This is a genomic window from Streptomyces sp. NPDC006733 (genome assembly GCF_040636125.1).
In the GTDB taxonomy this organism is placed as follows: domain Bacteria; phylum Actinomycetota; class Actinomycetes; order Streptomycetales; family Streptomycetaceae; genus Actinacidiphila.
The window spans coordinates 101,002-158,672 of the sequence record NZ_JBEYJD010000003.1; the positions used below are offsets into that span (position 1 = coordinate 101,002).

Below are 57,671 nucleotides of genomic sequence, written 5' to 3' on the forward strand. Positions count from 1 at the left end.
GTTGTCGACCAGCGACCACAGGTGGTCCGCGGTCCCGTTGTCGTCGAACTGCACCACATGGGCGCTGTTCGCCGTCGACATCAGGTCCACACCCAGCACCTTGCCGGAGTTGCGGTTGCGGATGCGGTACCAGCCGTCCCCGTTGTCGACCAGCGACCACAGGTGGTCCGCGGTCCCGTTGTCGTCGAACTGCACCACATGGGCGCTGTTCGCCGTCGACATCAGGTCCACACCCATGACTTTGCCCGAGTTGCGGTTCCAGATCCGGTACTCGGTGGCGGCCGGGATCCAGGGGTGGCCGTCGGGTGCGGCGGTGGGAAACGCGGTGATGCGCAGCCGGGCGGCGCCCATCGGGATCAGGGTGAGGGTCTCGACGGGGGCGGTGCTGCGCGCCGGGCTCTCCTGCAGCGGGGTGACGACGTGCTGGCTGTCGGCCGTCCACTCCGCGATCCGGCGGCCGGGGGCCGTGATGCGCACGGGGGTGCCGGACTGGGTGAAGGGGTCGGCCGTCAGGCGGCCGGCGGGTCCGGTGAAGGTCAGTCCGGCCGGGGCGGCCGGGTCGACGGCCAGCCCGTAGTTCCAGGGCGAGGTCGCGTGCACCGCGTACTCGGGGAACTGGTCGCTGCCGGCCAGGCGCTCGTACCGCTCGCCGACCTTGAGGGAGTACGTGAGCGGGCCGTGATCGACCGAGACGGAGTGGTGGTTGGCGCCCCAGGTGCGGACGGAGGTGGTCTGCGGGAAGCGCACGGTCACCGTGTCGCCGTTCGACCAGGTCCGGTCGATCCTGGTGAAGGCCGGGCCCGCGGGGGCCGACTGCGGCCGGCCGTTGACGGCGATGACCGGGGCGCCGCACCAGGCCGGGATGCGCAGGTAGAGGGGGAACGCGACGGCGGCCGGGGTGCTGAGCGTGAGGGTCAGGGTGTCGGTGAAGGGGTAGTCGGTGTCCTCGGTGACGGTGACGGTGGTTCCGGCGCCGACCTGGGCGGTGACGACGCTGGGGGCGTACAGAGCGGCCGCGAGGCCGAGGTCCGGGGTGGCGAGCCACAGCTCCTCGGTGAAGTACGGCCAGCCCATGCCGTAGTTGTGGGGGCAGCAGCGGTACTGGTCGACCCCAGGCAGGTACGCCTGCATCGCGAAGCCGTTCTGGAACTGCCCCTGCGACTTGGGGGCGTTGTCCAGGTCGACGCTGTTGGCGCTGGTGATGTAGTGGATCGCGCGCCCGGTCGGATCGAGCGAGGCGGGCAGCGAGTTGAAGGCCAGGTCCTCGCAGCGGTCGGCCCACAGCGGGTCGCCGGTGATGCGGGTCAGCAGCTGGTGGCTGGCCATGTACTCGACGATGCCGCAGGTCTCGAAGCCCTGGCGCGGGTCGCCGAAGCCGGGCCGGGCGTTCTCGTCCCCGGCGAACCCGCCGCCGGGGAACTGCCCGTAGGAGTTCATGACCGTGGTGTACGTGCGGTAGGTCGCCTGGGTCAGCGCGGCGGACCCGTTGCGCAGCGCGTACTGGGCGGGTTCGCGGAAGCCCTGCGCGATGTTGACGTTGTGGAGGCTGGGGAGGTTGTCGACCCAGCTCGCCCCATTGGTGTGGATCTTGTCGGCGAGGGCCAGCAGGAAGGCGTCCTGGGTCCGGTTGAACAGCCAGAAGACGCTGTCCAGGCCGTCGCCCCAGCGCACGGAGACCCAGCTGGAGTTGAAGGCGCCGGGCCCCTGCGCGTTCATGTACCGGAAGAACCGGGTGAGGAACGGGACGATCCTGGTGTCGCCCGTGTACTCCTGCCAGGAGCGCAGCGCCTGGAGCAGTGGCAGGAAGGGCCAGAAGTCCGGCCCGTTGTTGAGCGACGTCCGCAGCGCCGACGGGCCGAAGAAGCCGTCGGACTGCTGGGTCGCGAGGATGCCGTCGATCCACCGCCGGCTGCCGGCCCGCGCGGCGGCGTTGCCGGTGACGGCCGCCAGGTCGACGTAGCCGCGCAGCCAGTACGGCACCTCCTCCCATCCGGCGCGCTCGGGGTGCGTCCACCCGGAGGTGGTGATGTCCAGGAAGTGCGAGGCCTGCTCGTAGCGGCCGCACAACCCGTCCAGCTGGAGCTGGAGCTGCCCGGCCAGCCAGCCCCGGGCGGTGACGCTGCCCGGCGGCAGTTTGAGGAAGGCGGTCGGCTGGAGGGGGGCGGCGTTGGGGAAGTACAGGCCGCCCCGCGCGGGCGCGACCCGGGACGTGGCGGCGGTGGCGGATCCTGCCCAGCGGGCGGACATCGCGACGGTCAACCCGGTGGCCACGGCGCTGCTGATGAACTGCCGGCGGTTCACGGACATGGGGGGCGGCTCCTCGTCGGGGCGCGGAACCCGTCTCCGAGCGGGGGCGGATGGCGCGCGCTGGGCGCAGGTGTGCACGCGGCCCGGCACGAGGGGGGAGAGAAACGGGAGTTCTCCATCGTTGCAAAACGCGCGTCCGACGAAATGACAGCACGGCAGTGGTTCCCTGTCCAGAGATGCGACAGCATCCGCCGCCCTGCGGAGCGCCCCGTTCTCCTGCCATGATGCAACGTTAGAAAGAAGCCGCAGGCCAGCGCGGCGGCCGCGGGCCGCCCGATCCGGGAGGGATCGGGTCAGCGCTCCGCGGCGGCGTGCGGGTCCGGCTGCTCGGGCGGGGTGAAGCAGGCGGTGATGGTCTTGCCGGACCGCTGGTGGTGCGTCTCCCAGCTGTCGGCGAAGTAGTCGATCAGCGCCATCCCCCGCCCGGAGGTCGCCGTCGCGTCGGCGTCACGCGGCGCGGGCAGCTCGGTGCTGGAGTCGTGCACGCTCACGTGCAGGCACTGGCTGTCCCACGCCAGGACGAGCTGCGCGGTGCTCTGGGCGTGCACATGGGCGTTGGTGATCAGTTCGGAGACGGTGAGCAGGACCGCGTCGACCGTTTCGGGCGCCTGCTCCGTCCAGCCCAGGGCGTCCAGGTGCTCGCGCGCCCAGACCCGTCCCTGTCGCACGCCGCCGGACACCGGGAAGGACTGCGCCCATCCGACGGCCCGCAAGGACATGTCGCCCATCGTATTGCTCCTTATTGCCGGGGTTGCCCCCCGCCTACCCCGGCAGCGGGCGCTCAGCCACCCCCTCCCGGCTGCCCCGGACCCGAACCCGTCCGCGGGGTGCTTCCCGACCTGATCGTCGCCCTGGCACGATGGCGCCATGGAACGTGTGGTGGGAATCGGTGGGTACTTCCTTCGGGCCGCGGACCCGGCGGCCCTGGGTGCGTGGTACCGCGACTGCCTGGGGCTGGACGCCGACGAGAACGGCCTGTGGCGCCAGGAGGCCGGTCCGACGGTGTTCGCGGCCTTCGAGTCCGAGACCGACTACTTCGGGTCCCGCACCCAGCAGGCCATGCTCAACTTCCGGGTCCACGACCTGGACGCGATGCTCGCCCAGCTGCGCGCCACGGGAGCGGACGTGGCCGAGGAGACGCAGGACATGGCGTGCGTGGGCCGGTTCGGCTGGGTCACCGACCCCGAGGGAAACCGCGTCGAACTGTGGCAGCCCGCCTGACCGCACCGCCGTGACGAGCCGGCTGCTGCCTCCGCGGACCGCTCAACGCCCGCGTCGCCTCACGCTCGACGCGCGCCGGATCGCCGCGAACGCCGCCCGCCCGCGGCAGGAACCGCTCCTCCCCCGACGCCCCGCACCGGCCCGCGGGTGTTGCCGGGGTGGGCCGGGGCAGGCGACGGATCACGCGGGGTGTCGGGCGTTCGTGGAGGAGCAGCATGCGGTCGGGTTCAGGTGGGGAAGCGTGACGGTCGGCGACACCGGAGGGGCGACACCGGATCTGCTGGACGGGCTGCGGGTGGACCGCTCCCGCGCCGAGGCGCCGGTACTGCTCAGCGGCGACGGATCGAACATCGAGACGTGGCGGGAGAACTTCCCGTTCCAGGAGCGGATGCGGCGCAAGGAGTACGAGCGGACCAAACGCGTCCTGCAGATCGAGCTGCTGAAGTTCCAGCGCTGGCTCAAGGAGACCGGGGGCCGCGTCGTCGTCGTGTTCGAGGGCCGGGACGCGGCGGGCAAGGGCGGCACCATCAAGCGGTTCACGGAGTACCTCAACCCGCGCGGAGCCAGGGTCGTCGCACTGGACAAGCCCAGCGGGCGCGAGCAGTCCCAGTGGTACTTCCAGCGCTACGTCGCGCACCTGCCGTCGGCCGGTGAGATCGTCATGTTCGACCGCTCCTGGTACAACCGTGCTGGAGTCGAACGCGTCATGGGCTACTGCACGGACGAGGAGTACCAGCGCTTCCTGCGGCAGACGCCCGCGTTCGAGCAGATGCTGATCGACGACGGCATCGACGTGGTGAAGTTCTGGTTCTCCGTCTCCCGCGGCGAGCAGCGCACCCGCTTCGCGATCCGCCAGGTCGACCCGGTGCGCCAGTGGAAGCTCTCGCCGACCGACCTCGCCTCGCTGGATCAGTGGGACAGCTACACCGAGGCGAAGGTGGCGATGTTCCGGCAGACCGACACGGCGCAGGCGCCCTGGACGGTGGTGAAGAACAACGACAAGCTCCGCGGCCGCCTGGAGGCGATGCGCAGCTTCCTGGCCCGCTTCGACTACGACGGCAAGGACGCGGACGCGGTCGGCGTGCCCGACCCGCGCATCATCGGTGCGGCCAGCACCCTGCTGGAGGCGGGCGAGGAGGACACCGACCTCTCCCCCACTCCCCTCACCCCGCGCCACATCGGTCCGGGCCGGCACCCGTAGCCGGCGACCCGCTGCCCGGGGCGGGCAGCGGGTCGCGGCGGCGTGGCGGGTTACGGCGGGTCGCGGCGGCCGGCGCGGGGTCAGGCCGCCGCACGCCGACGCGGCAGCCGGCCGCCCGGGCGGTCAGCCGAAAGCGGAGAAGGCATGGGCCTCCTTTTTCTGCTGGGCCAGCCGTACGTCGCTCCAGTCCAGAGCCACCGCCGCCTGGCGTTGCACGTCCTGGGCGGCCTCCCGGGCCGCTTTCGGTGCGTCGCCGCGTTCTTCTATCAGGCGCCCGTAGATCGGCGGGTGCTCCGTTGTCTCTGCAGTACTCATAATGCTCGCTCCTGCCCCTGATCCGATTGTCTACCCGGGCGTTCTTCGCTCCGTGATGGCTCCGTGATGTCGGGGTTGTCGGCCAGGATGTCCTCGGCGGCCGCCCAGAGCCGGGGCCGGAACCGCAGCACGGTCCCGGCCCGGTGGACGAGGTCCGAAGTGGAGTCGATGCCGAGGTCGCTGACAGCCGCCCGGAACGCCGGGGTGAGCGCCGCGTGCAGTCGGGGCGCGTCGGCGGCCAGGATGGTGTGGCAGCGGGCGAAGGTCGCGATGATCCAGAAGACCGCTTCGCGGTGGTCGCCCGCGTCGATGAGCCGCCGGCTGCCGTCGATCGCGACCGGCCGTGCGGCGGGGGTGATGTCACTGCTGAAGAAGAACGGGGTTTCCGCCACTTCGGCGGTGGCGTCGAACGTCGCGGCGAGTGCGTCCAGGTGGTGCTGCACGCGCTGCGCGGACAGCTGTGAGCAGCCGAGGAGGTCGAGCAGTTCCGGGTAGAGGCCGAGGCGGCCGTAGTCGGCGAGAACCTGCCGGGCGGCCGGATAGCGCAGCCGGACGGTGGGGTTGCGCAGGGCTGCGACGAGGAGGACGTGGCAGGTCACACCGGTGGGGAACAGCCACGCGGTCACCTGCTCGTGGAACGGCGCCGAGGGGTCGAGCGCCGCGAGACGGGTCTCGATCCGTCGTCGGGCGTCCTGGCATCGACGGCGGACCCACGGCCGGGCCGCGAAGTGGCGCGCGATGTGTGCCTGGAGCCGGCGGAGGTCGCCGACGGGGTCGTCGATGATCGTGTCGGTGCGAAAGCTTCCGGCCAGGTGGTAGGAGGACAGCACGTCGTCGGCGGATGCCAGGTCGGCCCAGGGCACATGACTCACTTCCAGCAGGACGCCCCGGAAGCGGAACTTTCCCGGTTTTGCCGACGGGCCCTCCTGGGCGGTGACGACGCAGATATCGAGGTCGGAGGCGGGTGACAGTTCGGCGTCGGCCGGGAGCCCGACGGTCGAGCCGCTGATGTACGCGCCGCGAAAGCCGGGATCGGCCCGGGCGTGCTCGGTGACCCACTGGACCGCGGCGGACCGTGCCAGGCCGATCTTCACCGTCGGTTCTCCCCCGTGCTCCGCAGTGCACGGATTCTTCCCCCGCCTCTCCCCCGACAATTCGAAACATTCGACGACGATGGCTCGAACACTATTCTTCCCTTTCCGTTCAACCGCTTGATCCTCGATTTCGAAATATTTCGACTGTCATCTCAGGCCATCATTGTTAACTTTCGAAGAAGTTTCGGAAACAGAGTTATTGACCGCCCTTGTCGGGCCGCTCCATACTTTCCAGCGGCCGAGGGTTCCCCCACCCCAGAAGCACTTCCACCCCCGCAGACATGGCCGTTCCGGCCTTGCCCCCTGCTGCCGTCTGCCGCGTCGGATCCCCCGTCGGCCGATCCGTTCACCGTCCCCCGGAAGGAACAACAGGCATGGACCTCGACAAGGACAGCGCCCTGACACCCCCCATGAGCCGCAGGGGATTCATCGGCCGCGCCGGCGCGTTGACGCTGGCCGCGTCCGCCTCCGGACTGCTGCTGCCCGGCGTCGCCAACGCGGCGCCCATCACCACCAACCAGACCGGCACCAACAACGGGTTCTACTACTCGTTCTGGACCGACGGCGGCGGGTCGGTCTCCATGAACCTGGGGTCCGGTGGCAACTACAGCACCTCCTGGCGCAACTGCGGCAACTTCGTCGCGGGCAAGGGCTGGAGCAACGGCGGCCGCAGGAACGTCAGTTACTCGGGCTCGTTCTACCCGTCCGGCAACGGCTATCTGGCACTGTACGGGTGGACCTCCAACCCGCTGGTGGAGTACTACATCGTCGACAACTGGGGCACCTACCGGCCGACCGGAACCTACAAGGGCTCCGTCACCTCCGACGGCGGCACGTACGACGTCTACCAGACCACGCGGTACAACGCCCCCTCCGTGGAGGGCACCAAGACCTTCAACCAGTACTGGAGCGTCCGGCAGGCCAAGCGGACGGGCGGCACCATCACCACCGGCAACCACTTCGACGCGTGGGCCCGCTACGGGATGCGGATGGGCAGCTTCAACTACTACATGATCCTCGCCACCGAGGGCTACCAGAGCAGCGGCAGCTCCAACCTCACGGTCAGCGGGTGAACGTCCCCGGCCGTCCGAGGAACCCGACCGCGCCCCCGCCACCGCCACGAGGAGGACCCGTACGCATGCGCTCCCACCCCCGCTCCCTGGTCGTAGGACTGGCCGTCGCCGCGACCGCCGTCGCGAGCACCGTCACGGCCACCGTCCACGCCGCCCCGGCACAGGCCGCCGCCTGCAACGGGTACGTCGGGCTCACCTTCGACGACGGCCCGTCCGGCAGCCACACCCCGGCCCTGCTCAACGCGCTCACCAGCAACCGGCTGCGGGCCACGATGTTCAACCAGGGCGGGTACGCGGCCGCCAACCCCTCCCAGGTCCGGGCCCAGGTCCAGGCCGGCATGTGGGTGGGCAACCACAGCTACACCCATCCGCACCTGACCCAACTGAACCAGTCCCAGATCGACTCCGAGATAGCGCGGACGCAGCAGGCCATCGCCAACGCGGGCGGCGGCACCCCGCAGCTGTTCCGCCCTCCGTACGGCGAGACCAACGCGACCGTGCGCTCCGTGGAGGCCCGCTACGGGCTGACCGAGATCATCTGGAACGTCGACTCCCAGGACTGGAACAACGCCTCCACGGACGCGATCGTGGGAGCCGTCAACCGGCTGACCAACGGCCAGGTCATCCTGATGCACGAGTGGCCCGCCAACACGCTGGCCGCCATCCCGCGCATCGCGCAGACGCTGGCGAGCAAGGGGCTGTGCTCCGGCAGGATCTCCCCGCAGACAGGTCGCGCCGTGGCACCCTGACGGGCGTGACGCCCTGACGGAGCGTCGTTGGCGCACCGTGCGGCGGCGTCACGCGCCCGCCGTTCCTGACCGCGTTGCGGGCAGGGGCGGCGGGCGCGGTCATCGATCCCGTGGGGGACTCACACCCCCAGGTGCCCGTCCGCCGGGAGGGAGCCGCGCGCCGACGGCGGGCCGGTGCGGCGGCGGTGGCGCCACGGGGCGAGCTGGGCGATGCCGAAGGCCACTTCCATGGCGAGGAACAGCCAGAGGAACCGCGGGGCGCCGTGGGCCAGAGCGTAGGCCTGCCAGGCGGCGAACAGGGTGCGCGCGACGCCGTCGAGCAGACCGTGCACCGGCAGCGGCCGGAGAATGCGCAGGACGGCCCAGACGACCACGACCGACCCCATCAGGTTGGCGTACAGGGTCTGGATCGGGTCGAGTTCGGGCAGCCGTCCCAAGCCGAGCGTGCCGCCCAGCGACGACAGCGCGTCGTGCATCAGCGCATACGTCCACGGCGTGGCGAATCCCGCCGTGACGACCAGGTCGTACCAGGCGCTCGTGCGCACGAGGCGCAGATAGCCGGGTCGGGCGGGGGTGGGGAGAGGGATCACGGGGGGACTCCTTCTGTTCGTGGGCGACGCCTCACGCTAAACAGTGGAGTACGGTCCAAGGTCAAGCCCGGCATCCGACGGAGGACACAGGACCATGCGCATCGGGGAGTTGGCCGCTCAGGCGGGCATGAGCAGGGACACCATCCGGTTCTACGAGAAGGTCGGCCTGGTCGAGGGCCGGCGGCTCGCCAACGGCTACCGCGACTTCCCGCCGGAGACGGTGCCCTGGCTGCACTACGTCCGCACCGCGCAGACGCTCGGGTTCTCGCTGGCGGAGATCGCACGGACCGGCGAGGAGCTGCGCGGGCTGCCGGACGCCGCGGAAGCGCTGTCCGCGCTGTTCGCGGAGAAGATCCAGGTCGTCGACGCCCGCATGGCCGAACTCGCCGCCCTGCGGGCGGACCTCGCCGCGCGGGCCGGTACCGGATGTCCCTTGCGGGCGGCCGGCCGGTCGACCTGAACGAGACTCCCCCGCACCGCCCCGCGGCCTCACCTCCACCACTCCCCCTCGACGCGCAACCCTGCGGTTGCACCGGAGGGAATGATGTGCAACTCTGGAGTTGCACTCAAGCACTCCATGGCGACAGTGAAAGCGAAGGAGTTCCCTCATGGGCGACGACCGGATCGAACGTGACACCCTGATCGAGGCACCCGTCGAGCGGGTCTGGTCGCTGGTGGCCCAGCCCGGCTTCTGGGTCGCCGACAAGGCGAGCCTGCCCGGCACCGTGGCCAAGGAGGGCGATGTGGTGGTGGCCAAGCACCCCGAGCACGGCGAATTCCCCGTGCGGGTGGAGAAGGTCGACGCGCCGACGTACCTGGCGTACCGATGGACCAGCGCGTTCCCCGGCGAGGAGCTGCGGGAGGACAACAGCACCCTCGTGGAGTTCACCCTCACCGCCGAGGGCGACCGGACGCGGCTGCGGGTGGTGGAGAGCGGGTTCCTGGCGCTGGCCGGCTCCGACGAGCTGCGCCGGAACAACCACAAGGACCACAGCGGCGGCTGGCCGCTGGAACTCGACGCCCTCAAGGCGCGCGCCGAACAGCCCTCCGTGTGACGGACGAACCGCGCGCCGCGGACGAGCCGGTCGACAGCGTCCTGGTCGCGCTGGCCGACCCGACCCGACGCCGGCTGCTGCAGCTGCTGGCCGCCCGGGGCGAGGCCACCGCGACGACGCTGGCCGGACAGCTGCCCGTCTCCCGGCAGGCGGTGGTCAAACACCTCGCCCTCCTGGACGCCGCCGGGTTGGTCGCCGGCGGCCGGGTCGGCCGGGAGATGCGGTACACGGTCCGGCCGGCGGCCCTGGACGCGACCGCCCGGTGGATGGCCGCGCTCGCGACCGACTGGGACCGCCAGTTGGCGAACATCAAGCGCGCGGCCGAGGCCGCGGAGCGCGACGCACCCTGACGCGCTGAGCTCGGGCCCGGTGACCGCGTCACCGGGCCCGAGCGGCTTCGTCAGCGCAGCCGGCGCGCGCGCAGCACCACGTCGTCGGTGTGGTGCGCTCCGGCACCGCCGTCGGGGACGACACGCGGTCGCTGCTCGTCGACCTGCACCTCCCAGGCGTCGTCGAGCAGTGCGGCAATCATCGAGGGCCAGACGTAGTCGGCCGGATCGAAGCCGCTGTCGCGCACCGGCTCGGTGTCCATCCCCGCGTGGTGCACCAGCAGCAGCACACCGCCGGGAGCCACCGCCTCGAGCAGGGCGTTCTCGGACACGCCGCCGGGGGTGCGCAGCAGCGCCGGGTACTGCGCGGACACCAGGTCGAAGGAGCGCGGCGGGAGCGCCGCCCGCGCCAGTTCGGCGTGCACCCAGCGCACGGTGAGCCCGGCGTCCCGGGCGTGGCCGGCCGCGCGCTCCAGAGCCACGCCCGAGACCTCCAGGGCGGTCACGTCCCAGCCGCCGCGTGCCAGCCACAGGGCGTCCGCTCCCTCGCCGCAGCCGACGTCGAGGGCCCGGCCGGGGGTGAGCCCGGCGACCTCGGCCACGAGCGCGCCATTGGGCTGGCCGCTCCACAGCTGGTGCCGTTCGGTGTAGCGGCTGTCCCACTCCTCCCGCACCGCGGGGTCGCCGAGGTATCCCTCGGTGGGCGCGGAGGCGGCGGAGGCGGTCGAGGGTGCTGCGATGTCGTCGGTCATGGGGCCACCGTCACCCACCGCGTCCCGATCGCGCTACTCCTGTTGCCGGTTCGGCAACATCGCCCGCGCTCATCGTGCCGTACGCGCCACGCGCGAGGGGCCGGCGGGTGCGGTGGTGGGGCAGGTGACGTCCGCGGCGGGCAGCTTGCCGGTGGCCAGGTAGGCGTTGACCGTGCGGTCCACGCAGTCGTTGCCGTAGTCACCGTAGATGCCGTGCCGGTCGGCACCGTCGACGGTCACCAGGCGCGAGCTGGGCCAGGCGCGGTGCATCGCGGTCGCCCCGGCGTAGGTGGTGCGGGGGTCGCCCGTGGCGTTGACCATCAGGGCGGGCAGGTCGGCGCGGACGGCGGTGGGGCGCTCGCGCGGCCGGTCCCAGAACGCGCAGGGGGTGATGTTGTTCGTGAACGGCCCCACCAGCGGGTGGGCCGCGCGGCTGCGCTGCACGTCGCGCCAGTAGACCTCCGGGTCGCGCGGGGCGGCCACGTCACCGCAGAGGATCGCGGTCTGCACGCTGCCGTAGGCCGACGCCCCGTCGCCCCCCTTGAGCACGAAGTCCAGGGTGGACACGAGGTCGGCGTCGGGCTGCGCCGGCCGGCCCAGCGCGGCCTGCTGGAGGGTGCGCATCGAGGACGCGAACGCCCGCAGCGCCGGCTCCTTGTCGTCCCCCAGACCGCTGAAGACGACGAACGGCACGGTGTGCTCGTCCAGCCGGTAGGACGGCGTCGGCCCGCCGCCGATCTGCAGGGGCCGCCGGGTCGCCGTGTGCTGGATGCGGTCGACGGTGGCCAGGACGGCGTCGCGGGTCGCGCCGAGGCCGAACTCGGCGTCGTGCCGGGCGGCCCACGCCGCCCAGTGGCGCAGCGCGTTCTCGTTGGCGCCCTCGCTGCCGACGAGCAGCCGGGGGCTGTACCGGGTGGGGTCGAGCACCCCGTCGAGGACCACCCGGTCGGTGCGGCCGGGGAACATCGTCGTGTAGACCTCGCCGAGGTAGGTGCCGTAGGAGTACCCCAGGTAGGAGACGCGGCGCTCGCCGAGGGCGGCCCGGATGACGTCCATGTCGCGTGCGGTGTTGCGGGTGGTGATGTGCGGCAGCACGTCCGCGTGCGTCGTGCGGCACCGGGTGGCCAGGTCGCGCTGGAGCGCGACCTGGCGGTCGAAGCCGGCCCGGTCCGCCCCCGCGGAGCGCAGCGAGCTGCCGGTGGGCCACCCGCAGTCCAGCGGGGTGCTGCGGCCGACGAAGCGGGGGTCCATGCCCACGATGTCGTAGCGGCCGGCCACGTCCCGCAGCGCGTCGTGCACCCACGGCGGGTCGCCGAGGTCCGTCCCGCCCGGGCCGCCGGTGTTCAGCATGAGGGTGCCGATGCGGTGCGCGGGGTCGCCGGCCCGGATCCGCGATATCGCGACGGTGATCGTGCGTCCGCCGGGGCGGGCGTAGTCGAGGGGCACGGTGACGTCGGCGCAGCGGGCCCCGGCCTTCTCCAGCTCCTTGCCGGTGGCGTCGTCGGGGCCGAGGACGCAGCTGTTCCAGGTCAGCGGCTGGTGTGCGTAACGGTCGAGGCCGGTGTCGGCGCCGGGGGCGGCCGCGGCCACGGTGGGCAGCGCGGTCAGGACGGCGGTGGCGGCCAGGGTCAGCGCGGAGGCGCGGAAACTCATGCGGAATGCCCTTCGATCCGGTGGGTGGAGGCGGGATGGGCGCGGTCCGGCGGCCGGTGTTCGCACAGGGCCGCGTCGATGACGTCGCGGAACGCTTCTTCGGCTTGCTCGGTGGAGGGCACCTGGGTGAGCACGACGGCCACGCGGCGTCCGCCGGGGCCGACCGCACCGAGCGCGCGGTGGCCGCCCGGCACGGTCCCGGCATGGCCCCACCACACTCCGCCGCAGCGCAGCGGGCTGGAGATCAGGCCCAGTCCGTAGCGGGCGCCGGGCCACAGGCGGTCCGGGTCGGCGGCCACCGTGTCCTGCATCAGGGACAGTTGCGCGGGCGGGAGCAGCCGGCCACCGAGCAGGGCGCCGAAGAACCGCTCCAGGTCGGCCGGCGAGGAGACCAGGGCGCCGCCGGTGCCCCCGAACGTCATGTTCCAGTCGGTGCCGTCCACCCGGCCGCCGGACTCCTCCGGCACCCAGTAGCTGTGCGAGTGCGGGCCGCGCAGGTGCGGGTCGTCGCCGGGCCAGGAGGTGTCGCGCAGTGCGAGGGGTCCGATGATCCGGCGGGTGATCTCGGATTCCGCCGAGCGGCCGGTGACCTTCTCGATGATCAAACCGGCGGCCAGGTAGTTGGTGGTCGCGTAGTGGAAGGCCGAGCCGGCCGGTCTGTCGGGCGGCGGCAGGCGCAGGGCCCGGGCGATCAGGTCGCGCGGCTCGAAGTGGCGGTAGCGCAGCTGCTCGGGGTGGTCCCAGTCCGCCGCGTCGAGGTAGTCCGGCAGCCCGCTGGTGTGCTGCAGCAGCTGCCGGACGCTGATCTTCCGGCCGTCGTAGCCGTTGCCGCTGATCAGGCCGGGCAGATAGCGGTCGACGGGCGCCTGGGGGTCGAGGCGGTGTTCGGCGGCGAGTTGCAGGACGACCGTGGCGGTGAACGTCTTGGTGACGCTGCCGGCGCGCAGCCGGTCCCGGGCGGTCATCGGGCGGCCGGTGGCGAGGTCGGCGGTTCCGGTGGCGTCGCTCCAGCGGCCGCACACCGGGTCGGTGACGTCGACGGCGGCCCCCGGGAGGTGGTCGCCGGCGGCCAGCGTGCGCAGCGCCTGCCGCAGCGCGCTGTGCTCACCGCAGCCGGGTGACGCCGAGGTCGCGGAGCGCGCTGCGGGGGCGGCCGGGGCGGACGCCGAGGCCGGGGTCACGGCCGCGGCGAGCACGAACGCACCGGCCACCGCGGCCGCCGCCGTGCGCGGATGTTTCACGAGTCCCATGCGCAACGACGCTATGCCGCGCCGGTCCGCACCTCACTCCGGCCAGCTCCCGACCGCAACGGGTGCCAGCCCCACCGCCGTTGCTCGGGTCATCCCCCGGCGGACCGTACCGGCCGGCCGCTCGAGCCGGCCGGCCGGTACGGCGTTCTTCCCCCCGCAGCGCCGGGGTGGTCAGGGGGCGCAGGCGGCCCCGTTGAGGGTGAAGGCCGCGGGAGCGGTGTTCGTGCCCGTCCAGGTGGCGTTGAAGCCGAAGGACGCCGAGCCGCCGGCCGGAAGGGACCCGTTGTAGGAGGCGTTGGCGGCCGTGACCTGGCTGCCGGACTGGGTCAGCGTGGTGCTCCACGCCTGGGTCACCCGCTGCCCCGCGGGCCAGCTCCAGCCCACCGTCCAGCCGTTCACCGGTGTGGTGCCGGTGTTCTTGACGACCACGTTCGCCGTGAAGCCGCCGGTCCACTGGTTGGGCACCGTGTAGGTCACGGCGCAGGAGGTCGTGGGCACCGGGACCGTGCCGCCCAGAGCCTGCACGATGCCGTCGTAGGCGGGCTTGGGCCGCAGGTTCTCGTCGTACGGCGTCGCGGCGCCCTGGCCGGGGAAGACGTCGGGGATCCAGGAGTCCGCGTCGGTGAACCCCCACACGGTCACGCCCCGGCAGCGCGTCACCGCCACGCAGGCCGCCGTGACGGCCCGGTACTCCTCCTTCTGCTGGGCCAGCTGCGCCGCGGTGGCCGGCAGCGGCATGCGGATGTCGAGTTCGGTCAGGGCCACGTCGAGGCCCAGGTCCGCGAAGCGCCGCAGGTTGGCCTGCAGGGTGGACGGCACCTGGCCGAGGATCAGATGGGCCTGGAAACCGACGCCGTCGATCGGCACACCCTGCGCCCGCAGCGAGCTGACCAGCCGGTACATGGCGTCGCTCTTCGCGCCCGTGCCGTCGGTGTTGTAGTCGTTGACGTACAGCTTCGCGGCGGGGTCCGCCGCCCGGGCCGCGCGCAGCGCGTCGGCGATGTAGCCGTCGCCGAGCGTGGTCTGGAAGAGGGACTGGCGCCGGGTGCCGTCCTCGTTGAACGGTTCGTTGACGACGTCCCAGTGGTCGATCCGGCCCTGGTAGCGGCCCACTTCGGTGGCGATGTGGTCGGTCATGAGCGTGCGCAGCTGCTCCGCGCTCCAGGTGCCGGAGCTGACCCAGGAGGGCAGTTGGCTGTGCCAGACCAGGGTGTGCCCGCGCACCTTCTGCCCGTGCGCTGCGGCGAACGCGACCACCTGGTCCGCGCCGGCCCAGTTGAAACTGCCCCGGGCCGGTTCGACCGAGCCCCACTTCATCTCGTTGCCGGGGGTGACGGAGTCGAACTGGGTCCCCGCCACGTCCCCGTAGGCACCGGTCAGCTTCGACGCGGTGACGGCGGTGCCGTAGTAGCGGCCCTGGGCGTTCGCCAGGTCGCGCAGCGGCGGGTTGTCGGCGCCGCGGGCGGGCAGCGCGGCGACGCCCGCGAGCGCGCACGTCGCGAGGAGCGCGGCGGCGACGGACATCAGCCGGTTGCGCATGGGGATCCTCCCAGGGTGAAGGCGGCCGGGGTGCCGTTGGTACCGCTCCAGCTGCCGGTGAAGCCCAGCGTCGTCGTCCCGCCGGCCGGCAGCGCGGCGTTCCAGCTCAGGTTGGTCACGGTGACCTGGGCTCCGTCCTGCCGGTAGGCGGCGTTCCACAGCTGGGCGATCTTCTGGCCGTTGGGGAACGCGAAGGTCGCCGTCCAGCCGTTCAGCGGCTGAGCGCTGTCGTTCCGCAGGGTCAGTTCGGCCTGGAAGCCGCCCTGCCACTGGTTGGTGACCTTGTAGACGGCCGTGCACGCGGTGCTCCCGGGGGGCGGGTCCTCTCCCCCGCCGCCCGGGTCCGCGGAGTCGCCGTAGATCACGCCGCGCCCGTTGGTGGAGACGTACACCCGGCCGAACACGCGCGGGTCGCCGGTGATCGCCGCCCCGGTCCATCCCCACTGGTGGGCCGAGTCGTTGATGCGGACCCAGGTCACGCCCGCGTCGGTCGAGCGGAAGATGCCGCGCACGGAGCCGATCTTCGCGCTGGTGTAGAGGGCGGGGTAGGTGGCGCCGGGGGCCGCCTTCCCGAAGCCCACGGTGTCGGCCTCCTGCACCCCCGGGACGCGGGTGAAGCTGGTCCCGGCGTCCGTGGAGTGCCACAGCCCGTACGTACCGCCCGTGCTGCCGCCCGCCAGCCAGATGTCGCCCCGCACGCCGGGCAGCGCCTTGAAGCGGACCGGGCCGCTCGACGGCAGACCGGTGGAGGCCTTGGCGGTGAAGGTCGCGCCGCCGTCGGTGCTGACGTAGAAGGTGCCGGAGGCGACGGCGTAGAACGTCTTCGGGTCGACGCGGTCCGACTCGACGACCGCACCCGCGGGAACGCCCGCGGACGCCGTCCACGACGAGCCGCCGCCCGTCTGCACGGCCGCGCCCTCCGGGCTCCACACGAAGCGGCTGCCGTCACTGGCCGCCGCGACGGTGCCGCCGCCCGTCACACCCGCCGGGTCGCTTCCCGCGTACCAGGTGGCGCCGTTGTCGTGGGAGAGCGCGAGGTGCGCGCCGGTGTCGGCGTTGCCGACCCGCACCACCGTGTTCGGGTCCTTCTCGGCGTAGTCGAGGCTGGTCGTGGTGGTGAAGTTCGGTGACTGGAACATCAGCGGGGGGACGGCCGCCAGGTCCGTGTGGCGGAAGCCGCCGACGTCACCGAGGGCGCTGAGCAGCGGGGCGCCCGAGGGCGGCGAGGCCAGGTCGTTGACGGCGGTCTCCTCCAGGCCCCGCACCATGGGGGTCAGGCTGAAGGTGCCGCCGCGGTCCCACTGCCCGAGGTTCTCCGTGCCGTAGACCGTCGCGCCCGTGCCGTACATCATCCGCTCGGAGTCGAAGGGGTCGATCTCCAGCGCCTCGGTCATCCAGCCCAGCTTCGGCGCCTGTTCGGGCGGGGACGGATTCGCGCCCCAGCTCAGCCACGGCACCGAGGAGACGTTCAGGGTGTAGCGGTTCGCGCGGTTCGGGTACGAGGTGTAGTCCCACGCCCGGGTCCAAGTGCCACCGCTGTCGGTGGTGCGGAAGATCTGGGTGTCCGGCCACCACGAGCTGTAGCCGCTGACCATGACGGTGCCGGGGTGCTGCCGGTCGACGGTCAGCCCGCTGTAGCCGAAGTAGGTGTCGGCCGCCGCGAGCGGGCTGATGTCCTTCCACGCACCGGTCGCGGTGGTGTAGCGCCAGACCTGGCCCTTGCCGCCGTCGTAGGGGCCGCCGGTGTCGCTGTAGGCCAGGTACAGGTAGCCGTTGACGGCGTCGAGCACGCCCTTGTGGGCGAGGTATCCGGTCGGCTGACCGGGCAGGCGCGACCAGGTGACGCCGGCGTCGGTCGAGCGGTAGACCGCGTTCTCCTTGTCGGCGACCCCGACGTAGAGGGTCTTCGTGCGGCTGCCCGCGGTGCCCGTGGACTCGTCGAAGGTGACCCAGACAATGCCCTGGTTGTCCGACGCGTATCCGCTCGTGTCGGTCGGATCCTGCTGGTAGTTGCCGGGGTTGGGGAAGGCGGTGACCTGCGACCAGGTCACGCCCGCGTCGGTGGAGCGCCACAGGCCCTTGCCGCTGGGGGCGCCCAGGTACAGCACGCGGTTGTCGTGCGGGTCGATCGCCAGGCGCTCGCCCATCCCGCGGCCGGGCATGTTGCCGCCGAGCTTGAAGGGCAGCGCGCTGCTCTGCCAGCTGGCGCCGCGGTCGGCCGAGCGCAGGATCGCGCCGTTGGTGGGGTCCCAGCTGTTGGTGTAGGTGCCGGCCGCGACGTAGACCCTGTCGGGGTCGACGGCGTCGGAGGCGAGGCTGACCACGCCGGTGTGGCCCCAGTGCTCCCAGTCCACCGAGTCCAGCAGCGGTTTCCAGGATTTGGTGGACTGCTCCCACCGGTAGGCGCCGCCGATGTCGGTGCGGGCGTAGGCCAGGTTCTTCTCGGAGCGGTTGAACACGATGCCGGGCACGAAGCCGCCGCCGTCGATGCGGACGTTCTTCCAGGTGTACGCGTCCGCGGCGGCGGACTGCGGGGTGGCCGCGGCGAACTGCGGCGCGGACCGCACGGCGGCCGGGGCGCTGCGGGCGGCGGCGGGGGGAACCACCGCGGCCAGGGCCAGGGTGAGTGCCGCGACGAGCGCGCGACGTGTCGTTCTGCGCACGGGAGTTCTCCCTCTGCTGACGTGGGGGACGGCCGGGCGGCGCCCCGGTGGGGGTCGCCGCCCGGCCGCGGAGAGCGGAGCGGAGTGCTACTCGAGCAGTTCCGCGTACGTACCCATGGCCATGGCGATGTCCGCCTGGGCCCAGAAGCGGTGGTAGGTGAAGGACGGCGCCGCGCCGCCCGCCAGATACGCTTCGATCTTCGGCCAGGCCGGGTCGTTCTTGTAGAACGACCGCAGCGAGGAGAACGTCGACGCGGAGTTGATCGCGTCACCGTTGGGCATCGTGCCGGTCCATCCGCTCGGCACGGAGACGGGGTCGTTGAAGCGGCTGTAGTCGGTGCGGGTCTCGGGGACCGCGACGCCGATCGCGTCCCGGTTGTGGTCCCACATCCCGTCGAGCAGCGCCTTGGCGACCGTCTTGGCCTGGGCGTTTCCGGACTTGGCGGCGTAGTACGACAGGGTCTTGGCGTACGCGGCGGCCACGCCGACGTCGTTGGTGTAGTCGGCGACGGTCACGTGCAGGCCCGCGTTGGCGCCGGGGCTGGCGGCGTTCCAGGTGTCCGGGGCCCCGGACCAGTGCAGGGTGGAGGGGATGAGGAAGGTGCCGTCGGGGTTGACGGTGGTCTTCGACAGCGCCCAGCTCACCCACTTGTCGAGCACGGTCTTCGCCGCGGCGCTGCCGCTCTGCTGGTAGTACTCGGCGACGCGCTCCATGGACCAGGCCTGGAAGCCGAACCACTGGTTGGACGGCGGGTCGTGGTAGACCGGCGCCTCGTCGTAGTACATGCCGTAGAACGTCGGCGTCCCGGCTGGCGGGGTGGCGTAGCGGCCCTGCCAGCTGTTGGTGGCGCCGCCGGAGATCGCGCCCTCGTCGGACTGCAGCCACCGGTAGAACTCCAGCTGCCGGCCCAGACTGGTCGCCCAGTCGGCCTGTCCGGTCGCCGACTTGGGCTTGAGGTCGGCGTACTGGCTCAGCGCGTAGGCCGCCATCGGGTTCTGGTAGCCGCCGTGCGCGTGGCCGGAGCCGATGCGCCACGCCCAGCCGGCGGACGGGTCGGTGGCACCGCCCCAGGCGTAGTACCAGGTCAGCAGGTACTCGGAGCTGTTCTTGCCGCTGCCGGCCGGGCAGGTGGACGGCCCGACGCAGTTGCCGACCTTCTTGAAGTACTTGTCGTACATCGCGTAGCGCAGGTAGTCGCCCATCTTGGCGGCCTTGCCGACGGTCGTGGCCACCGTGGCGCCCTTGCCCTGCTCCTTGGCCCACACATCGGCCCAGTAGGCGGCCTGCACCGCGCGGGCGTCGGCGTCGGGGGCGTCGGTGAACTTCCACTGCTTGGCGTAGGAGGCGTCCTTGGTGAACAGGTCCAGGTAGCCGTTCCTGCCGCCGTACTGGAAGTCGTCGCAGGTCGGCTGCGGGACGGTCTCCCACACCGATTCCTGCGGGCCGCGCTGGAAGGTGTTGATGTACGACGGGCCGGTGTCGGTGGGGCCGGCCGTGCACTTGCCGGGCGAGTTGCCGTAGCCGTAGACGTTGTCGACGTCCTGCAGCCAGTGCATGCCGTAGATGTCGTCGGTGCCGTACGCGCTCTTCAGCTCGGCGGCGATCGGGTCGGATCCGGCCGTGACCGAGGGGTCGAGCTGTGCGGGGTACTGCGAGGGCAGATCCCACTCGGGTGCGTAGGTGGCGGGCTTGGACGCGTTGTAGAAGGAGTTGGTGGGCTGGTCGGCGTGGGTGGGGATCATGTACTTCTCCATGGTGTCCCACGCACCGTTGAACTTCGTCCAGTCCCCGGTGATCTTCCCGTACATGGCCTGCAGCCAGATCAGGTAGCTGTACGCCTCCGAGGTCGTCTCGTGGCCCTGGTCGGGGGCCTCGACGATCAGCGTCTCCACCGAGTGGTAGGGGATGCCCTCGGGCGAGAAGTAGCCGCTCGCCGGGTCGTTGATCTTCTGGTAGAGCTCCAGGAAGCGTGCGTCGTAGTCCTGGCCCGCGGCCAGTTCCGTGACGGTCACCTGGGCCTGGGTGTGGCCCGGCGCGGTCACGGTGAACGTGGCCGCGCCGGTGCCCGCGGCGTCGGCGGCGACGGTGACCTGCTGGGCCGTGGCCCAGTTCGCCGGGGTGAACGTCAGGCTGGCGCCGGAGGTGACGGACAGTCCGGTGTTGCCGGCCGTGCGGGCCACCGTGGCGGTGACGTTGGCGGACGGCGCGGTGGAGAGCTTCACGCCGAAGGTGCCCGTCTTCGTCTGCTGGACGGAGAGCTGGGCGGGCGTGGCGATCAGGGACGCGCCGGCGGCGACGGTGATGCCGACCGGGGTCGACTCGCCCGAGGCGTTCTGGCTGTCGTACGCCTTCGCGTACAGCGAGTAGGCGCCGGCCGCCAGACCGGTGGCGTTGAAGGTGTAGGGGGCGGTGGTGTCGCTGCCGAGCAGCGTGGTGTCACTGTAGAACTCGACCTTGGTGATGGTGGCGCCGTCCGCGGCCGCGGCGGTGGCGGCCATCGGCACGGCGGCGCCCGCGCTGAAGACCGCTCCGGGGGCCGGGCTGGTGAGCACCGTCAGGGGCGGCTGGTGGGCGCCGGCGCACAGGGTGCCGTTGACGGAGAAGGCGGTGGGAGCGGCGTTGGTGCCGCTGTAGCTGAAGTTGGCACCGGCGCTGACGGCCGCACCCGCTGCGATCGTCCTGTTCCAGTCCATGTTCTTGGCGGTGACGGTCTTGCCTGACTGCGACCAGGCGGCGCTCCAGCCGTTCGACAGCTGCTGGTTGCCCGCGTACGCGTACGTCAGCGTCCAGCCGTCGAGTGCGGCCGTGCCGCGGTTGGTGATGGTGACGTTGGCGGTGAACCCGCTGCCCCAGTCGTTGGCCGTGTAGTCGACGCCGCACTGCACGGCGGCGGCCCGCGCGGGGCCGGCTTCGGCGATGGTCAGGGCGGCCGGCAGCGCGAGCGCCACCACCAGGGCCGTCCTTAATCGCCACTTGACTCTACTTCTTGACAACGCGGGCATGGCCATGGGGCCCTCCTAGGCGGCTCGAAGACGTGGGGGGTGGGCAACAGGAGCACCAGTGGGAGCGCTCCCATGATTCGAGTGGCGCGCAATTGATGTCAAGGGAAATTTCAAAGCCCGGGGCACCGAACGGCGCAACTTGATGAGTTGAACGCAGACCCTGGCGCAGCCCGGCTCCCGCCGCTACATTCTGACGTCACCAGTGGGAGCGTTTCCGTCGACCGAGCGCCGCAGTACGGCGTTTGCGACCTCAAGGAGCCGCTCGTGTCACCACCCCCGCGCCTACCGATCCTGCTCGCCGGAGCCGCACTCCTCCTGGCGGGCACGGCTCTGGTGCCGCTCGCGACCACCTCCGCCGCCGCCGGGGCGACACCCCTGTGCACGGTGCAGTACGCCACCGCCAACCAGTGGGACAGCGGCTTCCAGGGCGGTGTCACCCTCACCAACAACGGTCCGGCACTCAGCAGCTGGGCGCTGACGTTCGACTTCGCCGGCAACCAGAAGGTGACTCAGGGCTGGAACGCCAAGTGGTCCCAGACCGGCGCCGCCGTCACCGCCGCCAACGAGAGCTGGAACGGCTCGCTGGCCACCGGCGCCACCCTCACCGCGGGCTTCATCGCCTCCTGGAGCGGGACCAACCCCGCCCCCACCGTCTTCAAGCTCAACGGCGTCACCTGCAACCAGGACACCCAACCCCCCACGACGCCCCCCACCACCCCGCCCACGACCCCGCCGGGGAACCCGGGGGCACCGCCCAAGCTGCACGTGTCGGGCAACAAGCTCGTCGACCAGAACGGTGCCACCCGCCGGATGCTCGGCGTCAACCGCTCGGGCGGCGAGTTCATGTGCGTCCAGGGCTACGGCTTCTTCGACGGCCCGGTCGACGACGCGTCGGTCGCCGCGATCGCCTCCTGGGGCGTCAACACCGTCCGTGTCCCGCTCAACGAGGAGTGCTGGCTGGGACTGGACAACGTCAACCCCGCCTACGCGGGCAGCGCGTACATCGGCGCCGTCAAGGACTTCGTCGGCCGCCTCGAAGCCCACGGGATCACCCCGCTGCTCGAACTGCACTGGACGCACGGGCAGTACACCGGCAACTCCTCCGGCTGCGCCGACATCCACGCGACCTGCCAGAAGCCGATGCCCGACGCCCAGTACACGCCCGCGTTCTGGACCTCGGTCGCCACCACCTTCAAGGCCGATCCGGCCGTCGCCTTCGACCTGTTCAACGAGCCCTACCCGGACCGCGCCACAACCACCATCGACCAGGCGTGGGCCTGCTGGCGCGACGGCGGCACCTGCCCCGGCATCGGCTACGAGGTGGCGGGCATGCAGGACCTGCTGGACGCCGTCCGCGCCACCGGGGCGACCAACCTGGTCCTGGCCCCGGGCATCGCCTACTCCAACGACCTGAGCCAGTGGCTGCGGTACGCACCCACCGACCCGGCGGGCAACGTGGCCGCGGCCTGGCACAGCTACAACTTCAACACCTGCTCGACGTCGGCCTGCTGGGACTCCACCCTCGCGCCCGTCGCCGCCCGCGTCCCGCTCGTCGCGGGCGAGATCGGCGAGAACACCTGCGGGCACGGGTACATCGACCGCGTCATGCAGTGGCTCGACCAGCACAGCGCCTCGTACCTGGGCTGGACGTGGAACACCTGGGACTGCTCCACGGGCCCGTCCCTGATCAGCAAGTACGACGGCACTCCGACCGCCTTCGGCATCGGGCTGCGGGACCATCTGCTGTCCCTGGGCTGACGGGACCGACGGAGCCGACACGGTCCGACGGGCCGGCGGGGACGTCCCCGCACCGGCGGGCGGCGCCCGCACCCACCTGGTGCGGGCGCCGCCCGCGGCACGCTCGCGTCCGGGCGGGACGCGGCGGACAGGGACACGCAATGCCGCCCTCATGCCCGCGGGCATGACAAGCTGGGTGCCATGTGTGGCCGCTACGTCTCCACCCGCACCCCGCAGGACCTCGCGCCGCTGTTCCAGGTCACCGGTCCGCAGCCGGAACAGGTCCTGGCACCGAGCTGGAACGTCGCCCCGACGGACGACGTGTGGGCGGTGCTGGAGCGGGCCGACCACGACACCGGGGAGCTGGCGCGGGAGCTGCGTCCGCTGCGCTGGGGCCTGGTGCCGTCTTGGGCGAAGAGCCTGAGCGTCGGCTCGAAGATGATCAACGCCCGGGTGGAGACCGTCCACGAGAAGCCGGCCTATCGCCGGGCGTTCGCCAAGCGGCGGTGCCTGCTGCCGGCCGACGGCTACTACGAGTGGCAGGCCGTCCCGGCGACGGACGGTGCCAAGGCCTACAAGCAGCCGTACTTCATCCGGCCCGAGGACGGCTCGGTGATGGCCATGGCCGGGCTGTACGAGTTCTGGCGGGAGCCCGGGGCAGCGGAGGGTGACGACGCGGCGGCGTGGTGGATGACCTGCACCATCATCACCACCGAGGCCACCGACGCGGCCGGTCGGATCCACCCGCGGATGCCGCTGGCCATCGCCCCCGCCGACCACGACGCCTGGCTCGACCCCACCCACCAGGACCCGCACGAGCTGCGGGCGCTGCTGACCGCGCCGGCCGGCGGCCACCTGGACACCCGCGCGGTCTCCACCGCGGTCAACAACGTCCGCAACAACGGCCCCCAGCTCCTGGACGACCCGCCCGCGCAGCCCGGCGCCTGACCGCCCCCGCGCCGGGACCCCCGCAGCCCCGTCCGGCTCCCCGCCCTCCCCTCCGGCTCCCCCTCAGGCTCCTCTCCGCGAGCAAGACACACACATATGCGACGTATGTCGCTAATGGCAGGTTACATTCGCGTTCAGAGGATGGGTGAGACAGCGAGTCGACCCCCATCACCGAACGGGGCCGGCCCGCAGTCGGTCGCCCGCACGCCGGGCTCCGTCGACGAGGGAAGTCATGAGCCACGTGGAAACCACCGCCCCGCCCGCCGCCGAGCGGCCGGCCGCCAAACTGACGCTGCTGACCCTGACCGCGATGGTGGTCGGCTCGATGGTCGGCGCCGGGGTCTTCTCCCTGCCGCGCCGCTTCGCCCAGGAGACCGGTGTCGCCGGGGCGCTCATCGCCTGGGCGATCGCCGGCACCGGCATGCTGATGCTCGCCTTCGTCTTCCAGAGCCTGGCCGTCCGCAGGCCGGACCTGGACGCGGGTGTCTACGCGTACGCCAAGGCCGGGTTCGGCGAGTACCTCGGCTTCTTCTCCGCGTTCGGCTACTGGGCCAGCGCCTGCGTCGGCAACGTCACCTACTGGGTGCTGATCATGTCGACGATCGGCGCGATCTGGCCCGCGCTCGGGGACGGCGACACCGTGCTGGCCGTCGTCCTGTCCTCGGTCGGACTGTGGGCGTTCTTCCTGTTCATCCGGCGCGGGGTCAAGGAAGCGGCGGCGATCAACAAGATCGTGACGGTCGCGAAGATCGTCCCCATCCTGGTCTTCGTCGTCCTGGCGCTGTTCTACCTCGACACCGACGTCTTCGCGCAGAACTGGGGCGGCGCCGACTACGCCGGCTCGCTGTTCAACCAGGTCCGCGGCACGATGCTCGCCACCGTCTTCGTCTTCCTCGGCGTCGAGGGGGCGAGCGTGTACTCCCGGCACGCCAAGCGGCGCGAGGACGTCGGGCGCGCCACGATCCTGGGCTTCCTCAGCGTCTTCGCCGTCTTCGCCTCGGTGACCATCGTGTCCTACGGCATCATGCCGATGGCCGAGATCGCCGAGCTGCGCCAGCCCTCGATGGCCGGGGTGCTGGAGCACGCGGTCGGCACCTGGGGCGAGGTGTTCGTCAGCGTCGGCCTGATCGTCTCGGTCCTGGGCGCCTATCTCGCCTGGACGCTGATGGCCGCCGAGGTGCTCTTCGTCGCCGCGAAGGACGACGACATGCCGCGCTTCCTGCGGCAGTCCACCACCGAGGACGTACCGGTGCCCGCGCTGCTGATGACCACCGTGCTGAGTCAGGTCGTCCTGATCATCACGATGTTCTCCGACGACGCGTTCAACTTCGCCCTCGACCTGACCAGCGCGCTGAGCCTGATCCCGTTCCTGCTCGCCGCCGGCTTCGCCGTCAAGATCGCACTGTGGCCGCAGCGCGAGCGCGTCACCGGGCAGGGCCCCCGCAGCGAACTCGTGGTCGCCGTGATCGCCACCGTCTACACCGCGTTCCTGCTGTACGCCGCCGGGCTGAAGTTCGTCCTGGTCTCCTTCCTCATCTACGCACCGGCGACGTTCCTGTTCGTCAAGGCCCGGCGGGAGCAGAACCGGCGGCTGTTCTCGCCGCGCGAGGCCGTCATCTGCGCCGTCTCGGTCGCCGGCGCCGCCGTGGGCGTGCTCGCCCTGGCCCTGGGCTGGATCGAACTGTGACCCGCACCCGACCCCCTGGCTGTCCCCGACCGAAAGGCGCAACGCGATGAGCACCGACATCACCCCCCAGCCGGCCTTCGGCGTCCATTCCGAGGTCGGCCGGCTCCGCAAGGTCCTGGTGTGCGCACCCGGCCTCGCACACCGCCGGCTGACCCCGACCAACGCCGACGACCTGCTCTTCGACGACGTGATGTGGGTGGAGAACGCCCAGCGCGACCACGCGGACTTCGTCAACAAGCTGCGCGGGCGCGGGGTGGAGGTCGTGGAGCTGCACGACCTGCTGGCGCAGACGATGGCGATCCCGGCGGCGCGGTCCTGGCTGCTCGACCGGAAGATCAACGCGAACCAGGTCGGGCTGGGGCTGATCGAGCCGACACGGGAGTTCCTCGACACCCTGGAGCCGGGGGAGCTGGTGGAGTTCCTCATCGGCGGGCTGGCGACGGCGGATCTGCCGGAGGACTTCCGCCCGGGGTACGTCGCTCTGGCGGGCATCCGCGAGTACCTCATGCCGCCGCTGCCCAACACCCTCTACACCCGCGACACCACGTGCTGGCTCTACGGCGGGGTGACCCTCAACCCGCTGTACTGGCCGGCCCGCCACGACGAGACGCTGCTGATGAAGGCCGTCTACACGTTCCACCCCGACTACAAGGACTCGACAGTGTGGTGGGGCGACCCGGAGAAGGACTGGGGACAGGCCACGTTCGAGGGCGGCGACATCATGCCGGTCGGCAACGGCGTCGTCCTGATGGGCATGAGCGAGCGCACCTCGCGGCAGGCGATCACCCAGGTCGCGGCGGCCCTGTTCGAACGGGGTGCGGCGCAGCACGTCGTGGTCGCCGGCATGCCCAAACTGCGGGCGGCGATGCACCTGGACACGGTCTTCACCTTCGCGGACCGCGACATCGTCACCCTGCACCCGCCCATCATGAACGCGGTCCACACGTTCTCACTGCGGCCCAGCGACAGCGCCCCGGGAATCGAGATCACCGACGAGCGCGACCGCCCGTTCACCGAGGTCGTCGCCCGGTCCCTCGGGCTGAAGGAGCTGCGCGTGATCGAGACGGCCGGCGACGCCTACGCCTCGGAACGCCAGCAGTGGGACAGCGGCAACAACGCCGTGGCGGTGGAGCCGGGCGTGGTGTTCACCTACGACCGCAACACCCAGACCAACACCCAGCTGCGCAAGGCCGGCGTGGAAGTGATCACGATCGTCGGTGCGGAACTGGGCCGCGGGCGCGGCGGCGGCCACTGCATGACCTGCCCGATCATCCGCGAACCCGTCGACTACTGAGCGGCGCGCCCGCGGTCAGGCGCGCGGTCCGAGGAAGAGGCCTCCGCTGGCGTCGATGACCTGCCCGGTGATCCAGCGCGCCGCGTCGGAGGCGAGGAACGCGACGACGTCGGCGACGTCCTCGGGCGCGCCCAGCCGGCCGAGCGCCGTCGTCGCGGCGATGAACTCGGCCAGACCCGGCGACGCGAAGGCCGACCCGTTGGTCGCCGTCCGGGTGGCGCCCGGAGCGACGGCGTTCACCGTGATGCCGCGGGCCCCCAACTCGTTGGCCAGGGTCAGGGTCATCGTCTCGACCGCGCCCTTGGTCATCGCGAAGGCGGTCTGGGCGGGGTTGGCCATCCGGGTCGCCACGGAGGAGATCGTGACGACGCGGCCACCGTCGCGCAACAGCGGCAGCGCCCGCTGGACGATGAAGTAGGGCGCGCGGACGTTCACCGCGAAGAGGTGGTCGAACTGCGCCCGCGTCGTGGCGCCGAGCGGTCCGGCGGGCGCGGCCGCCGCGTTGTTGACGACGACGTCCAGCGGCCGCCCGGCCAGCGCCGCCTCGACTCCCCCGAAGAGCGTGTCGACGTCGTCCGCGCCGCCCAGCTCCGCCCGGACGGCGTGCGCGGTGCCACCGGTGCGCTCGATCGCCTCGACCGTCGCCGCCGCGCCGTCCGCGTCCGTGCCGAAGTGCACCACGACCCTCGCTCCCCCCGCCGCCAGCCGGATCGCGATCGCCTGGCCGATGCCGCGCGACGCGCCGGTCACCAGAGCCGTCCTGCCGGTCAACTCGCTCATGCCCCACCCCTTGATGCGAGCGACTACCTATCTGGTAGTCACTACCACTACGGTAGGGTCTACCACATGGCCGACCAGCACTCAACGTTGCGAGCACAACGGCGGGCCGACACACAGCGCCTGATCCAGGCCCACGCGGTCCGGCTGTTCACCGAGCGGGGATACGACGCGGCCACCGTGGCCGACGTCGCCGAGGCCGCAGGCGTGTCGCCCATGACCGTCTACCGGCACTTCCCGACCAAGGAAGACCTCGTCCTCACCGACCGGATCGGCCGGATCGTCGCCGATCGGATCGCCGCCTCGGCCGCCGCGCAGCCCCTGGTCCGCCGCATCAGCCGGGCGCTCGTCGAGTCGGCGACGGCGGTCACCGGCGGCGGCCCCGCGGACGGCCCGACGGCCGACGAGCAGTTCCTGCTGGCCCGTCTGCGGCTCATGATCGCGACACCGGCGCTGCGCGCCAGGCACCTGGACAACCACTACGCCCTGCAGCAGGCCATCGTCGACGCCCTCGACAGCGGTCCCGCCGATCCCGACGCGGCGTTCCGCGCCCGGGCGGCGGCCGGCGCCTGTCTGGCGGCGATGCACACGGCCCTGGTCCGCTGGGCCGAGGACGACGGACGGACCGCGCTGCCCGACCTGATCGCGACGGCACTCGCCGCCGCCTTCGGCGAGGCCGTCACCGGCCCGGACGCATAAGGACGGTCCGGGCGGGGCGGTCTCACCGGCGGCGCAGCAGGACCCTCGCGATGGCCGCGGGGACGGCCGGCAGGCGCGTCGCGCCCTCCTCGATCGACCACGTCGCGGTCTGCAGCACCCGGCCGAGCGTCCAGCCGGTCGCCCGCTCGCGGGCCAGGCCGACGACCTCGGTCATCAGGTCGAACCGGCGGCGGACGGAGCGGGGGGTGTCGCCCGACCGCTCCACCTCGTCCCACCGGTTCCACAGCGCGGGCAGCAGATCGAAGCCGGGGTCGCCGGCCAGCGGTTTGGCGTCGATCGCCAGCCAGGGGTCCCGCCCCGAGCCGGGCGGCGACGCCAGCACGTTCTCGTAGTGCAGGTCCCAGTGCAGCAGCCGGTCGCCCGGCTCCACGAGCACCTCGCGCAGGGCGCCGGCGCAGGCGTCGAGCAGGCGCCGCTCCACCGGGTCGGCGAGCTGTCCGCGGGCCGAGGCGGCCCGGTCCAGGACGGCGGCGCCGACGTCGGCCAGACGGCGCAGCCCCGCGGGCGCCGGAACGGCGACCAGGCGGGCCAGCACCTGCGCCAGGATCTCCAAGGCGGCCAGGTCGTCGTCGACATCGTCCAGCGAGCGACTGGCGTCCAGCCGCTCCAGCAGCATCGTCCCGGTGGCGGCGTCCGCCTCCAGCAGCGTGACCGCCCCCTGGCCGGCCCACTCGCGCAGGGCCGCGGGCTCTCCGCGCGTCTCTTCGTCCACCGGTTGCAGCTTGAGCACGGCCGGGGTGCCGTCCTCGCGCAGGACGGGCAGGACCAGGGCGACGGCACCGTTGCGAGGGGCTCCGTCCGGCCGCAGGTCCCAGCGGTCCAGGAACACCTCGGCCAGGGCCGGCAGCGCGCTGATCCACGTCCGTCCGGCCGCCCCGAAGTACGTGCGGTGCGAGGCGGCGAGGGAGTCGGGAACGCGCACGCGGTCAGGGGTCACCGCAGCATGCTCGCAGGCGGGGCGGTACGGCACCACTGCGTTCCGCGCGGCGCCGCGGTCAGCGGTTGGCCGCCCGCGCGAGATGGCGGGGGAAGCTGTCGTACGGCAGCGGGTACGCGTCGGTGTCCTGGTCCTCCTCGCTGTGGCTGTGGCCGTAGAGGGTGTTGATGGCGGCCTCCATCGCGGGGGGCAGATGGGGGGAGGCTCCTTGGTGGCACTGGGTGAGCAGCGCCCGGCGTGCGCGGCCGGGCAGCAGCGGGAGCGAGCCGGGAGGCCGGCGCGGGACGGGGGGCCGGACCGCGGTCCCCAACTGGTGGCTCTGGGCGCGCCACTGCTGGGCGGTGCGGTGCTGGCCCTGGTTGCGGTGGTGGAGGTACAGGCAGAAGGCGGCGGTGGAGTTCTCGCCGCCGGCGGCGTACTGCCACCAGTACTCGGCGGCGTCGCTGTGGCCGGCCAGGAAGAGCAGGCAGCCGAAGACGAGGGCGCCTTCGGTCTCGGCGCCGGCCTGGTCGGCGAAGCGGGTGAGCGCGTCGGCGGCGCGGGCGTCGCCGACGACCAGGGAGACGGCCAGGTGCAGGTCGCGGGCGGCGGTCTGCCGGATGGCGTACGCGCAGTCCGGGACGCACAGCGGTTCGCGGACGGCGTCCGCCGGGGCGTCGGACGGCGGGGGGCGGTGGTGGCGGCAGGGCTCGTACGCCGTGTCCTCCGCCTCGCCGCCGCCGGCGCCGTCCAGGTCGAGGTCCAGGTCCGAGCCGGGGTCGTCGCGGTCCGGGAAGACGTCGGCCGCCTGCAGGAGCGCGTCGATGTCCGCGCGCAGCCGGCGGGGGGCTCGTCCGCTCACGCTTCCTCCTTGAGCAGGGACGTCAGCTTCGTGGCGAGCCGGTCCTTGGCCCGCATGACGTGGGAGCGCACGGTGTCGGTGGTCGTGCCCAGGTACTCGGCGATGTCGTGGTCCTCGGCCTTGAGGACGTAGCGCAGGACGATGACGTCGCACTGCCGTTCCGGAAGCTCCGAGATGGCCGTGTACAGGCCCAGTTCGCTCTCCAGCAGCGCCCAGCCGTCCTGGAGTTCGCGCACCAGCAGCTTGCGCATCGCGGCGCGGAACGCGGCGGTGTCGGGCATGACGGGGGTGCGCCGGTGGAGCGTCAGCCAGTGGTGGATGTGGTCCTTGAGCGCGGTCCACGCGTACTGCGGCACGGATTCCTGGCGCAGGACCAGCTCCCAGTCCTGGGCGAGCTGGTCGTGGACCTCGCGCACCAGCCGTGCCGCCTGATGGCGGTCGCCGACCTGCAGCAGCGCGTACCGCAGCCATAAGGTGCGGTGGTACTCGTAGAAGGCGGCCAGCGTCAGGTTGGCGCGGCGCTGCGCGACCTGCTCGGGGGTGGCCAGCGCCGGGGCGGCGAATGGACGGGTCCGGGTCATCGTGTCATCGCCTTCCGGTCTGCGGCACTGTGCGGTCGGGGGCGCAGGCGGGGGGCGGCCGGGGCGGAAGCGGCGTGTTGTCGGTCTCTCGCACGGGCGTTCCCGTCCACTGGCACCGCACCGTTCCGTGGATGGAGGGGCGTCGGCGGGGAGTCGATGTGCTCCCACGATCAGCAAACCGGATCACGGCCCCTGCTGTTGAAGATCATTGCGACTATTTTCTCACCCGCCGTGATCCGTCGATAACGCATCGGTGAAGTTGGCCGAAGAGGGCGCTTGCGGGCCGCGCGGTCCGGGGAGGAGCCCGGGGGGCCGCCCGGCGCCCGCGCCGCACAGGGAGAACACCATGGGCATCGAGCAGGAGTCCGGCATCGATCTGCAGCTGGACCGGCCCCACTCGGCGCGGATGTACGACTACTACCTCGGCGGCTGGACCAACTTCCCCGCCGACCGCGAGGCCGCGGGCAAGGCCATCACGGCCTTCCCCTCCGCGCTGGTCGCCGCGCGCGCCAACCGCCGCTTCGTGCACCGCTCCACCCGCCACCTGGCCTCCCTCGGGCTCACCCAGTTCCTGGACATCGGCACCGGGATCCCCACGTCGCCCAACCTGCACGAGATCGCCCAACAGGCCGATCCCGCCTCCCGCGTGGTCTACGCCGACAACGACCCCATCGTCCTGGCCCACGCCGCGGCCCTGCTGCACGGCACCCCCGAGGGGTGCACCGCCTACACCCAGGCCGACGTCACCGACCCCCGGGCCCTGCTGGAGTCCCTGGAGGTCAAACGGACCCTGGACCTCACCCGGCCCGTCGCGCTGAGCCTCAACGCGATCCTGCACTTCGTCCCCGACGACCAGGACGCCCACGGCATCGTCGAGACCCTCAAGGACGAACTGGCCCCCGGCAGCGCGCTGACCCTCTCCCATGTGACGGCGGACTTCGACCCCGCTCCGATCGACCGCGTCATGCAGGTCTACCGAGCGGCCGGCACCCCCGTCCAAGCCCGCACCCGCGCCGAGTTCACCGCCTTCTTCGCCAACTGGACGCTCCTGGAGCCGGGCGTGACCTCCACCCAGCGGTGGCGGCCGGACCCCGAGGACAGCCTCGGCGGAGTCACCGACAACGAGACCTCCTGCTACGCGGCGGTCGCCCGCAAGCCCTGAGCCCGCCCCTCCCCCGCCTCCCGGCCGTGTCACGTGCGGCCGGGCCGCGCCGCGCGGGAGGGTGTGACCTGCGCCGCGGCGGCGCGCCCCGGCACCGGGCGCCGGACGCCGCGCCCTTACGATGCGCTCGTGCTCCTCTCCCTCTCCGCCGCCTCCGCCCTCGCGTTCCTCGCCTTCGCCGTCGGCTTCCGCAAGGACCGCCGCCTGTTCCGCAACGCCGTCTTCCTCGGGCTGGGGCTGGTGCTCCTCAGCGTCGCGTTCGTGGTGTCCCTGCACGGAGCCCCGATCCCCGGGTCGCGGTACGTCCTGTACCTGCTGCCGCTGCTGGTCCTGCTCGCCGGTCTCGCGCTGCCCTTCGCGCTCGTGGCCAACGGCCTGCTGATGGTCCGCAAGGAAGGGCGCGGCCTGGGCAACCTGCTGTCGCTCCTCGCGGGCCTGGGCATCTTCCTGCTGCTGGCGTTCCTCGCCCTCGCCGCGAGCTCCGGGTCCCGGGTGCTGTTCTCCGCGGGCGTGCTGACCGCGTTCGTCGTCGCCTACGTCTCGTTCCTGTTCGTCTGCTACCTCACGTACTCCTTCCTCTACGGGCGGACCACGGTGCGCGCCGGTGTCGACTTCGTCGTCGTGCTCGGCTGCGGCCTGGCCGGCGACCAGGTCCCGCCGCTGCTCGCCTCCCGGCTGGAGCGCGGGCTGGCCGCCTACGAGGCGGAGCAGCGGCACGGCGGGACGCCGCAGCTGCTGGTCTCCGGCGGGCAGGGGCCCGACGAGGGGCGCCCCGAGTCGCACGCCATGGCGGAGTACCTGGTGGCGAAGGGGGTTCCGGAGGAGCGGATCCTGCGGGAGGAGGAGTCGCGGACCACGGAGGAGAACCTGGCCTGCAGCGAGGTGCTGATGGCGGAGCGCGCCCCGGCGTACCGGTGCGTGGTGGTGACCAACAACTTCCACGCGTTCCGCGCGGCACTGATGGCGCGGCGGGCGGGCATCAACGGGCAGGTGATCGGCTCCCCCACCGCCGCGTACTTCTGGCCGAGCGCGACGATCAGGGAGTTCGTGGCGGTCTTCGTGGACCACCTGAAGCTGAACCTCGCGATCTGCGGCGGGCTGCTCGCGCTCGGCGTGGTGACGCTCGCCGTGGCCTGAGCCCGGCCGGACCGGCCGGCTCCCGCCGCGCACACGCCCCCGGCGCGAACGGGGGACGTGTGCGCGGCGGTTCGAGGGAGCCCAGCACTTCGTTGCTAGCGTCCGCTTATGTCTCCTTTTGTACCTAGATACCCCTGGTGGCGGGTGATGCGCCATGGGCGTTCTGCGTGACCATCCGGAACTCGCGCTCTTCCTCTGCCTGGCCGCCGGCTACCTCGTCGGCAAACTCCGGGTCGGCCCCATCACCTTGGGCGGCATCTGCGGCACCCTCATCGTGTCGCTGCTGCTCGGCACCCAGAAGATCACGGTCGACGACGACGTCAAGACCATCTTCTTCGCCCTGTTCATCTTCGCGCTCGGCTACATGGGCGGCCCGCAGTTCTTCGCGCACCTGAACCGCAAGGGCCTGCGGTTCGGCGTGCTGTCGCTGATCGAGATGGTCACGGTCGTCCTCTTCGCCCTCGGCCTGGCCAAGGCGTTCGACCTCGACGTGGGCACCGCCGCCGGCATCCTGGCCGGCGCCGCCACCGAGTCCGCCGTGGTCGGCACGGCCACCGAGGCGATCGGCAAGCTCTCCGGGCTGACCGAGCAGCAGATCAGCACCTACCAGGGCCACGTGGCCACGGCGTACACCGTCTGCTACCTCTTCGGCCTGATCACCATCGTCATCCTCACCAGCCAGATCATCCCGATGCTGCTGCGCATCAACCTGCGCGACGCCTCCCGCGAGCTGTGGGAGAAGATGCGCGGGGACTCGGCGGCGCTGGAGGACGACGAGCGGGAGGCACTGCCAGGGCTGGTGGGGCGCACCTACCTGGTCACCACCGCCGACGGCCGCACCGTCGGCGACCTGGAGTCCGGGCTCGGCAACCGGATCACCGTCGAGGGGGTCAAACGCGGCAGCGAACTCCTGACGCCCGCACCGGACCTGGAGCTGACCCTCAGCGACCTGGTCCTGGTCGTGGGCCGGCGCGCCAACACCATCGAGGCGGGCCGGGTCATCGGCCCCGAGACCCCCGCCATCCCCGGTCTGGACGCGCCGCTGGCGGTGCGCCAGGTCGTGCTGACCGACAAGGCCATGGACCGCAAGTCCCTGGACGCGCTGCAGAAGGCGAACCCGGACTTCATCAAGTCCGGGGTGTACGTGACGGACGTGCTGCGCGCCGAACAGCATCTGCCCGCCGCGCTGGAGACCGAACTGCACCGGGGCGACATCCTCACCCTGGTCGGCGCGCGCTCCGGGCTCGACCGGGTGGTCAAGAAGATCGGCGCGGTGGTCAAGAACGAAGCCACCGACTTCATCTACCTCGGGCTCGGGCTGTCGGCCGGTGTGCTGCTCGGCCAGATCGTGGTGCGGATCGGCAGCGTGCCGCTGTCGCTGGGCACCGGCGGCGGCTGCCTGGTCTCCGGCCTGCTCTTCGGCTGGTTCCGCTCCCGCCGCCCGACGTTCGGCGCCTTCCCTCCCCAGGCCGCCACCACCATCAAGGACCTGGGCCTGGCGGTCTTCATCGCCTGCACCGGTCTCGCCTCGGGCCCGCAGGCCGGACCGCTGCTCAAGCAGTACGGCGCGCTGCTCCCGCTGGCCGGCATCGGCATGGTGCTCATCCCGGCCGCGATCTCCCTCGTCGTCGGCCTGAAACTGCTGAAGATCGAGAAGCCCCTGCTCATCGGCGCCATCGCCGGCCAGCAGTGCAGTACCCCCGCCATCACCTCGATCACCCAGGTGGCGCAGAGTTCGGTGCCGCTGCTCGGCTACACGATCACGTACACGATCTCCAACTTCCTGCTGCCGCTGACCGGTCCGATCCTCGTCGGCATCCTCGGCGCCTGACGACCCGTCCTCCAGCTGAAAGACCGGACCGATGATCGATTTTCTCAACCGGAACATCTTCAAGCCCCACCCCGAGCTGCTGGTCTTCCTCGTCGTCGCACTCGGGTTCCTGCTCGGCCGGATCCGCTACAAGGCGATCGCGCTGGGCGCCGTCACCGGCTGCCTCGTGGCCGGTCTCTTCCTCGGCGCCCAGTTGAAGGTCCCGATCGACGGCACCGTCAAGTCGCTGTTCTTCATCATGTTCCTGTTCGCCCTGGGCTACCGGGTCGGACCGCAGTTCTTCCGGGGCCTGAAGAAGGACGGCCTGCCGCAGGTGCTCAACGCGGTGATCGTCTGCGTCACCGGGCTGCTGGTGTCCTGGGTCTTCGCCGTGCTGCTCGGATACGGCCCCGGGCTGGGCGCCGGCCTGATGAGCGGCGCGCTCACCCAGTCCGCCGCCATCGGCGTCGCGCAGGACGCCATCGGCACCCTGCCCGGCCTCAGCCCCGCCGACATCAAGAACGAGCAGAACCTGGTCGCGGTGGGGTACGCCGTCACCTACCCGCTCGGCACCATCCTGTGCGCGATGCTGCTGGCCAACGTGCTGCCCCGGCTCTACCGCAAGGACCTGGCCGCCGAGAGCGCCCAGCTCGCCGCCGAACTCGACGCCCCGGACAGCGACCCGGACCTCGCCGAGGGCTACTACGAGATCGTGCTGCGCGCCTTCACCGTCGACCGCCCGGACCTCGCGGGCCGCACCATCGACGACTTCGAGGCCCAGCAGAAGGGGCTCGGCCGCCGCATCTACATCACCCGGGTCCGGCGCGACGGGGTGATCCTCGAGCACGACCAGTCCACCGCGCTCCAGCTCGGCGACACCCTCGCGATCAGCGCGCTCCGCGGCGACCTGGTGGCCTTCGACGCCCGCGTGCACGTGGGGGCCGAGGCCGACGACGTGGAGCTGCTCGGCTACCGGACCGAGACCCTGCACGTGATCGCCTCCGAGAAGGCGCAACTCGGCAGGACCATCGCCGAACTGCGCCGGGAGCCGTTCATGGCCGGCGTGTACGTCGACAAGCTGTACCGGGCGGGCTCGGAGTTCCCCTACCGGCTCAGCACGGAGCTGGAACGGGGGGACACCGTCCTGCTCACCGGCCCGAAGCGGCTGGTGGACCCGGCGGGCAGGGCGATCGGCAAACCGGTGCCGACCAGCTTCGCCACCGACATGATCTGGGTCGGCCTGGGCATCTTCCTCGGCGGCTGCATCGGCATCCCCGCCCTGACCGTCAGCGGGGTCCCCATCAGCCTGTCGACCTCCGGCGGCGGCCTGATCATGGGTCTGATCTTCGGCTACATCCGCGCCAAGTACCCCACGTACGGGAACGTTCCGCCGGGCGCGCAGTGGTTCATGGACACCCTCGGCCTGTGCATGTTCGTCGCGGTCGTCGGTATCAACGCGGGTCCGAGCTTCACCGACGGGCTGTCGGAGGCCGGCTGGGGGCTGCTGCTCTTCGGCGCCATCGCCACCGTCGTCCCGCTCCTGGTCGGGTTCGGTGTCGGCCACTACATCCAGAAGATCCGCTTCCCGATCCTGATGGGCGTCCTGGCCGGCGGCCAGACCACCACGGCCGCGATCGGCGCGATCGGCGAGACCTCCAAGAGCCAGATCCCCACCCTCGGCTACACCATCCCCTACGCCGTCGGCAACGTCCTGCTGACCGTGTGGGGCGCCGTCATCGTCCTCCTCAACCACTGAACTGGAGCCACCCATGACCGCATCCACCACCAGCCGCGAGCAGATGCGTGAGCTCGGCAGGCTCAGCCCGTTCGAGCTGAAGGACGAGCTGATCAAGCTCGCCGACAAGAGCCGTGAGAAGAACGCCCGGGCGATGCTCAACGCCGGCCGCGGCAACCCGAACTGGGTCGCGACCGGCCCCCGCGAGGCGTTCGCCGCCCTGCTGAACTTCGGGATCTCGGAGTCCCGCCGGGTGTGGACGATGGACAACCTCGGCGGCATGCCCGCCTCCGAGGGCTCGCACGAGCGCTTCACCCGCTTCGTGCACGCCAACCCGGGCATGCCCGGCATCCCACTGCTGGCCCGCTGCGTCGCCTACGGGATCGACCGGCTCGGCTTCGTGCCGGACGCCTGGGTGCACGAGCTCGCCGACTCCGTCATCGGCGACAACTACCCGGTGCCCGACCGCATGCTGCACCACGTCGAGCGGGTCGTGCGGGCCTACCTCGACGCCGAGCTGACGGGCGGCCGGCCGCCGGCGGGCACCATGGACCTGTTCGCCACCGAGGGCGGCACGGCGGCGATGTGCTACACCTTCGACTCCCTGATGCAGAACGGCATCCTGCACAAGGGCGACAAGATCGCTCTGATGGTGCCGATCTTCAACCCGTACATCGAGGTCTGCGACCTGGACCGGTTCTCCTTCGACGTGGTGACCGTCGAGGCCGACATGTGGGCCGAGGAGGGCGTGCGGATGTGGCGCTACTCCGAGGAGCAGGTCGCGAAGCTGGCCGACCCCGCGGTGAAGGCCGTGTGCCTGGTCAACCCGTCCAACCCGCCGTCGATGGCGCTCTCCGACCGGGTCAGCCGACAGATCCAGGAGATCGTCAGGACGTCGAATCCGAACCTCGTCGTGATCACCGACGACGTCTACGGGACCTTCGTCGAGGACTTCCGCTCCCTCGCCGCCGACCTGCCCCGCAACACGCTCCTGGTCTACTCCTGGTCCAAGCACTACGGAGCGACCGGCTGGCGGCTGGGCGTCATCGGGCTGAACGAGGACAACGTCATCGACGAGATGATCGCGAACCTGCCCGCCGAGCGGAAGGCCGAACTGGACCGGCGCTACGGCACCCTCACGCTGGAACCCTCGAAGATCAAGTTCATCGACCGGCTGGTCGCCGACTCCCGCGACGTCGCCCTCAACCACACCGCGGGCCTCTCCCTGCCGCAGCAGGTGCAGATGGCGCTGTTCTCCCTGTTCGACCTGGACCCCGAGGGCCAGGAGTACAAGGCGCTCGTGCGCTCCATCGTGCTGCGCCGGCTCGACCTGCTGCTGGAGGGCAGCACGATGAAGATCTCCGATGACCCGCAGCGGGCCGGCTACTACATCGAGCTGGACCTGATGGCGGAGGCCGAGCGGGTGCACGGCCCGGAGTTCGGCGCCTACCTGCGGGCGACCTACGAGCCGATCGACCCGCTGTTCCGACTCGCCGAGCAGACCTCCGTGGTCCTCCTGCCCGGCGGCGGCTTCGACGGCCCCCAGTGGTCGGTCCGCGTCTCCCTGGCCAACCTCGACGACCTCGACTACCTCAAGATCGGCCACCAACTCCACGCCATCCTGGAGGAGTACCACACGGAATGGCAGGCCACGAAGGCCTGACACACCGCAGCCCGACGTACGACGGAGCCCACCGGCGATCCCGCGCCGGTGGGCTCCACCCGTTCCTACCCCCGGCGGGAGCGGGCCAGGCTGGCTGGGCGCACGGCGCCGGGGCCGAAGCGGGCGTTGGCGCGGTCGACGGCCGGTTCGACGGCCAGGCGGTTCTCGCGGACCTGGTCCAGGCTCAGCTGCTGCGCCGCGGCGTGGGCGGGGCGCAGTTGCTCGGCGCGCACGCCGAGGGACCGGACGCGGGCGCGCTGCAGGCCCAGCGCCGCGTACAGCTCGTAGACGGTGGCGCGGATGTCGTCGCCGTGGGCCGAGGGCTCGGGCAGCGACCGGGTGCGGGTGGTGGTCGAGCGGTCGGCGTAGCGGGCGGTCAGGGACAGGCCGCCGGTGATCTGCGCCTGGGAGCGCAGCCGGGAGCCGAGCCGGTCGCTGAGGTCGAGCAGGACGCGCCGGTGCTGGTCGGGGTCGAGCTCGTCGCGGTCGAAGTGGTGGTCGGCGCCGACGGAGCGGCCGACGGCCCGGGGGGTGACGGGGCGGGGGTCGCGGCCGTGGGCGAGGTCGTGCAGGGAGCGGCCCGTGGTCGCTCCCAGTAGCCGCTGGGTGGTGAGCAGCGGCGCGTCCGCGAGGTCCCCGATGCGGTGCAGGCCGTGCCGGACCAGCGTCCTGGCGGTGGCCGGCCCGACGCCGGGCAGGGCGCTGACCGGTTGCGGTCGCAGGAACGCGGCGATGTCGTGCGGGTCGTGGCCGATGACGGTGATGCCGCCGGGCGGCGTCACGGCCGCGGCCATCCCGGCCAGCAGCCGGTTGCCCGCGACGGCGAGGGTCACCTGGACGCCGTGCAGGGCCACGACCCGCATCCGGATCAGTTCGGCGAGGTCGCGGGGGGAGCGGTCGAAGTAGCGCAGCGCACCGGTGAGGTCCATCTGCGCGCCGTCGGGTTCCAGCGCCTGCACGCGCGGGCTGATGCCCTGCAGGACTTCCAGGAGCTGCTGGTACAGCGCGGGATCGTCCCGGGTCCCGCCGTGGAAGTGCGCGTGCAGGATGGGGCGCGGTGCCGGCTGCATGGGGCTCATCCTGCGCTTCCGGGGCTGATGTGGCCGAGCTTGGTGAGGTTCGCGGAGCGGGTGCCGGCGGGCTGCAGGTCGGCCCACGGGTGCAGGACGGCGCCGGTGGTTCCGTTGGCGAGGGTGCGCCGCGGGGCCTGGGCGGGGGTGGGTCCGGGCAGGGCGGTGTCGCCCAGGAGGCGCACGACGGCTTCGGGCCCGTGGTCGCGGCGGGCGGCGGCGAGGGCTTCGAGGTCCCACGCGCGGATGCCGACCACGGTGCGGCGCGGTCCGCGGCGCTGGACGGTGCCGCGCACCAGCAGCAGTCCGCTGTGGAAGACGGTGTGGGCGCAGGCGGCGTGGGAGTCCTCGAAGAAGGCCAGGTCCACGAGGCCGGAGCCGTCTTCGAGGGTGACGAAGATGATGCGCTTGCCGGACGCGATGGGCGGGGTCTGCGTCGAGGCGCGCACGCCGGCGACCAGGACCGTCTGCCCGGATTCGAAGGCCTCCAGGTGGGCGGCGTCGGTGGCGCCGACCTCGCGCAGCAGCCGGTGGTGGTGCTCCATGAGGTGCTGGCTGATGTCGATGCTGAGGGTCTCCAGTTCGGCGCCGAGCGCTTCGCGGCCGGTCATCTCCGGCAGGCCGCTGGGGGCGGAGCCGGCGCTGACGTCGTGCAGCGGCAGCTGGCCGTCGCCCTGCCGGCCGCGGGCGTGGGCGTGGAGTTCGGCGATCTGCAGGAGCAGGTCCCGGCGGGTCAGCGACCCGCGCACGGCGTCCAGGGCGCCGACTTCCGCGAGGCGTTCCGCGGTGGGGCGGTCGGGGCGGGCGCGCTGCCACAGGTCCTGCAGCGAGGCGTAGGGCTGGGCGGCCACCAGCCGGCCGATCTGGTCCTCGCTGATGCCCTTGACCGCGGAGAACGCCAGCCGCACACCCCAGGTGCCGTCGTCGGTCCTCTCCACGGTGTGGGTGGCCCGGGAGTGGTTGACGTCCACGCTCAGGACGGGCACGTTGTGGCGGCGGGCGTCCGCGACGATCACCCGCTTGGGCCACATGCCCGGGTCGTGTTCGAGCAGGCCGGCCACCAGGAAGGCCGGGAAGTGCGCTTTCAGCCACGCCGACTGCAGGGCGGGGACGGCGAAGGCGACGGCGTGCGCGCGGCAGAAGCCGAAGGAGCCGAACCCTTCGATGATCCCCCACACCTCCTCCCGGACCTCGGGGGTGTAGCCGCGGGCGGCGGCCTCCCGGTGGAACCACTCCCGCAGTTTCGGCAGCCGGTTCCTGTCGCCCAGAGCGCGGCGGCCGACCTCGGCCAGCGCGCGGTCGCAGCCGGTGAGGGTCGCGAGCATGTCGATGATCTGCTCGTGCCAGATCGTCACGCCGTAGGTGTCGGCGAGGACCGGTTCGAGGTCGCGGTGCGGGTAGACGGGGGCGGCGCCGTGGCGGGCGGCGATGTACTGCGCGGGCATCCCGCCGGCGACCGGTCCCGGGCGGAAGAGGCTGATGTCGGCGATGACGTCCTGCGGGTCCCTGGGCTGCAGCCGGGCCAGCAGATCCTGCTGGCCCGGGCTCTCCAGCTGGAACATGCCGATGGTGTCGGAGGCCTGGATCAGCTTGAAGGCGAAGAAGTCGTCCAGCGGCACCTGCCGGTTGTCGTCGAGGTCGATGCTCCGGCCGGTGACGCGCCGGATCTCGGTGACGGCGTGCGCCATCGCGGACTGCATCCGCACGCCGAGCACGTCCAGTTTGATCAGCCCGAGGTCCTCGACGTCCTCCTTGTCGGCCTGCACCATCGGGTAGCCGCCCGGGGTGGGCTGCACCGGCAGCCGGTCCAGCAGGGTGGTGTCGCTGACGATGACGCCGCACGGGTGCATCGCCATCCCGCGCGGCAGCGCGTCCAGGCCCTCGGCGAGCTCCCACAGCGGTCCGAACCGGTCCGCCGCGGCGGCCAGGTCCCGCAGTTCGGGCAGCTCGGCCAGGGCCGAGGTGATGTCGCAGGCCCGGATGTGCGGAAACGACTTCGCGATGCGGTCGACCGTGTGCGGGGCGATGCCCAGGGCCAGACCGGTGTCGCGCAGGGCGTGGCGGGCCCGGTAGGTCTCGGGCATGCCGGTGACCGCGACGCGCTCGGTGCCGAAGCGTTCGATGATGCGGTCGTAGACCTCCAGGCGGCGGGCGGACTCCACGTCGATGTCGATGTCGGGCAGCGAGTTCCGCCGGACGTTGAGGAACCGCTCGAACAGCAGGTGGTGTTCCAGCGGGTTGGCGGTGGCGATGTACAGGGCGTGGTTGACCATGGAACCGGCCCCCGAGCCGCGGGCCGCCACCCGGATCCCCATCTCCCGCACGTCGGCCACGACGGCCGCCACGGTGAGGAAGTACGTGTCGTACTCCATGCGGGCGATGACGTCGAGCTCCTCCTGGAGCCTGCGCACGGCGACCGGGTCGCGGTCCAGGCCGCGCCGGGCCATGCCCGCCTCGCACCGCTCGCGCAGCAGCGCCGCCGCCTGTCCGGGGCCGGCCCCGGCGCCGACGACCGACGGCTCGGGAAAGTGCGGGCGGCCCAGCCCCAGGTCGGCCACCGGGTCGACGCGGCACTCCGCCGCCGTCCGGGCGGTCTCCGCCAGCAGCCGCCGCGCCCGGTCCGGGCCGGCGCCCGCCGCCTCGGCGACGCGGTCGGCGACCGCGGCCATGGCCGTCGGGTCCTTCAGCCAGCGCTCCCCCGTGTCGAGGCGCTGCCGGTCGATGGGGCGCAGCAGCCGGGCGGCGTCCAGCACGTCGGCGAGGCGGTGCTGCTCGCGGTCGGCGTAGCGGACCGCGTTGGTCAGCACGGCCGGGACGCCGAGCCGGTCGGCCAGGGCCAGGGTGCGGCCGGCCAGCCGCAGCGAGCCGGGGCCGGTGCCCTGCAGGCCGAACCACACCACCTCCATCCGCAGGTGGTCGCCGGCCAGGTCGCGCCACGGGGCGAGGAGCTGTTCGGCCAGGTCCTCGCGGCCGGCGCTCAGGGCGCGGACGGGTTCGGAGGCCGGGCCCAGCAGGACCGTCAGCCCCTCCCCCGCGTACTGGGCCAGGGCCGGCCAGGACGCCACCGGCACGCCCGCGGCCGGGTCGGTGTACGCGGTGGAGACCAGGCGGCACAGGCGGGCCCAGCCGGCGGCGTGCCGGGCCAGCAGGGTCACCCGCAGGGGCGCCTGCACCACGTGGGCACCGCCGCGCGCCGGGGTGCGGGTCCGGGCCGCGGTGGGCGCGGGGCGGTGGGGTGCGACGGCGAGGTCGACGCCGAGGAGCGGGCGGACGCCGTGGGTTCCGCAGGCCTTGGCGAACCGCACGGCCCCCGTGACGGTGTCACGGTCGGTGAGCGCCAGTGCACCCATGCCGCGTTCCGCCGCCCGGTGCACGAGCTGGTCGACGTGCGCGGCGCCGTAGCGGGCCGAGTAGCCGGACATGGCGTGGAGGTGCGTAAACGACGACATCGGCACCTCCAGTTCCTCTGCACGCGTCCTCCCCCACCGGATCTCCTCCGTCGCTGTTCCACCATAACCCGAGATCCGTACATTTGTTCGATAGCTACTCTGTGTCACTTTCCTCGGTGCGGGCGGACCTCACCTCCCGGCCGCGGCCGGGCCTCGGACGCGCACGATCCCCTCGTGTCGCGAGGTGTCGCGAGGTGTCGCGGAGGCGGGGAAGGCGCCGGCCGGCCGTCAGGCCGACGACGGCCGCGGGAGCGGGGCCGACAGGGAGCGCGCGGTCTCGGCGGCCTCACGGCGGGTGCTGGCGCCGAGCTTGCCGAGGATCGCGGACACGTGGTGGTCCACCGTCCGCACCGACAGCACCAGCCGTTCGGCGATCTTGGCGTTGGTGAGCCCCTCGCTCAGCAGCGTGAGCACATCGGCCTGCCGGGAGGTCAGGTTGGCGGGGTGGGCGCGGGTGGCCACCGCCGGGCCGCGGGGCAGCCGGCGCAGGCCCAGCCGCTGCAACTGCCCGCGCACCAGGGCGGCGGGGGCCGTCGCGCCCAGTCCGTCCAGCACCCGCAGCGCCTCCACGGTCGGCTCCGGCTCCCCCGACGCGGCCAGTTCCAGGGCCCGTTCGTACGGGTCGCCGAGCCGTTGCCAGCCGGCCGCCGCCGCGCGCCAGTCGCCGCGCAGACCGTCGGCGTACGGCGTCGGGCAGTCCGTGACGGGCGCCGCGGCCAGGCCCGACCGGGCCAGGTAGCGCAGCAGTTCGGCGCGGAAGGGCGCCCTTCCGGGGGACGACAGCTGCGGCAGCAGCGCGTCCCGGATCTCCGCGGCCACCTCCGGGCAGCGCGCCAGCCACGCCCACTCGGCGTAGGCGATGCCCGCGTACGCCATCCCGGGCATCGACCGGTGGCGCAGCGCCCGTTGCCAGGCCTCGGCCAGCAGCGGCTGCGCCCGCGGCTCGTCCCGCCGGGCCAGCAGCCGCGCGTACGGCGGGACGCTGTAGGCGTGGAGCATGCCCGGGTCGTCGACGCCCTCGACGAGCCCGCGCAGCCCCTCCTCCGCGCGGGCCCACTCACCGCGCCGCATCAGGGCCAGGCAGCGGTGGACCTCCAGGTTGTAGGCGTGCGACCAGAAACCCCGCTCCCGGGTGAAGGCCAGACCCACGCGGACGCAGTCGCCCAGGGCGTCGTGGTCGCCGAACCGGTGGAAGAGCTCGCCCAGGTTGGTGTAGGCGCGGGCGGCGCTCTCGTAGAACCCCTCCCGCGTGGAGACCGCCAGGCTCTCGCGCACATGGCGCAGCCCGTCCGCCGCCTCCCCCAGATCCGCCCGCGCGATCCCGAGGTAGTTCAGGCACAGGGCGACCAGATCGGGCCGGCCGGCCCGGTCGCCGAGGTGCCGCGCCCGGTCCAGGATGTCGGTGGCCGCCTCCCCGTGGCCGGTCAGCGTGAGCACCGCGCCGCGGTAGGTCAGCGCGTACGCGAGGGCGGAGACATGACCGGCCGGTTCCAGGACCCGCACCGCCCGCTCCACGGCCTCCTCCGCCGCATCGGTCGCCCCCGTCATGTACAGGTGGCGGGAGAGCCGCACCAGGGCCTCGCCCAGCGGCACCGGATCGCTCAGCGGCTCGTACAGCCGCACCGCCCGCTGCCCGGCCTCCACCGCCTCGGCGAACCGGTGGGCGTTGTACAGCTCCCACGCGTACTCGTCCATCAGCCGCGCCAACTCCCCGGAGACGAACCGGTGCGGGTAGCGCAGCGCCGCCGCGAACAGCGCCAGCGCCTGCCGGTGGGAGCCGGTCCGCGCCGCCTCGCGGGCGGCGTCCGGCGCGTACCGCACGACGGTGTCCTCGTCGTCGGCCTCGACGGCGTGGTGGACCAGCCGGACCAGATCGCAGTCGCCGTGCGCGCGCAGCGCCCGGACCACCGCGCGGTGCAGCGCGCGGCGGCGCAGCGCGGGCAGCCCGCGCTCGACGGCGCGGCGGGCCAGTTCGTGGCGGAACGCCAGCCCGTCGGGGCGCACTTCGACGATCCCGCGGCCCTCCGCCTCCGCCAGGGCGTCGAGCTGATCGCCCAGCAGCGTCCCGGCCAGCCCGAAGGTGACGTGGTTGGGCACCACGGACAGCCGCTCCAGCGCCTCGCGGCACTCCTCCCCCAGCATCCGCACCCGGGCGGACACCGCGTCGGCGACGGTGTCCGGCACCGCTCCCGGCACGTCGGCGAGCACCTCCGTGACGTAGAAGGCGTTGCCCCGGGTGACGGCGTGCAGCGCCTCCGGGTCGCGGCCCGAGCCGGCGGCGAGCGCGGCGACGGCCGCCGGGGACAGCGGACGCAGCGGCAGCCGGTGCACCCGGGCCTGGGCGAGGGTGCCGAGCAACTGCTGCAGCGGGTGGCCGGGGCCCACCTCGTCGTCCCGGAAGGTCAGCACGAGCACCACCTTGTGGCTTTCCAGCCGCCTGACCAGGTAGTTCAGGGCGTCGAGACTGGCGTCGTCGGCCCAGTGCACATCCTCGACGACGAGGACGGCGGTCTCCGGTCCGGACAGCTCCTCGGTGAGCGCGACCAGGATCGCCTCCCCCGTCAGCCCCTCGGCGAGCGTCTTCTCCAGTGGTCCGCCGGTACCGTACGCCGCGTCCCGCAGCGGGCCCAGCCCGCGCGGTGCCATCAGGTCGTCGCAGGCCCCCGTCAGCACCCGGGCCGTACCGGCGACGGTCCGGCTGAAGGCGCGTACCAGGCTGGTCTTGCCGATGCCGGCCTCGCCGACGACCAGTGCCACCGAGCTGTGTCCCGCCTGCGCCGCGGCGACCGCCGAGACCAGCTCCTCCAGTTCCGTCTCCCGTTCGAGCAGATGCCCCCGCATGAGGGCATCGTGCCATCGGTTCGCCGGCGACGGCACGTCCGTTTCCCGCTCCGCGCCCGCTCTGCGCCGCATGCGGCAGGTGCCCGTCGGACAGCGTGCGTAGGCAACCGCCGCCGCCGATATGGGCAGCCGGTTACGGATGCCCGAGCTCCTCCACCCGCGTAGAACTGTCCACGGCCGGACGGGAACGACGAGCGCCGGCCGGACCAGCGACATCCGAACGGGGGTGACAGGAATGCGTATCGAGGTCTTCGACAGCGCAGCCATGGAGGCCGCCAGCGTCTGCTACGGCTACTGCACGATCTTCGGCTGATCCCAGCCACCGGCCGGGACGCCGGCCGTCCTGCGCCGGTGGGGGACACCGTCCCCCACCGGCGGCACGGCGGATCCGCCCCACGGCGCGATCCGCGGCACACGAGGCGGCGAGGGGGGTGAAGGCCATGCGCATCGAGGTGTTCGACAGCGCCGTGACGGCAGGCGGAAGCGTCTGTTACGGCTACTGCGTGCTGTTCGGCGGCTGATCGGCCGCGTCAGGTGATCGACACAATCCAGGGTTGAGAGAGGGACGACACGGTGTACCGGGTCATACGGGGGACGGACTGCTACTGGGCGGTCGGCACGCGGCGGGTCGCGCGACTGCCGCTCGACGGGGTCTTCGAGAACGGTCGGCTGACCGGCGACGCGCGCGGGGCGCTGGAGAACGCACAGCTCTCCCCGCCCGCCGACACCGGCACGTACCACATGACCGTGCTCATCACGACGCGCTGCAATCTCGCGTGCGCCTACTGCTTCCAGAACGCCGAGCTGCCGTCCGCCGGCCCCGGCCAGGTCCCGGGCACCGTGCCGGTCCGCATCGCCGGGGAGAACATCGACGACGACCGCATCGCCGACATCCTCGCGTTCGCCGGACGGCAGATGGAACGCCACGGGGCCGACAAGCTCGGGCTGATGCTCTTCGGCGGTGAGCCGACCCTGCATCTGGACCTGTGCCTCAAGCTGCTGGAGGGGGCGGCGAAGCTCGGGCCGGTCACCGCTTCGATGATCTCCAACGGGACGCTGTTCACCGTCGGACGGATGAAAGCGCTGCAGGACGCCGGCCTGCGGTCGGTCCAGGTGACCTTCGACGGCGACGTGGCCGCCCACGACCGGTCGCGCATCACCGTCGCGGGGCGCGGCACCTTCGCCCGGATCGTGGACAACCTGGCCGCCGTCTCCCGGGACACCTCCATCGACTGGCAGCTGCGGGTCAACCTGACCGGTGACTCGCTGCCCGGCGCCGACGCGCTCGTCGACCGGCTCGCCGGCCGGCTGGACACCTCGAAGTTCGCCCTCGCCTTCGCCCCGGTGCACGACCCCGGCACGGGCTTCGCGGACACCGTCGAACGCTCGGTGGAGCTGGCGGAACGCGTCGGCCGGCTCTACGGCCGGGCCCTGCACGCCGGCTTCCGCATCCCGCTGCCGCGCCAGCATGTCTGCGAGACCTGCGGCGAGGTCGGCGGAAGGACCGGGTCCGTGGTCAACTCCGACGGGACGCTGTACAGCTGCTGGGAGTCCGCGGGCAAGCCCGGCTACGAGGTCGGCACCGTCGACGGCGGGTACTTCGCCGACGACGACCTGGTCGCCTCGCGCTGGGTCGCGTGCGGCTACCCGGCCGAGAACCGGATCCCCGAACAGGTCGCGCAGCGGTACGCCGACACGGTGGACGGCATGGTCCTGGACCGGATGTACACCGCGGGCCTGCTCGGCGGCACCGCGGCGGCGCCGGGGGCGGCGTGAGCCCGCAGGCGCGCCGCCCGCGGGACCTCGGTCTGCTGCTCGCGGCGCGCGTCTGCTCCGCCTTCGGGGACCTGGTGGTCCCGGTCGCCGCCGCCTTCGCCGTCCTCGACGTCATGGGCGGCAGCGCCGCGGACATCGGCGTGGTGCTCGCGGCGACCTTCGCCGGGATGCTGGTCTTCCTCGTCCTCAGCGGCGCCCTGGCCGACCGGTTCCCGCCCGCGCGGGTGATGGTCGCCTCCGACGTCCTGTCCCTGACGGTGCAGACCGCCGCGGCGGCGCTGCTGGCGACCGGGGCGATGACCGTCCCGCTCTTCGCGGCGCTGATGTTCGTCAAGGGCGCGGCCACGGCGTTCTTCGGCCCGGCGGCGCAGTCCGTGGTGGTGCGCATCGTCGGACCGGACGAGGTGCAGCGGGCCAACGCGCGGCTGGGCGTCGCCTCGGCGGTGGTGGCGGTCGCCGCCCCGCTGGCCGGCGGCGCCCTGGTGGCGGGGGTCGGCCCCGCCTGGGTGCTGGCCGGCGACGCGGTGACCTTCGCCGTCAGCGCCTGCCTGATCCTGCGGATCTGCCCGCGCCGGGCGCGGACCGCCGCCCAGCAGCCCGGGCCCGCCGCACGCGACGAGCACGCCGGGAGCGCCGGGAGCGCCGCGCCGTCGCTCTGCCGCGAACTGCGCACCGGCTGGCGCGAGCTGACCGCCCGCCGCTGGCTGTGGACGTCGATCCTGGCGGCCTGCGCGCTGGAACTCCTCGGCTCGGGGCCGCTGATCACCGTCCTGCCGGTCGTCGCCGACGACCGCTACGGCGGGGCATGGGGCTACGCGTGGCTGATGTCCGCGCTGGGGCTGGGGTCCGTGGCCGGCGGCTGGGTCGCCGGGCGCCTCAAGGTCGGCCGGGCCGTCCTGGCGGCCAACCTGATGGCCGTGCCGATGGCCGTCGCGCCGCTGTGCCTGGCCCTGGGCTCGCCGTTCGCGGTGGTGGTCGGCGCCCACCTCCTCGTCGGGGTCTGCCAGGCCGTCTTCGTCGTGCTGTGGCGGACCGCACTGGCCCAGGCCGTGCCCGCGCACGTGCTCGGCCGGATCAGCGCCTGGGACATGGTCGGCTCGTTCTCGCTGCGGCCGGCCGGGCACGCCCTCGGCGGGGCCGCTGCCTTCGCACTGGGCACCGGCCCCGTGCTGTGGCTGGGCGCGGCGGCCTTCGCCCTGATCCCGCTGCCGCTGCTCGCGGTGGGCGAGGTGCGCGAACCGACCTCCCGCCTGGCACGGACCGGGCCCGCCCCGGACCCGGCCGCCGCCCTCCCGTCAGCACCGGACCACACCTCACCGGGGAAGGACCATGCGCGTACTACTGGTTAACATGCCGTGGGCGTCGGCCGACGTCCCCTCCCTCGCGCTGGGCATCCTGCGCCGCAGCGTGCGGGAGCAACTGCCGGACGCCGAGGCCGAGGTGGTGCACGCCAACCTCGACTACATCGACTGGGTCACCCGGCGCACCGCACTCACCGGCGACGACTACACCTACTTCGCCCACGACTCCTACTTCCAGGGCTGCGGCGACTGGGTGTTCTCCAGCGCCCTGTACGGCGATCCCGACTGGCGGCTGCGGGAGTTCACCGAGCTGATGGGCCCCCGGATGCCGGACGGCATGCTCGCGCTGGCGACCGAACTGCACCGCACGGCACCGGACTTCATCCGGCACCTCGCCCAGCGGATCGCCGCCCGCGCCCCGGACGTGGTCGGCTTCACCACCACCTTCCAGCAGAACACCGCCGCCCTGGCCGCCGCCCGCCACCTCAAGGACCTGGCGCCGGACATCGTGACGGTCTTCGGCGGGGCCAACTGCGACGGCGCCCAGGGCGAGGCACTGCACCGCAACTTCCCGTGCGCCGACTTCGTCCTGCGCGGCGAGGGCGAGACCGCCTTCCCGTCCCTGCTGAGAGCGCTGCGGGACGGCGGACCGCTCGACGACGTGCCCGGACTGTGCCGCCGCGACGTGGACGGCACCTCCGTCGCCCAGCCGATGAGCACCCGGCCGCTGCCGCCGGCGGCGATCGTGCCCCCCGACTACGACGGCTACTTCGAACGCTTCGCCGCCTCCCGGGCCGGCGCCTGGAGCGAGCCGCGGCTGGTGGTCGAAGGCGCCCGCGGCTGCTGGTGGGGGGAGAAGCACCACTGCACGTTCTGCGGTCTGAACGGCTCCTTCATGCAGTTCCGCAGCAAGCACCCCGACGTCTTCCACGACGAGATCACCGGCCTGGTCGAACGGCATCAGGTGCTGGACGTGGTCGTCGTCGACAACATCCTGGACATGAACTACCTGACCACCCTGCTCCCGCGCCTCGCGGCCTCCGGCCACGACCTGCGGCTGCACTACGAGATCAAGTCCAACCTGCGGCTCGGGCAGCTCCAACTACTCGCCGACGCGGGCCTGGTGCACGTGCAGCCCGGCATCGAGAGCCTGGGCAGCCGCACGCTGCAGCTGATGGACAAGGGCGTCACCGGCTGCCAGAACGTCCGCATGCTGCGCGACTCCCGCACCACCGGCCTGGTCCCGGAGTGGAACTACCTCTACGGCTTCCCGGGCGAGACGGACCAGGACTACCTGCCCGTCATCGGCCAGCTGCCCGCCCTGCACCACCTGACCCCGCCGCTGTCCGCGAGCCGCATCGCCATCGAACGGTTCAGCCCGTACTTCGACCGCCCGGAACTGGGCTTCGGCGCGCTGCGCCCGGACCCGCAGTACGGCCTCGTCCACGACCTGCCGGAGGAGGAACTGGCCGATCTCGCCTACCTGTTCTCCGCGCCGGAGCGCGGCATCGGCGCCGCGACCGCCGAACGGCTGCACACCGCGGTGGACGCCTGGCGGGCGGCGGCGGGGCGCAGCCGGCTCACCCACTGCGACCTCGGAGACCGCATCCTCCTGGTGAGCCGGCGGGCCCGGTTCCCCTGGACGGTGCTGCGCCTGGACGATCCCGTGGAACTCGCCGTCTTCCGGCTGCTCGACCAGCCCCGCACCCCGGCGGTGCTCGCCGCGAAGGCCGGCGCCCGCGCCGGCCGCGCGGTGGACGGCGCTGAGATCACCGCGCTGCTGGACCGGTGGTGCGCACTGGGCCTGGTTTTCACCGACAACGGCCAGTTCGTGCACGTGGTGCCGGCCGCCGTCAACCAGGAACTGCTCGACGACCCGTCCGCCGACACCCTCCCCGGGAGCCTCGATGACCTTCAGCCCACCGGCCCTGTCCCTGCGGCTGTGGCGTGATTACGACCCGGACGTGCTGTCCGCCGTCCCCGCCGACACAGACCTGGGTGCCACGTCCCTGCCGACCGGTGCCGACGCCCATCGCACGGTGCGGGCGTGGTACGCCCGCGGGGTACGCCGCGTCGGCCTGCGGGAGGCGGTGGCCCCGGCCGACCCGGCGTCGGTACCGGCCCTGGTCCTGATCCGGGAGCTGACCGCGTACGGCCTCGTGGCCGACTGGCGGCTGCGCGTCGACGGGCCCCCGGGCAGCTGGCGGGCGCTCGGCCACCTGTATCCGCCGGTGTCGGTGGAGACCGCGGATCCCGGCGACGGTGAGCGGATCCACCGGGAGTGGCGGTCCGGCTACCGCCGGGAGGCGTGCGTGTACCGCAACGGTCCGGGCTTCGTGCAGATCCGCGACCGGCGGGGCGGCCGGGTCCAGCGGATCACCATCGACGACCCGGCGTTCCTTCAGGCCATCGCCACCCTGCTGCCGGGCGCGGACCGCGACCGCCTCGACCCGACGGTCCTGGCCGCCCTGGCCTCGGCCGACCTGATCGCGGCCGCCGGCGGGCGGGCCTGGTGGCTCCCCCACCGCACGGCGCACCGCCCCGCCACCCCGGTGGCCGCCTGATGACCCCCGCTCCCGCGCCCGCGCCGTACCCGTGCGGTCGCGGGGCGGGGGCGGGGGTCGTAGCGTCGGGATATGAGTCACTCAACCGGCGGGGTCGCGGGATGAAGCCGCTGTGGTCCGGGACGGTCTCCTTCGGGCTGGTCTCCATCCCCGTGCGCCTGGGATCGACGGTGAGCAGCCACAAAATCCCGTTCCGGCAGATGCACAAGACGGACCACGGGCCCGTCCGCTACCGCAAGAAGTGCGAGCTGGACGACACCGTGCTCAGCCAGGACGAGATCGGCCGTGCCTACGAGACGCCCGACGGCACGCTCGTGGAGATCACCGACGACGAGCTCGCCGCCATGCCGCTGCCCACCGCCAAGACCATCGAGATCAGCGGTTTCCTCGACATGGCCGGGGTGCCCGGCGCCCAGTACAACACCCCGTACGTGCTGCAGCCGAGCTCCGGCGGGGACAAGCCCTACGTGCTGATGCGCCAGGCGCTCGCCCGGTCGGGGAAGGCCGCCGTGGGCAAGGTGGCGCTGCACAACAAGGAACAGCTGGTGCTGATCTACGCCCACGACGACGTGCTGATCGCCCACACCCTGCACTGGCCCGACGAGATGAAGTCCCCCGCCGAGGCCGCGCCCACCGCGAAGGTGCAGCTCGCCGACCACGAGATCGAGGCCGCCATCGCCCTGATCGACGCGCTGGGCGAGGCGGACCTCGACACCTACGAGGACCAGTACACCGCCGCGGTGGCGGACCTGGTGCGCGGCAAGGTCGAAGGCGCGGAGACCGCTCCGGCCGGTGCTCCCGCTCCGGCGGGCGGGAAGGTCGTGGACCTGATGGAGGCGCTGGAGGCCAGCCTCGTCCAGGCCAAGGAGAACCGCGGGCAGGACGCCACCGTGCACGACATCGCGCCGGAGAAGGGGGCCGCGAAGAAGCCCGCGGCGAAGAAGGCGGCGGCCGAGCGGACGACCGCGAAGAAGGCGGCGAAGAAGGCCCCCGCCAAGAAGACCGCCGCGCGCAGGCGCAGCGCCTGACCTTCGGCCCCCCGTCCCGCGTTCCCCCGCCCCCCAGGCTCACGCCCAGTGATCGTCGATCACGGCTGTGACGTGCCCAAAAGCCGCTGCCGGGTCCGGCGGCACGGGCAAGCTGGCACCTCATTCATCTGAGCAGACCGATTGGACCGGGGTGCTGTGAACAGCCGACTTCGTCACTTCTGGAACCGTTCGTCCATAGCCGTGTTCCGCGGCAGGATCGCCGCGATCGTGGGAGCGGTCGCGCTCCTCGCGGCCGTGTTCACCGGAACGGCCACCGGCACGGCCGCGGCCGCAGACTCCCGGGCCCAGGCCGCGGTGGGCGGGTGGACCTGTCCGGGCGTGGCCGTCCCGCCCGGTTACGTGATCACCATGTTCGACCGGAGCGGCTGCAACGGCGCGGGAGCGTGGTTGCAGCAGCCCGTCCGGGACGGGATCTGGACCTGCGCGGGGTCGCCGATCGTGACCGGCTACGTCATCACCATGTACGACCGCACGGGCTGCAGCGGGGTCGGCGCCTGGTTCCACAAGCTCGCCCGGGACGGGATCTGGACCTGCGCGGGGTCCCCGGTCGTGTCCGGCTACGTCATCACCATGTACGACCGCACCGGCTGCAGCGGGATCGGCGCCTGGTTCCACCAGCTGGTACGCAACGGCATCTGGACCTGCCCCTACTCCCCCATCCCGGCCGGCTACCGCAGCACCACGTATGACGCCCAGGGGTGCAGCGGCCTGGGAGCCTGGCTCACCGTTCGCGCCTGACCCGAAGCGCGTTCCCGTGGGCACCGCCCGGCCGGGCGGTGCCCATGGGCGGTTTTCGGACGATCGTGCGCGGCGGCGGCGCCGCCCGGCGGCTACGGACCGTGCGGGGTAGCGCACATTCCGCTTCGGTGACCGGCAACAGGCCACGCGGGTACGGCGGTTGGCGGCGGTGGAGTGGCGCGGGGCGGGTAGGCGCGGGGCATGGCGGAGCAGGATGCGATGCGCGAGCCGACGGAGCCGGTGGAGCTGTGCGACTGGTGCGGCCGGCTCTGGCGCGACGGCGGGGTGCTGGCGATCGTGCGGGACTCCTCGGCCGTGCACGCCACCGATCCGGCCAAGGACGGCATGCGCCTGCTCGTGGCCTGCGGCGGCGAGCACCTGGGCGAGCTCCTGGAGAAGTACCGGCGGCGGCCCTTCGTCGAGGAGGAGCTGTGGTCCTGGCAGATCGTCCGGGCCCTGTCCGCCGTTCCGGACGACCTGACCGTCGACGAGCTCAGCCCGGCGACCGGGCTGACCGCCCCGCAGATCCACCGGGCCCTGGCCTGGCGCGACGCGGGCGCGCGACACGACCAAGCACCGGGACAGGACCTGGTGTAGCCCGATCGGCCGGTCAGGCGCGAGGTGCGCCCGCGCGCTCGTCCTCGCGCACCGCGCCGACGCCGCCCGGTGCGCGCCGGCCGCCGCGCAGCGCGTGGACGCCGGCGGCGGCCGTGCCCAGGCACAGGGCCGTCGCGCTGAACGCCAGCGACGTGCGCACCCCGATGGCCGCGCCCAGCAGGCCGACGGTGAAGCCGCTGCCCGCGCGCAGCCCGCCCGCGGACATGCCGTAGACGCCGAGGACCCGGCCCCGGTCGGCGGCCGGTGCGAGCAGCTGCACGACGGTCTGGCCGATCGACATCGAGGCCAGGTTGGCGACGCCGCCGACCAGCAGCAGCGCCAGGGCGAGCGGGTAGCTGGTGGTGAGGGCGAAGAAGATGCTGGTCACGCCGTACAGGGCGGTACTGAGGACGGCCGCGGCCACCCGGGGTCTGACCCACCCGGTGGCCTCCAGCACGATGCCGCCGATGACCCCGCCCGCACCGTTGGCGAACAGCAACACCCCGTAGGCGGTGCCCGCAGCGCCGGCCCCCAGGTCGTGGGCGAAGATCGGCATCGAGGACTGCAGGGACGCGCCGACGAAGAACGAGCCCAGCCCGGCCAGCACGATCATGCTGACCAGGGTCGGGTTGGAGCCGACCTCCCGCAGCACCCGCAGCGACTGCAGCGCGCCGACCCGCGGGCGGCTGTGGCCGTCCCGGGTGTGCCCGGTGAACCTGGTGCGGAACAGGAAGAGGGTCAGCGGCAGGTAGAAGGCGATGTTGGCGAAGATACCGGCGGTCGGGCCGAGGCCCAGCAGCAGCGCGGAGCCGATCACCGGGCCGAACAGCACGCCCAGGCTGCGGAACGTCGCGTTCAGCCGGACCGCGCTGGGCAGCTCCGCCGGACCCACGAAGTCGTGCAGCATCAGCTGCTCGCCCGGCCCCCACAGCGATCCGGCCAGGCCGTGCAGGACGAGCAGGACGCACGCCTCCCACATGTGCAGCGAGCCGGTGAGGAACAGGATCCCCCAGGCCGCGGAGACACCCATGAACACCGCCTGGGCCGTCTGGATCACGCGGCGGCAGTCGTAGCGGTCGGCCAGCGAGCCGAACCACATCGACAGCAGCAGGAACGGCACCCAGTGGCTGATCACCTGGAATCCGGTCAGCGCCGGTGAGTGGAACGTCTGCCAGAGCACCCAGTACGTGATGACGTGCTCGATGTTGTCGGCCATCATCGCCAGCATCGAGCCGACGAGGTAGGGCCGGCAGTCGCGGTTGCGCAGCGCGGCGAAACGCCGCGGCGGGGCGGCCGGCGGTGCGGCGGCCCCGGTGACGGGCACGGCCGCGGCCGGCTCGGATATGTGGGTGGGGACACCGCAGGCGGCGCACATCCTCGGTCTCTCCTCAGGTGAGCTGAATACCGATGAGACAGGTGTCGTCGTCGGTGTCGGCGTTGCTACGGGTCAGCAGGTAGTCCAGGTGCGCCTCCAGGGTCGGCGTGGAGCGCTCGGCGGCGGTGACGAGGCCGTCCAGGGAGGACTGCATGGAACGGTCCCTTCGCTCGATCAGACCGTCGGTATACATCAGCAGGGTGTCCCCGAACTCGAGTTGCACTTCACCCTCCTGGTACTTCGCCTCGGGCAGCGCACCGAGCAGGATGCCCTTGATCGCCGGCAGCGGCTCGGCGCGGCCCTTGCGGACCAGGATCGGCGGCAGGTGGCCGGCGCGGGCCCAGCGCAGGATCCGGGTGTCGGGGTCGTACAGCGCGCAGACGGCCGTGGCGGTGACGTGCTCGGTCAGGAAGTGGGCGACGGTGTTGAGCCACACCAGCAGTTGGGCGGGCCCGGCACCGGTGGCGGTCAGGCCGCGCAGCGCGTTGCGCAGCACGATCATGGAGGTGGCGGCGCGGATCCCGTGGCCGGCGATGTCGCCGACCGCGAGCAGCACCTGCCGGTTCGGCAGCGTGACGATGTCGTACCAGTCGCCGCCGACCAGGCGGTCCTCCTCGGCCGGCCGGTAGCGCACCGCGAGGTGCAGTCCGGGGATGTCGAGGGGGGCGCGGGTGGGCGGCATGATGGCGTGCTGCAGCTGCAGGGCGAGCCGGTTGTGCTCGGCCGACTCCTTCTCCGTGTGCGCGAGTTGGTCACGGGTGGCGGCGAGCGCCACCTCGGTCCAGTGCTGGGCCGAGATGTCCTGGTACGCGCCGCGGATCAGGTGCAGCTTCCCCTGGCCGTCCAGCACCGGTTCGGCGACGATCCGGATGTGGCGGGAGGTCGTGTCGGGCCGGTTCAGCCGGAACGCGGTGGACGCCGGGCGGTGGTGGTGCAGCAGGGTGCGCAGGAACCGCCCCAGGGCGGTGGCGTCATCGGGGTGGGCGTGAGCGGTGAGCTCCTGCAGCGGGATCGGCGCGTCGGTCGGCTGCAGCCCGCACAGGGCGAACAGCTGGCTGTTCCAGGTGATCTCGCCGGTGTGGAAGTCCTCCTCGAAGCCGCCGATGCGCCCCAGCCGCTGCGCGTGCTGCAGCACATGGGCCAGCCGGGTCCCCTGGTCCTGGATGCGCCAGGTCGCCAGGACCTCCTCGCCGTGCCGGGTGATGCTCACGTCCGCGACGATCGGCAGCGGGATCTGGTCGACGAGGCTGGTGATGGCCAGCCGCCGGGCCCGGAAGGGCTCACCGGTGGCGTGGACGTGCTCGACCTTCTCGTACAGGCCGCTGGGGTCGGCGCTCGCCGGATAGCTCTCCAGCAGCAGGGAGCCGGCGATGGCGGTGGGGGGCCGGCCGGCGAGGTCCGCGAAGTGCGCGTTGAGGTGGTGGATCCGGAAGTCGGTGACGCGGCCGTCGGCGTCCAGGTGCGGGCGCAGCACCATCGCCGGGTCCCACAGCCCTTCGGCGAGACCGACCAGGTCGGAGGGCTCGCCGTCGGGGCCGAACGGGACGTGGGTGTCCAGGGTGTGGGCGCACAGGTCGGCCAGCGCCTCGACCTGGCGCCGGACCTGGGGCGTCTGGGGCTCCAGCGGGCCGGGCCAGCAGATCTCCAGGGCACCCACCAGGCGTCCGCTGGTGCCGGCCGGCACCACGACGCGGCCGGCCTGCGCGGAGGCGGTGCCGCCGATGGACGGCAGCTGGGTCTCGGCCAGGGTCCGGGTCCACAGCGTGTGGCGCTGGCTCAGCGCCCGCCGCGCCAGCGTCGCCACCTCCGGGGGGACGTAGTGCCAGCGGGCCCCCTCGGCCTCGGGAAAGCCCGCGTGGCCGGCCAGCCGCAGGGCCCCGTCGTAGGTCACGGACCAGATGGCCAGCGCGGTGGCGCCCAGCGGCGCCAGCGCGTAGCGCAGCAGGGAGTCGGCGACGGTCTGGGTGTCGGAGGCCGACAGCGTGCTGCTCTCGGCGGTCCGCATCCGCACGGTCGCCGCGGTGGCCGCGGCGGGGACGGCGTGGGTGGGAGCCGCTTCGAGCATGGCGGCGGTGAGTTCGGTCAGGTGGTCGCGGGCGGCCTGGTTGACGATGTCCGCGGCCAGCTCCAGCAGGGTGACGCCGGCCCCGGCGGCCAGGGTGTCCAGCTGCCGGGCCGCCTCGCGCGGGCCGCAGTGCAGGCGCTCCACCAGGATGCCCTTGGCCTGCTCGATCAGCGCCTGCCCGGCGAACGCCTCCTGGGCCTGCTGGACCTGGACCCGCAGGCGGGCGACCGTGCCGGCCAGGCGTCCCGACGCGACCGGGTCGTCCCCGCGCCGGGGACCGGCCACCGCGCCGGACTCGGCGGACCCCGGGGGCTCTGGGGGTGTCGACATTTTCGTGGCTCCTAGAAAAGGCCTACCGACCGCGTTGCCGCGTCGCACGAGCTGGTACCCGCCGGCCGGCCGGACCCCCGTCCGACCGGCCGGTCACCTCCGGCCGGGCCGCTCCCGGCGCCGGCTCAGGCCCGCAGCCACCGTTGGATGCAGGCGATCAGCGCATGGGCGTCCACCGGCTTGGTGACGTAGTCGCTCGACCCCGAGGCCAGGCTCTTCTCCCGGTCCCCGTGCATGGCCTTGGCGGTGACGGCGATGATCGGCAGGTCGGCGTGTTCCGGCATGGCCCGGATCGCGGCGGTGGCGGCGTAGCCGTCCATCTCCGGCATCATCACGTCCATCAGGATCAGTTCGATGCCCTCGTGCCGCGACAGGGCCTCGATCCCGGCCCGCCCGTTGTCGGCGTGCAGGACCTGCATGCCGTGCAGCTCCAGGATGCCCGTCAGCGCGAACACGTTGCGCGGGTCGTCGTCCACGACCAGGACCTTGCGCCCGGCCAGCCGCCCGTCCACCGGGTTGAACACCGGCTGCGGGTCCCGCCCGGGGCGCACCAGGGGCAGCACGTCGCTGGGCTGCTCCGCGCTCAGGTGCAGCACGATGCGCTCGCGCAGCTCGTCCAAACTGGGCAGCAGCTCCAGGGGCTGGGAGTCCGAGCGCGCGTGCAGCTGCTGCTCGTGCGCCGCGTCCAGCCGC

Annotated in this window: 44 protein-coding genes and 1 pseudogene (1 of these 45 running past the window's edge); 24 read left to right on the forward strand and 21 right to left on the reverse strand. The window is 72.5% G+C overall.

The genetic code is table 11. The annotated features are described in order from the left end of the window. Positions 1–2,307 (reverse strand): beta-L-arabinofuranosidase domain-containing protein (locus ABZ721_RS04565; RefSeq protein WP_358787087.1); only part of this gene is annotated, 2,307 nt, incomplete at its 3' end. A gap of 293 nt (positions 2,308–2,600) precedes the next feature. Beyond that, positions 2,601–3,035, reverse strand: a complete 435-nt coding sequence (locus tag ABZ721_RS04570) for an ATP-binding protein (protein ID WP_358787088.1) — start codon at positions 3,033–3,035, stop codon at positions 2,601–2,603. Positions 3,036–3,174: 139 nt separating this feature from the next. Here ABZ721_RS04570 and ABZ721_RS04575 point away from each other — a divergent pair, with 139 nt between their 5' ends. Both ABZ721_RS04575 and ppk2 read left to right on the forward strand, forming a co-directional pair. Beyond that, a complete protein-coding gene (locus ABZ721_RS04575; protein WP_358787089.1) occupies positions 3,175–3,528 on the forward strand; it encodes a VOC family protein in 354 nt (117 codons plus the stop codon). Between the two features lie 241 nt (positions 3,529–3,769). Beyond that, a complete protein-coding gene (ppk2, locus tag ABZ721_RS04580; RefSeq protein WP_358787090.1) occupies positions 3,770–4,729 on the forward strand; it encodes a polyphosphate kinase 2 in 960 nt (319 codons plus the stop codon). Between the two features lie 123 nt (positions 4,730–4,852). Here the strand turns inward: ppk2 and ABZ721_RS04585 are convergent, their stop codons facing one another. Together ABZ721_RS04585 and ABZ721_RS04590 are read right to left on the reverse strand one after the other, a co-directional pair. Next, entirely contained in the window at positions 4,853–5,044 is a 192-nt protein-coding gene (locus ABZ721_RS04585; RefSeq protein ID WP_358787091.1) for a hypothetical protein, read from the reverse strand. Further along, positions 5,041–6,138, reverse strand: coding sequence for a hypothetical protein (locus ABZ721_RS04590; RefSeq protein WP_358787092.1), 1,098 nt, complete (start codon positions 6,136–6,138; stop codon positions 5,041–5,043). Before ABZ721_RS04590 ends, ABZ721_RS04585 begins: the two co-directional genes overlap by 4 nt. Positions 6,139–6,548: 410 nt before the next feature. Between ABZ721_RS04590 and ABZ721_RS04595 the strand changes: the two genes are divergently transcribed. Both ABZ721_RS04595 and ABZ721_RS04600 read left to right on the forward strand, forming a co-directional pair. Then, positions 6,549–7,211: a glycoside hydrolase family 11 protein gene (locus ABZ721_RS04595; RefSeq protein ID WP_358787257.1), complete on the forward strand. Its 663-nt coding sequence runs from the start codon at positions 6,549–6,551 to the stop codon at positions 7,209–7,211. A gap of 65 nt (positions 7,212–7,276) precedes the next feature. Next, a pseudogene (locus ABZ721_RS04600) lies at positions 7,277–7,954 on the forward strand (polysaccharide deacetylase family protein); the annotation flags it as partial. 125 nt (positions 7,955–8,079) lie between these two features. Here the strand turns inward: ABZ721_RS04600 and ABZ721_RS04605 are convergent. After that, complete coding sequence (locus ABZ721_RS04605) at positions 8,080–8,550, reverse strand: hypothetical protein (RefSeq protein ID WP_358787093.1); 471 nt, start codon at positions 8,548–8,550, stop codon at positions 8,080–8,082. 94 nt (positions 8,551–8,644) lie between these two features. Here ABZ721_RS04605 and ABZ721_RS04610 point away from each other — a divergent pair, with 94 nt between their 5' ends. The 3 genes from ABZ721_RS04610 (at position 8,645) to ABZ721_RS04620 (ending at position 9,955) form a co-directional block, all read left to right on the forward strand. Then, a complete protein-coding gene (locus tag ABZ721_RS04610; RefSeq protein ID WP_358787094.1) occupies positions 8,645–9,010 on the forward strand; it encodes a MerR family transcriptional regulator in 366 nt (121 codons plus the stop codon). A gap of 148 nt (positions 9,011–9,158) precedes the next feature. Further along, entirely contained in the window at positions 9,159–9,605 is a 447-nt protein-coding gene (locus ABZ721_RS04615; RefSeq protein WP_358787095.1) for an SRPBCC domain-containing protein, read from the forward strand. Then, complete coding sequence (locus ABZ721_RS04620) at positions 9,602–9,955, forward strand: metalloregulator ArsR/SmtB family transcription factor (protein WP_358787096.1); 354 nt, start codon at positions 9,602–9,604, stop codon at positions 9,953–9,955. The genes ABZ721_RS04615 and ABZ721_RS04620 overlap by 4 nt, the downstream gene beginning before the upstream one ends. Before the next feature lie 50 nt (positions 9,956–10,005). Here the strand turns inward: ABZ721_RS04620 and ABZ721_RS04625 are convergent, their stop codons facing one another. From ABZ721_RS04625 to ABZ721_RS04650, 6 genes are all read right to left on the reverse strand, one after another. After that, positions 10,006–10,686, reverse strand: coding sequence for a class I SAM-dependent methyltransferase (locus ABZ721_RS04625; RefSeq protein ID WP_358787097.1), 681 nt, complete (start codon positions 10,684–10,686; stop codon positions 10,006–10,008). A 69-nt stretch (positions 10,687–10,755) separates the two neighbouring features. After that, positions 10,756–12,339: an alpha/beta hydrolase gene (locus ABZ721_RS04630; protein WP_358787098.1), complete on the reverse strand. Its 1,584-nt coding sequence runs from the start codon at positions 12,337–12,339 to the stop codon at positions 10,756–10,758. Further along, entirely contained in the window at positions 12,336–13,589 is a 1,254-nt protein-coding gene (locus tag ABZ721_RS04635) for a serine hydrolase domain-containing protein (RefSeq protein ID WP_358787099.1), read from the reverse strand. Before ABZ721_RS04635 ends, ABZ721_RS04630 begins: the two co-directional genes overlap by 4 nt. 171 nt (positions 13,590–13,760) lie before the next feature. After that, positions 13,761–15,128: an endo-1,4-beta-xylanase gene (locus ABZ721_RS04640; RefSeq protein ID WP_358787100.1), complete on the reverse strand. Its 1,368-nt coding sequence runs from the start codon at positions 15,126–15,128 to the stop codon at positions 13,761–13,763. Beyond that, positions 15,113–17,695, reverse strand: a complete 2,583-nt coding sequence (locus ABZ721_RS04645) for a cellulose binding domain-containing protein (protein WP_358787258.1) — start codon at positions 17,693–17,695, stop codon at positions 15,113–15,115. The genes ABZ721_RS04640 and ABZ721_RS04645 overlap by 16 nt, the downstream gene beginning before the upstream one ends. Positions 17,696–17,878: 183 nt before the next feature. After that, the gene (locus tag ABZ721_RS04650; protein ID WP_358787259.1) at positions 17,879–20,794 is read right to left on the reverse strand and encodes a glycoside hydrolase family 48 protein; all 2,916 of its coding nucleotides are present in this window, start codon (positions 20,792–20,794) and stop codon (positions 17,879–17,881) included. 264 nt (positions 20,795–21,058) lie between these two features. On the opposite strand from ABZ721_RS04650, the gene ABZ721_RS04655 reads away from it, so the two are divergent. The 4 genes from ABZ721_RS04655 (at position 21,059) to ABZ721_RS04670 (ending at position 26,460) form a co-directional block, all read left to right on the forward strand. Next, positions 21,059–22,552, forward strand: a complete 1,494-nt coding sequence (locus tag ABZ721_RS04655) for a cellulase family glycosylhydrolase (RefSeq protein ID WP_358787101.1) — start codon at positions 21,059–21,061, stop codon at positions 22,550–22,552. 180 nt (positions 22,553–22,732) lie between these two features. Next, the gene (locus ABZ721_RS04660; RefSeq protein WP_358787102.1) at positions 22,733–23,479 is read left to right on the forward strand and encodes an SOS response-associated peptidase; all 747 of its coding nucleotides are present in this window, start codon (positions 22,733–22,735) and stop codon (positions 23,477–23,479) included. 232 nt (positions 23,480–23,711) lie between these two features. Beyond that, entirely contained in the window at positions 23,712–25,166 is a 1,455-nt protein-coding gene (locus ABZ721_RS04665) for a basic amino acid/polyamine antiporter (protein ID WP_358787103.1), read from the forward strand. A gap of 46 nt (positions 25,167–25,212) precedes the next feature. Further along, positions 25,213–26,460: an arginine deiminase gene (locus ABZ721_RS04670; RefSeq protein ID WP_358787104.1), complete on the forward strand. Its 1,248-nt coding sequence runs from the start codon at positions 25,213–25,215 to the stop codon at positions 26,458–26,460. A 15-nt stretch (positions 26,461–26,475) separates the two neighbouring features. Here the strand turns inward: ABZ721_RS04670 and ABZ721_RS04675 are convergent, their stop codons facing one another. Then, entirely contained in the window at positions 26,476–27,240 is a 765-nt protein-coding gene (locus ABZ721_RS04675) for an SDR family oxidoreductase (RefSeq protein WP_358787105.1), read from the reverse strand. Positions 27,241–27,306: 66 nt separating this feature from the next. On the opposite strand from ABZ721_RS04675, the gene ABZ721_RS04680 reads away from it, so the two are divergent. After that, positions 27,307–27,936 carry a helix-turn-helix domain-containing protein gene (locus tag ABZ721_RS04680; protein WP_358787106.1) on the forward strand — a complete coding sequence of 210 codons (630 nt, stop codon included), beginning with the start codon at positions 27,307–27,309 and terminating at the stop codon, positions 27,934–27,936. 22 nt (positions 27,937–27,958) lie between these two features. On the opposite strand, the gene ABZ721_RS04685 is transcribed toward ABZ721_RS04680, so the two are convergent. From ABZ721_RS04685 to ABZ721_RS04695, 3 genes are read right to left on the reverse strand one after another with little or no spacing between them, the layout of a single operon-like run. Then, positions 27,959–28,894, reverse strand: coding sequence for an aminoglycoside phosphotransferase family protein (locus ABZ721_RS04685; RefSeq protein ID WP_358787107.1), 936 nt, complete (start codon positions 28,892–28,894; stop codon positions 27,959–27,961). Between the two features lie 58 nt (positions 28,895–28,952). Continuing rightward, positions 28,953–29,735: a glycoprotein gene (locus ABZ721_RS04690; protein ID WP_358787108.1), complete on the reverse strand. Its 783-nt coding sequence runs from the start codon at positions 29,733–29,735 to the stop codon at positions 28,953–28,955. Continuing rightward, a complete protein-coding gene (locus ABZ721_RS04695) occupies positions 29,732–30,316 on the reverse strand; it encodes a sigma-70 family RNA polymerase sigma factor (RefSeq protein ID WP_358787109.1) in 585 nt (194 codons plus the stop codon). Before ABZ721_RS04695 ends, ABZ721_RS04690 begins: the two co-directional genes overlap by 4 nt. 346 nt (positions 30,317–30,662) lie before the next feature. Here ABZ721_RS04695 and ABZ721_RS04700 point away from each other — a divergent pair, with 346 nt between their 5' ends. The 5 genes from ABZ721_RS04700 to ABZ721_RS04720 all read left to right on the forward strand — a co-directional run bounded on the left by ABZ721_RS04700 (position 30,663) and on the right by ABZ721_RS04720 (position 37,823). Next, positions 30,663–31,478, forward strand: a complete 816-nt coding sequence (locus tag ABZ721_RS04700) for an SAM-dependent methyltransferase (protein WP_358787110.1) — start codon at positions 30,663–30,665, stop codon at positions 31,476–31,478. Between the two features lie 129 nt (positions 31,479–31,607). Further along, a complete protein-coding gene (locus ABZ721_RS04705; protein WP_358787111.1) occupies positions 31,608–32,615 on the forward strand; it encodes a YdcF family protein in 1,008 nt (335 codons plus the stop codon). Between the two features lie 154 nt (positions 32,616–32,769). Then, on the forward strand, positions 32,770–34,446 hold the full coding sequence (gene aspT / locus ABZ721_RS04710; protein WP_358787112.1) for an aspartate-alanine antiporter: 1,677 nt from the start codon (positions 32,770–32,772) through the stop codon (positions 34,444–34,446). A 31-nt stretch (positions 34,447–34,477) separates the two neighbouring features. After that, positions 34,478–36,181: an aspartate-alanine antiporter gene (locus ABZ721_RS04715; RefSeq protein ID WP_358787113.1), complete on the forward strand. Its 1,704-nt coding sequence runs from the start codon at positions 34,478–34,480 to the stop codon at positions 36,179–36,181. Positions 36,182–36,194: 13 nt separating this feature from the next. Next, on the forward strand, positions 36,195–37,823 hold the full coding sequence (locus tag ABZ721_RS04720) for a bifunctional aspartate transaminase/aspartate 4-decarboxylase (RefSeq protein WP_358787114.1): 1,629 nt from the start codon (positions 36,195–36,197) through the stop codon (positions 37,821–37,823). 65 nt (positions 37,824–37,888) lie between these two features. Here ABZ721_RS04720 and ABZ721_RS04725 read toward each other — a convergent pair whose 3' ends face one another. The 3 genes from ABZ721_RS04725 to ABZ721_RS04735 form a co-directional block, all read right to left on the reverse strand. Then, the gene (locus ABZ721_RS04725) at positions 37,889–38,893 is read right to left on the reverse strand and encodes a hypothetical protein (protein ID WP_358787115.1); all 1,005 of its coding nucleotides are present in this window, start codon (positions 38,891–38,893) and stop codon (positions 37,889–37,891) included. A 5-nt stretch (positions 38,894–38,898) separates the two neighbouring features. Further along, positions 38,899–42,342, reverse strand: coding sequence for a DNA polymerase III subunit alpha (locus tag ABZ721_RS04730; RefSeq protein WP_358787116.1), 3,444 nt, complete (start codon positions 42,340–42,342; stop codon positions 38,899–38,901). 228 nt (positions 42,343–42,570) lie between these two features. Then, entirely contained in the window at positions 42,571–45,183 is a 2,613-nt protein-coding gene (locus tag ABZ721_RS04735) for an AAA family ATPase (RefSeq protein WP_358787117.1), read from the reverse strand. 573 nt (positions 45,184–45,756) lie between these two features. Here ABZ721_RS04735 and ABZ721_RS04740 point away from each other — a divergent pair. The 7 genes from ABZ721_RS04740 to ABZ721_RS04770 all read left to right on the forward strand — a co-directional run bounded on the left by ABZ721_RS04740 (position 45,757) and on the right by ABZ721_RS04770 (position 53,208). Continuing rightward, a complete protein-coding gene (locus ABZ721_RS04740) occupies positions 45,757–46,959 on the forward strand; it encodes a radical SAM protein (RefSeq protein ID WP_358787118.1) in 1,203 nt (400 codons plus the stop codon). After that, entirely contained in the window at positions 46,956–48,308 is a 1,353-nt protein-coding gene (locus ABZ721_RS04745) for an MFS transporter (protein WP_358787119.1), read from the forward strand. The genes ABZ721_RS04740 and ABZ721_RS04745 overlap by 4 nt, the downstream gene beginning before the upstream one ends. Then, positions 48,289–50,211, forward strand: coding sequence for a RiPP maturation radical SAM C-methyltransferase (locus tag ABZ721_RS04750; protein WP_358787120.1), 1,923 nt, complete (start codon positions 48,289–48,291; stop codon positions 50,209–50,211). The genes ABZ721_RS04745 and ABZ721_RS04750 overlap by 20 nt, the downstream gene beginning before the upstream one ends. After that, positions 50,168–50,824: a DUF5825 family protein gene (locus tag ABZ721_RS04755; RefSeq protein ID WP_358787121.1), complete on the forward strand. Its 657-nt coding sequence runs from the start codon at positions 50,168–50,170 to the stop codon at positions 50,822–50,824. The genes ABZ721_RS04750 and ABZ721_RS04755 overlap by 44 nt, the downstream gene beginning before the upstream one ends. A gap of 101 nt (positions 50,825–50,925) precedes the next feature. Further along, complete coding sequence (locus ABZ721_RS04760; protein ID WP_358787122.1) at positions 50,926–51,852, forward strand: Ku protein; 927 nt, start codon at positions 50,926–50,928, stop codon at positions 51,850–51,852. Between the two features lie 156 nt (positions 51,853–52,008). Continuing rightward, on the forward strand, positions 52,009–52,611 hold the full coding sequence (locus tag ABZ721_RS04765; RefSeq protein WP_358787123.1) for a hypothetical protein: 603 nt from the start codon (positions 52,009–52,011) through the stop codon (positions 52,609–52,611). A 201-nt stretch (positions 52,612–52,812) separates the two neighbouring features. After that, complete coding sequence (locus ABZ721_RS04770; protein WP_358787124.1) at positions 52,813–53,208, forward strand: hypothetical protein; 396 nt, start codon at positions 52,813–52,815, stop codon at positions 53,206–53,208. Between the two features lie 13 nt (positions 53,209–53,221). Here the strand turns inward: ABZ721_RS04770 and ABZ721_RS04775 are convergent, their stop codons facing one another. The 3 genes from ABZ721_RS04775 to ABZ721_RS04785 all read right to left on the reverse strand — a co-directional run. Next, positions 53,222–54,583: an MFS transporter gene (locus tag ABZ721_RS04775; RefSeq protein WP_358787125.1), complete on the reverse strand. Its 1,362-nt coding sequence runs from the start codon at positions 54,581–54,583 to the stop codon at positions 53,222–53,224. 13 nt (positions 54,584–54,596) lie between these two features. After that, positions 54,597–56,978, reverse strand: coding sequence for a SpoIIE family protein phosphatase (locus tag ABZ721_RS04780; protein WP_358787126.1), 2,382 nt, complete (start codon positions 56,976–56,978; stop codon positions 54,597–54,599). Between the two features lie 125 nt (positions 56,979–57,103). Then, positions 57,104–57,671, reverse strand: partial view of a HAMP domain-containing protein gene (locus tag ABZ721_RS04785; protein WP_358787127.1) — the end only. The gene runs 4,034 nt beyond the window's last position; the window shows 568 of its 4,602 coding nt (coding positions 4,035–4,602); its start codon lies off the right edge, out of view; it ends in the stop codon at positions 57,104–57,106.

Excerpts from the sequence above, each read along its gene's own strand:
- ABZ721_RS04675 (WP_358787105.1), bottom strand. The coding sequence starts at position 27,240 with ATGAGCGAGTTGACCGGCAGGACGGCTCTGGTGACCGGCGCGTCGCGC.
- ABZ721_RS04575 (WP_358787089.1), top strand. The coding sequence starts at position 3,175 with ATGGAACGTGTGGTGGGAATCGGTGGGTACTTCCTTCGGGCCGCGGAC.
- aspT (WP_358787112.1), top strand. The coding sequence starts at position 32,770 with ATGGGCGTTCTGCGTGACCATCCGGAACTCGCGCTCTTCCTCTGCCTG.
- ABZ721_RS04700 (WP_358787110.1), top strand. The coding sequence starts at position 30,663 with ATGGGCATCGAGCAGGAGTCCGGCATCGATCTGCAGCTGGACCGGCCC.
- ABZ721_RS04660 (WP_358787102.1), top strand. The coding sequence starts at position 22,733 with ATGTGTGGCCGCTACGTCTCCACCCGCACCCCGCAGGACCTCGCGCCG.
- ABZ721_RS04770 (WP_358787124.1), top strand. The coding sequence starts at position 52,813 with ATGGCGGAGCAGGATGCGATGCGCGAGCCGACGGAGCCGGTGGAGCTG.
- ABZ721_RS04585 (WP_358787091.1), bottom strand. The coding sequence starts at position 5,044 with ATGAGTACTGCAGAGACAACGGAGCACCCGCCGATCTACGGGCGCCTG.
- ABZ721_RS04750 (WP_358787120.1), top strand. The coding sequence starts at position 48,289 with ATGCGCGTACTACTGGTTAACATGCCGTGGGCGTCGGCCGACGTCCCC.
- ABZ721_RS04780 (WP_358787126.1), bottom strand. The coding sequence starts at position 56,978 with ATGTCGACACCCCCAGAGCCCCCGGGGTCCGCCGAGTCCGGCGCGGTG.
- ABZ721_RS04610 (WP_358787094.1), top strand. The coding sequence starts at position 8,645 with ATGCGCATCGGGGAGTTGGCCGCTCAGGCGGGCATGAGCAGGGACACC.
- ABZ721_RS04570 (WP_358787088.1), bottom strand. The coding sequence starts at position 3,035 with ATGGGCGACATGTCCTTGCGGGCCGTCGGATGGGCGCAGTCCTTCCCG.
- ABZ721_RS04680 (WP_358787106.1), top strand. The coding sequence starts at position 27,307 with ATGGCCGACCAGCACTCAACGTTGCGAGCACAACGGCGGGCCGACACA.
- ABZ721_RS04720 (WP_358787114.1), top strand. The coding sequence starts at position 36,195 with ATGACCGCATCCACCACCAGCCGCGAGCAGATGCGTGAGCTCGGCAGG.
- ABZ721_RS04615 (WP_358787095.1), top strand. The coding sequence starts at position 9,159 with ATGGGCGACGACCGGATCGAACGTGACACCCTGATCGAGGCACCCGTC.
- ABZ721_RS04695 (WP_358787109.1), bottom strand. The coding sequence starts at position 30,316 with ATGACCCGGACCCGTCCATTCGCCGCCCCGGCGCTGGCCACCCCCGAG.
- ABZ721_RS04735 (WP_358787117.1), bottom strand. The coding sequence starts at position 45,183 with ATGCGGGGGCATCTGCTCGAACGGGAGACGGAACTGGAGGAGCTGGTC.
- ABZ721_RS04665 (WP_358787103.1), top strand. The coding sequence starts at position 23,712 with ATGAGCCACGTGGAAACCACCGCCCCGCCCGCCGCCGAGCGGCCGGCC.
- ABZ721_RS04725 (WP_358787115.1), bottom strand. The coding sequence starts at position 38,893 with ATGCAGCCGGCACCGCGCCCCATCCTGCACGCGCACTTCCACGGCGGG.
- ABZ721_RS04640 (WP_358787100.1), bottom strand. The coding sequence starts at position 15,128 with ATGCGCAACCGGCTGATGTCCGTCGCCGCCGCGCTCCTCGCGACGTGC.
- ABZ721_RS04755 (WP_358787121.1), top strand. The coding sequence starts at position 50,168 with ATGACCTTCAGCCCACCGGCCCTGTCCCTGCGGCTGTGGCGTGATTAC.
- ABZ721_RS04670 (WP_358787104.1), top strand. The coding sequence starts at position 25,213 with ATGAGCACCGACATCACCCCCCAGCCGGCCTTCGGCGTCCATTCCGAG.
- ABZ721_RS04775 (WP_358787125.1), bottom strand. The coding sequence starts at position 54,583 with ATGTGCGCCGCCTGCGGTGTCCCCACCCACATATCCGAGCCGGCCGCG.
- ABZ721_RS04635 (WP_358787099.1), bottom strand. The coding sequence starts at position 13,589 with ATGGGACTCGTGAAACATCCGCGCACGGCGGCGGCCGCGGTGGCCGGT.
- ABZ721_RS04625 (WP_358787097.1), bottom strand. The coding sequence starts at position 10,686 with ATGACCGACGACATCGCAGCACCCTCGACCGCCTCCGCCGCCTCCGCG.
- ABZ721_RS04650 (WP_358787259.1), bottom strand. The coding sequence starts at position 20,794 with ATGCCCGCGTTGTCAAGAAGTAGAGTCAAGTGGCGATTAAGGACGGCC.
- ABZ721_RS04715 (WP_358787113.1), top strand. The coding sequence starts at position 34,478 with ATGATCGATTTTCTCAACCGGAACATCTTCAAGCCCCACCCCGAGCTG.
- ABZ721_RS04595 (WP_358787257.1), top strand. The coding sequence starts at position 6,549 with ATGAGCCGCAGGGGATTCATCGGCCGCGCCGGCGCGTTGACGCTGGCC.
- ABZ721_RS04760 (WP_358787122.1), top strand. The coding sequence starts at position 50,926 with ATGAAGCCGCTGTGGTCCGGGACGGTCTCCTTCGGGCTGGTCTCCATC.
- ABZ721_RS04730 (WP_358787116.1), bottom strand. The coding sequence starts at position 42,342 with ATGTCGTCGTTTACGCACCTCCACGCCATGTCCGGCTACTCGGCCCGC.
- ABZ721_RS04630 (WP_358787098.1), bottom strand. The coding sequence starts at position 12,339 with ATGAGTTTCCGCGCCTCCGCGCTGACCCTGGCCGCCACCGCCGTCCTG.